The organism is Oceanobacter antarcticus (assembly GCF_044962685.1).
GTDB classification, from domain to species: domain Bacteria; phylum Pseudomonadota; class Gammaproteobacteria; order Pseudomonadales; family Oceanobacteraceae; genus Oceanobacter; species Oceanobacter antarcticus.
This window is the reverse complement of the sequence record NZ_JBBKTX010000015.1, coordinates 57,672-115,342: the sequence shown is the minus strand read 5'-3', so window position 1 is coordinate 115,342 and position 57,671 is coordinate 57,672. Positions and strand designations below refer to the sequence as shown.

Here is a 57,671-nt window from a genome sequence, read left to right as displayed (position 1 = left end):
TTGACGATCATGCCGGATAGGCTGAGGAATCCCAGCAACGCCATAAAGCCAAACTCGGCCCTGAGCAGCAACATACCCGCAGTGACGCCAATAATGGCCAGTGGTACACAGGCCCAGATCACCAGCGCTGCCCGTAATTCGTTAAACAGCAGTATGGTGATGATAAACATGATCAGGTAGCCCATTGGCAGCGAGGCGAATACGTTGGCTTGCGCATCTCGGGACGATTCGTACTCTCCGCCCCATTCCAGTTGATAGCCGGCGGGGAGTGGAATGGCTTCCAGCTGGGGGCGTATCCGCTGGAACAATTCGTCGGCAGTTTGGGCTGAGGCAAAGGATGGGTCGGCCAGAACTTCGATGGTACGTTTGCGGTCGCGACGCATGATCAGCGGATCTTCAAAGGTAATATCAAAGCGGTCGACCACTTGCTGAATCGGGATGTAGCGGTTAAACACCGGACTCCAGATTTGCAAGTCCATCAGGTTGTTGACGTTCAGGCGTTCCTGTTCCGGTGGACGCAAGACCATGGGTTTTAGGTGGGTGCCTTCCCGGTACAGTCCGACCTGTTTGCCGGAGAAACTCAGTTGCAGCAGGTCGTCGAGATCCTGTTTGGAAATACCTGCTCGCCGGGCTGCCTCTTCTTGCAGATGCGGACGAATAACTTTCACTCGTTCGCGCCAGTTGTGACGGATGTTATCGGCTGCCGGGTCGGTGCGCAGGATCTGTTCTGCCTGCTCGGCCAGCATTCGCAGTTCAGTTTGATCCGGGCCGGAAAAACGGGCTTCAATCTTGGCCGGAGTACTGGAACCAATTTGCAGCCGCTGGAATTTGACAAACGCGTTAGGCATATCGGTGGCGGTGTATTGTTGGGCACTGCTGATCAGCGCCGGAATCTGCTCGCGTTGTTCGGTACGGATCAACACCTGGGCAAAAGCGGCATATTGCTTTTCTGGAGCGTACGTCAGCATAAACCGGACTTCTCCTTGGCCAACGGTGGACGAGGTAAATTCCACGCCTTGCTGTTGCTGAAACCATTGCTCCAGTTTGCGGGCCTGCTTCTGAGTTGCAAGGATATCGCTGCCTTCCGGTAACCAGATATCCGCCAGAAAAATGGGGGTATTGGATGGCGGAAAAAACGCTCGCTTGACCTGACCAAAGCCGACAACAGCGACCACCATCAAGGTAACCATCAGTATCATGGATACACCACGATGATGCAGCATGGTCGCCAGAATGGCACGGTAACCGTTATACAGGGCACCTTGATAAGGGGCGGACGAATCCGTCTTGCCGTTTTCAGCCGGGCTGGCGTGACTGAGTTGCTCCCGAAATAACAGATTGCAGAGGAAGGGGGTCAGGGTCAGTGCCGTTACCCAGCTGAGTAACAGCGAAATCATCAGGACATAAAACAGCGAACCGACAAACTCGCCCACCGAATCCGGCGACAGTCCGATAGGTGCGAAAGCGGTGATGGCAATCACGGTAGCCCCCAGTAATGGCCACTGGGTTTGTTTTACAATATCAAAAGCCGCCTGAACCCGGCTCTGACCACGCTGCAAGCCGACCATAATGCCTTCGGTAATAACCAGTGCGTTATCAACCAGCATCCCCAACGCAATAATCAGCGCCCCGAGGGAGATACGATGCAGATTGATACCAAACGTTGCCATGGCAATAAAAGTGCCGAGTATGGTCAGTAGCAGGATGGCACCAATAATCAGTCCTGCCCTGACACCCATAAACAGCAGCAATACGGCAATCACAATGACGACGGCCATGGCGAGGTTGAGAATAAAATTCTGCGATGAAGCATCGACTTCAGCGGGCTGATCGTAAATGGTATGCAACGCCATGCCGAGAGGACGGTTGTTATCCAGTTCTGCCAGTTTGGCCCGGACCTGTGCGCCGACTTCGATGACATTAACACTGTCGGTAAAGGCGATACCCAAGCGTAGCGAGGGTATCGCCTGATAGTTCTCCAGGTGGGTCGGATTTTCGGTAACCCCGGTCGTAATACGGGCAATGTCTTGCAGATAAATCAGTTTGTCGGAGCCCGGTGTGCTGATCAGCAGGTCGCCCAGCTCCTGAACGCTCTGGAATTCACCAGTCGGATGGATACGAATATATTCATTGCCAACCCGGATGTGTCCGGCGTTGCTGACACTGTTCTGGGTTTGTAATAACTGGTACAGACGCGACAGCGGAATACCCAGGTTGGTCATTTGTTCGTGGGAAATATCAATAAAGACCTGTTGTTGTTGATCTCCGGCAATCTCGATATTGGCAACACCTTCCAGGGTCATCAGTTCGCGTTTGAGGTACTCGGCATAGTCGAACAATCCGCTGTAATCAAAACCGTCGCCAGTTAACGCCAGCAGTACACCAAAGACGTCACCAAAGTTATCCAGCACGATGGGAGTGGCAGAACCTGGTGGTAATGAGCTGGTCTTGTCGTGGATCTTGCGCCGCAGTTCGTCCCATATTTGCGGCAGAGTGTCGCCCTGATATTCGGATTTAACTTGAATGTGTATCTGTGACAATCCGGCTTTGGAGATGGAGTCCAGGTGTTTGATGTAGGGCAAGGACTGGATGGTGTCTTCAAGCCTGGCAGTGACTTCTTCCTCTACCTGCAAGGGGCTGGCACCTGGGTAGTAGGTGTAGACCATGGCTTCCTTGATGGTGAACTTCGGATCTTCAAGGCGGCCAAGCCCGAGGTAGCTGATGATGCCACCTGCCAACAGAATCAGTACCAGCATCCAGCTGGTGGTACTGTGCTGGATGAAATAAGTGGCAGCATTAAGTTGGTTGACGGTGTTGGGTTGCGACATGTCAGAGACCTTGTTCCTGAATCCATGGGCGGATTACCATGCCTTCGCGGGCCTGGTGCACTCCCGCTGCCAAAATCCGGTCACCGGGGTTGAGACCAGCCACAATTTCAAGGCCTTCCTGGGTCAGTCGGCCGGTTTCAACCGCCTGGGCAACCAGTGCATTCTGTTCGTTTAGCCGCCATACCATGCCTTGCTTGCTGCCTGTCGCCTGCTTTGCCTGCTGAAATATGGCCTGGGCGGGCACCAGCACATTGCTGTCGTTGACGGCCAGTATCTGGTTCAGGTCGGCGTAGACACTGGCAGACATACCAGGGAGTGGATTGAAATCGGCGGGTTGGGGCAAGGTGACCAGTAACCGATAGCTGCCAGTCGCCGGATCGGCTTGGGTATTATGCTCCTTGTAGGTCGCCTTGAAGCGTTGGCCGGGCAGGGCATCAAATGCCACATCTGGATGGTAGCTGCTGCCGGATTGGCTGAGCTGAATCATCAGCTGTTCCGGCACCTGGATACTGACAACCAGCTGGCCGCGAGCCTGCAATTTCAGTAAAGGCGTGCCTGCTGCCATGGACTGATGGTTGTCAACATAGACTTCGGCGATCACTCCGGCAAACGGTGCTTTCAGTGTGGTGTAGCCAACATTGCTGCGGGCTGCCCCAAGAGCCGCTTTACTGATATCCAGCTCAGCTTTGGACTGATCGTATTGGGCTTTGGATACCTGACGCTGCTGGAACAGGTTTTCGATACGTTCAAACTGCGAATTAGCCAGGTTGAAGCGGGCCTGACGTTCGTCCAGTTGCAACTGGTAATCGGCAGGGTCAAGCCGTGCCAGCACGTCTCCTGCCTTGATCCGTTTGCCTGCCTGGGCGGGCAGTTCCAGTAACTCTCCAGGAACCCGGAAGGCCAGAGAGACTTCTTCTGAGGCCTCAACCTGGCCGGGAAAACGGCGTAGCAGGGCGTCTTTACTACTGACGACCTGATAAATTTCACCGGGGCGGGTGACTGTTGCAGTCTTTTCACTGCTGCTGTTGCCGTCAGAGCAGGCTGCCAGCAGTCCGAACAGCGGAATGCACAGTAACACCCTGTTGAGTCGGTTGGATCCTGATGAAGCGAGTGCAATACAGGCTGAAATCGTCATGAAACACCTCCCAATTAAAACAGAAACAATCCGCCGTTCATCCGATAAACATTCAGGCCGACCACTCCGACCTTAAGATGGATATTATTTAACATTTTGTAAACTATACAGGGGCTTTACACAAGACTGAAGCTTGCAAGGTCAGGGTCTGTCGCTGCTATCCATTAACAAGCAAAGATTGCAGATAACCGGGCAAGACATCCCCTGCTTTGCCATACAGATGCTCGGCAAAATTATCCTTGATACAGCTGGGCTCCAGGTTGATTTCGATGGTATGAGCTCCGGCATTGGCAGCCACTTCGACAAAACCGGCCGCCGGGTAGACATGGCCGGAAGTACCGATACTGATAAACAGGTCGCATTGCTCCAGGGCGTGAAAGATATCATCCATAAACAGTGGCATCTCACCAAACCAGACGATGTGTGGACGCAGGTTGGGAGCATTGCAGCATGCGCAGCAGGTCGTCGCGGTGATGTCGGTATCCATGTCGTACAGCTGCTCGGTGCGGGTGCAGCGTACGCGTTTCAGTTCACCATGCATATGCAACAGGTGTTGGCTGCCAGCCCGTTCGTGGAGGTCATCAACGTTTTGGGTCACCAGTAAAAAGTCGCCGGTATAGCGCTGTTCAAACTCGGCCAGTGCGATATGGGCAAGGTTTGGTTGTACTTCGTTCAGTTGCGCCCGGCGGGCGTTGTAGAAGCGCTGTACCAGTTCGGCGTCACGTTCGAAGGCTTCGGGGGTGGCGACATCCTCCAGGCGGTGGTTTTCCCACAGGCCGTCATTATCGCGAAAGGTACGGACACCAGATTCGGCAGAAATGCCGGCTCCGGTCAGTACCACGATACGTTGTGGTGGCCGGTTGACAAACCGGCGATCAGTTGAGTTGGCTGTCATCAAAGTGGTCTCTGAAAAAGTCGCGAATGTCGGCGCGCTTGGTCATGGCGTCGTCAAATCCTAACTGAATCAGCCGTCGGCAGTAACCCTCGGAAAACAGTAAATAACTGAGAATACCTGAGCCGTTACCGCGATTGTTGCCGCGGCTGTTGAGCACCATTCTGAGTGCCTTGGGCATCTCGTGGGCGTGTTCTCCTGCCAGTGTGTCGAGCGAGACACTGGGGCTGATATCGAGCAGCTGTACCGGCCGTAGTTCCATGTCGTAATGCTGTCGTACGGATTTAGGTATGTGTTGCAAGGTCTGGTTAATACGCAACAGACGTTCGATATCGGTTTCCATGCTGTCGAGAAAGGCAGCGTTGAGCATATGGCCCATCATTTTGGCCGGTGCGGGGTAGATGTCGTCCGGTATGTCCGGCTTGTTACGGTGGGCAATGGCGCTGACGCCGATCACCATGATTTTCTCTGCCCCCATGTGTAACGCCGGGCTAATAGGGGCCAGCTGTCGTACGGCGCCATCGGCATAATACTGGTCGCCGAGAAACACGGCGGGAAAGATCATGGGAATGGCTGATGATGCCAGCAGGTGGTCACAGCTCAGGCGGGTACGTACTCCGACACGACGTTGGCGTTGCCAGTCCTGAATATCCGGGTGTCCTGCAAAAAAGCTGGTGGACTCACCACTATCGATGCCCGAGCAGTTGACGGCGACGGCGTAGAGGTAGTTGTCATCGATGGCCTTCTGGATGCTGGTGAAGTTGACGACTTCGTTGAGCAGCTCCCGTAACGGTTCATTGTCGAGCAGCGAAACCGGATCATTTTTGTAGCCCCGGCCAATAATCAGGCTGCGACTCATACGGGCAAGGGAGTGGGATATCCCCCAAAAATCGGTGCGGTAAATCTGGTCGCAAGTGAAATGACGCCAGATGCGTTCCAGGTGACGAATACCACGGCGATAATCTTCGGCGTAACTGGCCAGTGCAATACCGTTGATTGCGCCTGCGGATGTACCGGAAATAATATCAAACGGGTTGTAGTGACCTCGGGGCAAAATTTCGTGTACTGCCTTGAGTACGCCCACCTGATACGCTGCCCGAGCACCGCCGCCGGACAATATCAGACCAGTCCTCTGTACCTTCATGCCGTTCCCCTGTGCAGGCGTAAACCATTTTCTTTAACCCTGACATGTGCGGATGACAGGGGTGCGATGGTTGCTGTGTTTCTTTTTACTCCCTTACATGCGTAAGAGGCTGACCCGCATGCGTACCGGTAAAGCCAGAGTATAGTGCATAATGTTCTGGCAAATTTGAGGAGAGCCTTATGTTTACTGGAATTGTTCAAACCCGGCTGGCCGTTGCCCAGGTCGATAAACAGCAGGATTTTGCCACGTTTACGCTGCTGTTTCCGGAAGCGTTACGACAGGGCCTGCAAACTGGTGCATCGGTTGCGTTAAACGGTACTTGTCTGACGGTACGGGCACTGGATGGTGCCGCTGTCAGTTTTGATGCGATTGGCCAGACATTGGCCGTTACCAATCTTGGCAGTGTGACCGCCGGAGATGAGGTGAATATTGAGCGTGCCGCCCGTATCGGTGATGAAATCGGTGGCCACTTGTTGTCTGGCCATGTCATGGCCCAGGTACGTATTCTGGAACGGCGGGAATCGGCCAATAATCTGGTGCTCTGGTTTGAGCGTCCGGCGGCATTGTTACCTTACTTGCTGGATAAGGGCTATGTCGCGCTGAATGGCTGTAGCCTGACCATTGCGGAAGTGGCAGGCGACCGATTTTCGGTGCATCTGATACCAGAGACCCGAGAGGTCACCACCTTTGGCTCGGCCGCTGTGGGGGATGCCATTAATCTGGAAGTGGATCCGCAAACCCAAGCAGTGGTGGATACCGTGACCCGGATGCTGGCGGATCCAGCGGTATTGAGCCAGCTTACAGGGACTGCAGGTAAGTCATAATGTCGGCTGACTCGAACATCCATTCTTCCTTGCCCTGTTCACTGGTGATGAGCAGGCAGGGAACCGTGGTGCGGCCGGTGGCTTGCTGTTGTTGCTTCCGGTAGGCCGGATTTTTCTGCACATTGCGTTTCTCAACATCCACATTCAAACCCGGCAGGGTGCGCAGCACCATCTGGCAAAACGGGCAGCTATCGTAGTAGTAAAGCGCGTATGTCATAACATTCCTCTGGTCTGTTCAAGGCAAATGCCGGTAGGCATTTGCGTTATTCTCTAACAGTGTATTACCCATGGATTATATTGAACACGTTATTCTGCTGGTACTGGCGGTGGTCGCCAACTGGTTTTCGGCGCTTGCGGGTGGTGGGGCAGGCTTGATTCAACTCCCCATGCTGATCTTTCTGGGGTTGCCGTTTCCACTGGCACTGGCGACCCACAAGGTAGCGACGGTCGCACTGGGAGTGGGGGCGACAGGTCGGCACCTGCGGGAAGGGCACCTTCAACTCTGGTTGCTGGCGCTGGTGGTAGTGGCGGGTGTTCCTGGTGTTATCGGCGGTGCGCTGTTGATTCTCGGCATTGCCGATCGTCTGGCAGAAATCGCACTGGCAGTGCTGATGTTATCGTTGTCGGCTTATTCGATGTTCAAACCCCAGCTGGGCATGGCTGCGGAGTTACGTCATCGCGATATCCCCGGTATGGTGCTGGGGGCGTTGGGTTTGCTGCTGATCGGCATCATGAACGGTGCCTTGTCGGCGGGCAGTGGCCTGTTTGTGACCTTGTGGCTGGTGTACTGGTTCGGGCTGGAATACAAACGTGCGGTGGCGCATACGCTGGTGGCGGTTGGTCTCGGCTGGAATGGAGCGGGGGCAATCACCATGGGAACGGTAGCGGAGGTGCAGTGGAGCTGGCTGCCAGCATTGTTGCTGGGTTCGGTTATTGGTGGTTATCTGGGCGCGAATTCGTCGATCAAGGCGGGTAATCGCACCATCAAACGCCTGTACGAAGGGGTCACGCTGGTGGTGGCCGTCAAGTTGCTGCTGGGCGACTGGCTCTGATACCTGCCGGTAACACGCTCCGGTTGGCTTCTGGGTGGAGAGTGTTACGGACAAGTCAGACTATCGCTGGTGATTATTCAACCACCACTGCCGTGCCGCTGGCAGAAACCATCAGCATGCCGTTGGTTTTACCCATGACTTCATAGTCGATATCAACGCCAACCACCGCGTTGGCTCCCAGCCCGGCAGCGCGTTGTTGCAGTTCTTGCAAGGCAATATCGCGGGCTTTTTGCAGCTCTTTTTCATAGGTAGCGGAGCGGCCACCGACAATGTCGCGAATACCGGCAAACAGATCCTTGAAGATGTTTGCGCCGAGTACGGTTTCTCCGGCCACGATGCCGCGATAGGAGGTAATGGTTTTGCCTTCGATATTCGGGGTGGTGGTGATGTACATAATTCAATTCCTGTAGGGCATAGCTATAGGGGACATCTATTCAAAAGGCTTGTTGATCACTCATAAATACTGCGCCGCTATGACCACATCTACCACCTTTACCACATCAGATCGTCAGGAATCTGGTAGGCGGCGTATGGATCATCTTCGTCCATTTCTTCGCCAGCGGATTCTGCAATCAGAATGTAGTGATCGGCTGCCCGTTGGCGGATTTTTTCGGCCACCGGTAATGGCACCACCTTGTAGGTAGGGCCCTGGCGGGTTTGCTCGAACAGGATAATCGCCAGCTGGCCACGGCTGAGTCGATCCCAGACTGCCTGATTGACGTACATCTGCTTGACCTTTTTGTCGTGCAGGAAGTTGTATTTGATATCGCCATCGCACTCAACGGTATTCGTCTGGATCAACTGGCGAATCTGGGCCGAGATGGCTTTTTGTTGGGCTTCGGCTTCTTTCTGGCGGTTCAGTTCGCGATCCCGTTCTGCCTTGGCCTTGCGTGATGCTTCGGCGCTGGCCTGGGTGTCTTCCGGTGCATCTTCGCTACCGGTACGCTTCAGATGCGCGGATTTTTTCAGTTCCTTGGCATTTTTTTTGGCTTTTTTCTGGTTAACCAGACCCATTTCCAGCATTTGTTCTTGCAGTGACTTGGCCATGGAGATTCCCTGTTAGTGCTGCCACACACCGGCAGGCATCAGCCCGGCCAGTTGCGTGATGGTATTGTCGCGTTCGGTGGTGCTGTTGGCTACCACCGTGACGTGTCCGAGTTTACGGGCCGGTCGGGCTTCTTTGCCGTAGGAGTGGACAAAGACATTCGTGAGACCTGTGGCGGCTAGCGTGGGTGCTTCGTCGCTGATCACGTTGAGCATGGCAACGGCGGGGTAACGGGAGTGAGTACTTCCCAGCGGTTTACCAGCGACAGCCAGCATATGGTTGCGGAACTGGCTGGTTGCGGCACCTTCAATCGACCAGTGCCCGGAGTTGTGAACTCGGGGAGCGACTTCGTTGGCAACCAGTCCGGTATCGGTGTCAAACAGTTCCAGTGTGAGGGTGCCGACGTAATCAAGGCTGTCTGCCAGCTGACGAATATACTGTTGGGCCTGCTCTGTTTTGGCGTCACTGACGTCGGCAGCCGGGTAGAGTGAATAGCGCAAAATACCGTCGTGGTGAACGTTTTCGGTCATTGGCCAGATCACCAGGTTGCCGTCCCGGTCTCGACTGGCGATGACGGACGTTTCCCGTGTAAAAGGCACAAAGGCTTCGGCGATCAGCTCGCGATTGCCAATGCTTGCCCAGGCCGGTTCCGCGTCTGCGGCGCTGCGGAGCACATACTGGCCTTTGCCGTCGTAACCTTCGGTGGTGGTTTTTAATACGATGGGCAAGCCGAGTGTGACTATGGCGGCTTTCAGGTCATCGAGAGAGTTGACCGCTGCGAATTCCGCCGTGGTTATGCCAGCCGCACGCAGGGCGTTTTTTTCCAGCAAACGATTCTGAAAGGTTTTGAGTGCATCCAGGCCGGGGAACAGCTTGTCGGCACAGCTTTCGAGCTGGCTGACGATGGCGGCCGGAATATTCTCGGTCTCGTATGAGATTAAATCGACCGATGCAATAAATGTCTGCAGTGTTGCGTCGGAGTGGGCGCGCAAGTCGTAGAGACTGACCTTAATGTCGCTCAGGTCGGAGATGCTGGCGGCCAGCATCTGGCCCAGCTGGCCGTTGCCCAGAATGCCGATGTTCATAAATTTGCTACCTTGGTCTGGCGAATATCGCGTGCTTTCAAACAATAAAAGCGGCCATCAAGTGGCCGCTTTCACGGGATTTATAAACCGAATAATCGGAGAGTTTACCTGCTCGCTCAGAACACGTCTCGCGGGTCTGGCTCGGAGAGGATGGTTTCTGTCTGTTGGGCGCGGAACGCATCCACACGTTTGAGCAGCTCGTGATCACTGGTGGCGAGAATCTGGGCAGCCAGCAAGCCGGCATTTTTGGCTCCGGCATCGCCAATCGCCAGGGTGCCCACGGCAATACCACCGGGCATCTGCACAATGGACAGCAATGAATCGAGGCCATTGAGGGCGCGGGATTTGACCGGCACGCCAAGTACTGGCAAAGACGTCTGCGACGCTGCCATACCCGGCAGGTGAGCAGCACCGCCAGCACCGGCAATCAGTACCTTGAGGCCCCGTGCCTGGGCGGTTTTGGCGTAATCAAACAGCAAATCCGGCGTACGGTGTGCAGACACCACTTTGACTTCATAGGCAACGCCCAGAGAATCAAGCATCTCGGCGGCGTGTTGCATGGTGGGCCAATCACTCTTGGATCCCATGATGATGCCAACCTGTACTGTCATTGGGTAAACCCTCTTGCTTTCTTACCGTGTGGAGCCGCTGCGAGTGCGCGTTGGTTCCGGTTAACGCCTGCCAGACTGGATAGAAGCCATGCCTGTATAACCTGTAAAATGTATAAAACAGTTGCTCAGGCTGGGTCAGCGTTGACTCGGGATCCCGGCGTGGATGCACAAGGGCAAACACATCAGGTGGTACCGACAACGGCGTCTGGCATGGCCGATGTTCAGGAAAGCGGCGGATTGTAGCACATGGTGGATTTGTGAACAGTCGGGTGAAAAACTAACAAACAGCAGGGTCTTATAGTGGAATGCTATTATACGGATCGAAAAAACTGCCGCTCTCTGCCATCGTGAATGCTTGGGTTGCAGCGGTTGCGCCGGTATTATCGTCCGCTCTGCTTATTTAGATGGATATGCTTACGCCATGTTGACGTTATTATCGCCGGCCAAGACGCTCGACTACGAAACCCCTGCGACCACTCGGCGTACCAGCCAAGCGGGCTTTCTGGACGAGTCGGCCGAGCTGATTGATGTGTTGCGAATGTACTCTGCGGAAGAAATCAGTGGTCTTATGGGGCTGAGTAGCAAGCTGGCGGAATTAAACGTGGAACGTTATTCCAGCTGGTCTCTGCCTCTGTCGGAAGCCAATGCCAAACAGGCATTTTTAGCCTTCAAGGGCGACGTCTACACTGGGCTGGCAGCTGAAACCTTGTCGCAGGATGACCTCGACTTTGCCCAGCAGCATATCCGTATGTTGAGTGGCTTGTACGGTATGCTCAAACCACTGGATCTGATGGCTCCTTATCGGTTGGAAATGGGCACCAGGCTAAAGAATAGCCGGGGCAAGGATCTGTACGAATTCTGGGGTGGACGTATCACCGATGCCCTCAACGGTGAGCTAGCCGAGCACCGCAGTCAGGTGGTGGTGAATCTGGCGTCGAACGAATATTTCAAATCGGTACAAAGCAAAAAACTGAATGCGGAACTGATCACACCGGTCTTTAAAGACGAAAAGAACGGCCAGTTCAAAATTATCAGTTTTTATGCCAAAAAAGCCCGAGGATTGATGACTCGTTATCTGATCAATCATCGTATCGACCATGCCGCAGAACTAAAGGCATTTGATATGGCCGGATACCGTTACAGCCCGCAAGACTCCCAGGGCAATACCTGGGTTTTTAATCGTCGCGAAGCCGACCTGCCGGAGAAGTAAGATGTTTGGAATGACAAGAATAATGTGTGTTGCGGCGTTGGTCGCAGGCTTGAGTGGCTGTGTGCTGTCGCCTCAGGTGATTGAACTGAACGACCGCAGTGACGTTGGCAGTGGCCAGCTCAGTGCCGACCGTAATGCTCTGGTGCGGGTGCTGGACGACCGGGGTGTTGATGATGACCTGATTGGCTATCGGGGTGGTCGTTTACCAGAAAATTCGCCGCTGATGGCGGATATCGCACTGTATGAAACACTGACCAAACGTTTGAAAACCACGTTGGCAGAGCTGGGGTTTGGTGGCAGCAGTACGTTGGATCCACTGAAATTCCAGCTTGATATCAATACGTTCAAGTATGAGTGTAACGAAGGCGTGATCGTCTCGAAATGTTCATTTGATCTGAAACTGAGTGTTACCGTCATTAATGGCCCACGTCAGTTCAGCAAACCTTACCAACTTAACGAGAGCCGTTCTGTGGTGGCTGCGCCAGTCGCCAGTTATAACCAGGAGTGGGTGAACGAAGCCCTCGACAAGGTATGGGGACATATCTTCTCGGATAAGGAGTTGCTGGCAGCGTTGGGTGTTACCCGGTAATTCGGTAGCGGCTGCCATGATACCCGTGCCGGTCAGCTATCAGGTCGATGTAGCCTGGCTGGCATCTGGAAATGACAGTGTATTTATTCTCTGACGGGATTGGCTGGTTGAATATTACCAGCGCATGATCCGGTATCCGTGTCAGTGTCTGCGGTTTTCGCTCTTATCTTGTCTTTTCATTCTCCGCCCACCTGGCTTTATTTTTCCCTTCTTATGCCATTGTCACCATCCAGGCATCCAGGCATCCAGGCCGCTGAACGGCAATCGTGTCCGTGATTGGCTGCAGAAAAGTCAAGAAGTCTCTTTTTATGACAAATTGATTACATAAATATTTCATATTTATGTCTTTTGGATGACAATGCCGCCCCTGAGAAATCGACCACCAATCTGAAGAATGGCCGATCTTGTGATTAATGACGTGCTTGGGTGTGTTACTGGTCAAGGTTACTTGCGTTTGTCATTCGCTGTCAGGGTATAGACCCGTCAGGCAAGGCTGGTTCTGTAGCACGACTGAGTGTCCTGAAGATACTGGTCTGGTTTCTCTTGATAACTAAATCCGTTACGGCCCCTCGAGTAAATCTGGAACCTCCCTTCTATGAAATTCCTTTTCCAAGCAACGACTGTATCAGCCTGTTGCTTTTTTATGTCTCAAAATGTCTATGCTGTTGATGTGTCTGAAAGCAGCCTCGAAGTGTATGGCAAGTTTCACCTGGCGTTGAGCTATATGGACTCCGGTGTTGACGCAAGTGAGGTCGACAATGGCAGTGGCCTGTCAGATGGCGATGTCAGTTTGTCTTCCAACTCGTCGCGTATTGGTTTCAAGGGAGAAATACCGACAGGAGTTGATGACTTGGTGGCCTTTTATCAACTGGAACAAACAATCAATCTGGATGGCCATGATGGTGATACCTTCGCCACGCGTAACTCGTATCTGGGACTGAGAGGGTTGGAAAAAGGCGTTACCCACTGGGAAGTGAAGGCGGGTTACCACGATACCCTGGCGAAGTCTGTGGGGGGATTGGCGATGCTGGGTGATACCGTAGCCGATCGTCGCGCCATCATGGGTGCTGGTGCTACGTCTGGCAATAAAGCGGACAAGCGCGTCGCGAATATGCTGCTGGGTACCTACTATGTCGAGAGTGGTCGCAGCAAGGTCGCGTTGTCGGCGCAGTATTCGGCAGAGGCCACTGACAGTAAAGGCACGGTTGATAATAACGATGCCGGATTTGCTGCCATGGGCGTGACCTGGAAGCAGGGCGGTCTGGTGGCAGCGCTGGCGCATGATTACTGGAAAAATGGTGCTAGCGCCAATATGCATCTCACCCGTGCGGCGACCCAATACAAGCAGGGGGACTGGACCGGGGTCGTGCTGGCTGAAAACTTGCGTAAATCTGGCGATCTGGATCGTAAGGCCTGGGGAGCTCAGCTGGCATTAAAAGACGGCTCGTTCAAATGGATTGGCAGTGTATTTGTAGCAGAGAGCTACAAGGGCAGCAACGATACCGATGCCGTTATGACGTCTTTGGGAGTTGAGCGCTCGATGTCCAAAGTACTGACAACCTATGCCGTTTATACCCGTACGGCGAACGATGCCAATGCCCGTTATCAGGGCGTTGACGGTGGTGTGAATGATGAGTTGAAAACGACGGCGGGCAACGACCCTCAGGCTGTCTCTGCCGGTATTGTGCTGAAGTTCTGATTGGTTTCCGGGGCAGAAACATCGCGTTTCTGTCCTTTTTGGCTGCTGGTTTGCTCCTGGGCTATTTATCCCAGCAAGCGTCTTTTCCCAAGCTTTTTCTCACCTTTTTCCATCGTTGTTTTCGGTATTTTTCAGCGTCGTTGTCGTTGTTACGACATTTTTTGTTACCTTGTTATTGCGGCGATGGTTTGGCCTGTTTGGCCCGATAGTGCCGTGTCATGTTTGTTGTAAAGGCTACAAAATGTTTGTGTCAACGTGGGAGTAGTAACAGGCAGCTCTTGAATTTTGGTTGGTCATGTTTTTATTTTTTAATTATAAGTATTTGATTTTTATTGATATTTTTTTTTCCGTGCAGCGTTTGATGACGAGGTGAGAGCTGGTTCGATATTTGCGATGGGTAATAGTCATTAACTAAATCGAATAGGAAGTAAACAAATGTCTGTTGCTGTGGTTAAAGCCTTCGCGGAAAAAGCACGTCAGGATGCAGAGCTGGCTGCGCAGTTGAAAGCGTGCCTGAAGATGAAAGAGCTGTTTGCATTGGCTCGGGATAACGGTTTCGAGTTGGTGGAAGATTCCTTGTACCCACCCAATGAACCACAGTTTACCGAAGATCAGCTGTCGGAACGGCTGGTTAAGGCACTGCTCAGGGTTTAGCAGGCGGAAAAAATCTGTCCGCATGCTGATTTTACTTCGGTGGGTGTTCAGTGTTCAGCAAGATACCAGGACATTTTTGTTTGGTATCTTGCTTCTCCGCTGTCATCCTGTCGCACCTCAGCTATATCAGGCAGCGTTGTCTTCTTGGGTTCCTGCTTTACTGGTGTCGTCTTCACAATAACCTTTGCCAAAAATCAGATTGGTGCGAATGGCGCTGATGTCAGCATTATGACTGAGCAGGTCGAAGTACCAGCTGGAGTCCAGTACGTCACCCACACACAGTACCCCGACAATCTGTTGCTCACGAATAACCAGCTTTTTATAGATCCCGGATTTCAGATCCTGAAGCTGGATAATCTGGTCGTTATCGGACGGTTCAAATTGTCCCATGCTGTGAATATCGACGCCGGACACCTTGAGTTTGGTCAGATGTTCCTGTTCGGCATAGCCTGATAACTGGCTTTTTCCTGATGGGTCATTGATGGACAAAAGGCCCGCAGCCACTACTTTGGCCTGCTCCCAGATCGGGGCAACCAGGCCGTATGTCAATCCTTCAAATTCGCAGCACTCTCCCAGTGAGTAGACATCCTCTGCCGAAGCTTCCATACGTTCGTTAACGCAGATCCCGCGCTGGGTGTCTATACCCGCAGCACTGGCGAGTTCGCGGTTAGGAAGAATGCCGGTGGCAAAGACCACCAGGTCGGTGTTCAGAGTTTTAACGGCTGCTTCTGCTGGTTCGCTGCGCAAGCGGTATTGAACGGCTGTGGCGCTGTTGCCCGTCAGGTCCAATCCTTGTGGTGACACACCGGTGCGGACGTCGATACCGCGTTGTTCCAGCTCGCGTTGCAAAATACCGGAAGCGGTGGCATCCAGCTGACGGTTCATCAAGATCGGGTTGCGGTGCATCAACGTGACATCTACTCCCTGGGCTTTGAGGCCGACAGCCGCTTCAACTCCGAGCAGTCCGGCACCAATCACGGTGGCGTGCTTGAGGGTCGGCAGTGCCGCCAGCATGGCATCGACATCGGACATGGTACGAAACCCCAGTACGTTGTCTGGCAAGGTGCCATTATCGGTACCCGGCATGGCAGGGATGGCGGAGCGGGAGCCAGTGGCGATCAACAAAGCGTGGTAGCTGAACGGCTCGTTATTGCCTGCTACGACGATTTTTTGTCGGGTATCAATGCGAGCCACCGGGGTATTCAGGTGCACTGTAATGCGGCGCTGTTGATACCAGTCGGCATCGTGTGGGGTAATCGCATCCAGTGTGGTTTCGTCGGCCAATAGTGGTGACAGCATAATGCGGTTGTAATGGGAAAGATGCTCGTCACTCAGTACATGAATGGCATCGAATGGATGGTCTTTACCCAGTTCTTCCAGTACCCGGTTGGAGGCCATACCGTTACCAATGACGACTAGACTGTTGCTGTTCATATCATTTTTTCGCATAAAAAAAAGGCGCTCACCAGTCAACCTGGGAGCGCCTTTGCTATCGGGAATGTGTGTGTCGATGGAGTACTTGGTGGCCGTGATCCACTTTGATCAGCCAGGCGTTACCTGCGGCGTCGACGTAGTAATCATAAAGCAGGTTTCATGCCATGCGTCTGTAATGACGGAATGACGGATCCATCAGCCTATGGATGTCTGATTTGTACCGCCAGACAGCGGAAAACAGGCGTTTGCTTCTGGGTTGTAACCCTGTTTCTTTTTGCACACTATTGGAACTGTTGGTTTATTTTTGCCTAAATTTGGTGCGATATGGGCTGATGATTTCACGGTTTCGGGGGCGGTTTACGCCATTTTGTCACCAGTAAACGAGACGCAAGTGCCGCCAAATTGATGAGGCAATGCCCATTTATTGGGCCTTTTGTTGATTCTTGCACCGAAATCGAACCTAATTGTTTTTACCAGCTTTAATAATTGGCACTATTTCTGCTTTAAGTTCGTCATTCTTCAGGTTAGCAGTGTTGCAGCCTGACACTCACGCAACGGCGCATTCAAAAAATTTGGTCAGAGAATTCATCGACAGCTTGGCGTATTGATCGCCAGATGTGTCGTTGCCGTTGCTGCAGTATTGGTACATTTGGTACCTGTCCTTTCGCATATTTTGCGCCGCAGCCCCTCTGCTTGTATCCATGTCTTTTTGAATTCGTTGTATACCCCTGGTTATTCTGGTTAAACCCGGATGGGGGAACGTGAGCGACTGTATTTACTATGAATCAGAGAGCATGTTATGAGCGCTGAACGTTTTAATCTGGTGTCGTTTACCGGCAAGATGAAAGTCCTCCATCTCAGCTGGATGGCATTTTTCATCACTTTTCTGGTGTGGTTTAACCATGCCCCCATGTTGCAGGCTATGGCGGCCAGCCTGGGTTTGCAGCCATCTGAAATCAAGACGTTATTGATTCTTAACGTGGCACTGACCATTCCGGCACGGGTTATTATCGGTATGCTGACCGATCGTTTTGGTCCTCGTATTGTATATTCGGCCTTGCTCGCGGTCTGTTCGATTCCCTGCTTTATGTTCGCCATGGCGGATGATTTTGCCCAGGCGGCCATTGCCCGTTTTTTGATGGGCTTTATCGGTGCCGGTTTTGTGATTGGTATTCGTATCGTCAGTGAGTGGTTCCCGGCTAATGAACTGGGCACGGCAGAAGGTATTTATGGGGGTTGGGGTAATTTTGGTTCCGCCGCCGCCGCTTTTTGTTTACCGGTGATTGCCTTGTGGTTTGGTGGTGACGATGGCTGGCGCTATGCGATTGGCCTGACTGGCTTGATAAGCTTGCTGTTCAGTTTTGTTTATTACCAAAATGTTACGGATACCCCTAAAGGCTCTACCTATTTTAAGCCCAAGCATCTGGGAGCAATGGAAGTCACCAGCAAGGGCGATTTCTTTTTGTTGCTGATTATGAAAATTCCAATGTATGCCGCGATGGCTTTACTGGCCTGGAAACTGTCGCCAGCCGGTGTGAGCATGCTGTCAGAAACCACGGTGCTGTTGTGCTATGTCGGCCTGGTTCTACTGTATATCTATGAGGTATCACACGTCTGGAAAGTGAACAAAACCGTGTTTACTGAAGAAGTGCCTGAACTGCACCGCTACGAGTTCAAGCAGGTGGCAGTACTTAACATTCTTTACTTCGCGACCTTTGGTTCCGAACTGGCTGTCGTGTCCATGTTGCCTTTGTTCTTTGCTGAAACCTTTGATCTGTCTCCTGTGGTGGCGGGTATGGTGGCGTCTGCCTATGCCTTTATGAACCTGATGTCGCGCCCTGGTGGCGGCTGGTTGTCAGACAAGTTCGGACGCAAGCCAACACTGCTGATTCTGACTGCTGGTCTGGCGGTGGGTTATCTGGTGATGGGTATGGTGGATAGCGAGTGGCCAGTATGGCTGGCAGTGGTGGCTGCGATGGTGTGCTCTTTCTTTGTGCAGTCGGGTGAAGGGGCGGTATTTGCCGTGGTGCCACTGATCAAACGCCGTTTGACCGGTCAGATTGCCGGTATGACCGGTGCGTATGGCAACGTCGGTGCAGTTACCTATCTGACGGTATTGTCTCTGGTTGAATACTCGACTTTCTTCTTGGTTATCGCAGGTACCGCAGTGATTGGTTTTATCGCACTGTTAGCGATGAAAGAACCCAAAGGCCATATGACAGAGGTGAACGAAGATGGCACGGTTGAAATGATCAGTGTGAATTGATTCTGGCATTCGATTTTGGGGGCTTGTTATTCTGTCGTCTTCAACTCCCCTTCTGATGACGGAAGCAGTTAGCCCCCTTTTTTATTATCCTGAAAGCACCCGGTTTACCGGGTGCTTTTTTATTGGTTTTCCAATGTATTTAGCAGATGAGAGGTGGTAGATGCCGACAAGTACACCGGCGACAACGCCATCTGACCGGCTGGATTTGCGTATTGGTGGTTGTTCCGACAAGGGCGTCAAACCGCAGAATCAGGATGCCTTTGCTGCCTGGCAGGCAGATTTGCCGGTCACCCGTTACAAGGGCGTGGGTATTTGCCTGGCCGATGGGGTTAGCAGCAGTGACAATGCCCAGCAGGCCAGTGTGACCAGTGTGACGCATTTTTTGCAGGACTATTACAGCACCCCGGAAAGTTGGGATGTCAAAAGTGCAGTCAGCAAGGTGATGTCATCGTTAAATGCCTGGCTGTTCCATCATGGCCAGCAAGCATCGGCACGCCATAACGGCTTGGTGACTACCTTCAGCGGGGTGATCGTCAAGTCATCAACGGCACATGTTTTTCATGTCGGTGACAGTCGTTTGTACCATTACTCTGATGGTTTCCTGGAGCAGGTTACTCGGGATCATGTGCAGCAAGGAGGACGCTATTTGTCCCGAGCGCTGGGTATGGATAGTCACCTCGAAGTGGACTATTTGCAGCGAGAACTGAAGGCGGGTGATGTGTTGTTGCTCACCTCGGATGGTGTCCATGGGCATTTGCCAACCGAAGCATTACGTGACTGGATTGCCGCTTTGCCACCAGAGGCCAGTCAATATCAACTGGAGCAAGCGTGTCAGCGGCTGATACAACAAGCGCTGGCGAACAAGAGCGAAGATAACCTTACCTGTGTTGTGGTGCAGATTGTCAGTCTGCCGCCAAAAGAACTGGGCGAGTTGACCCGAGAAGTCGGTTCCCGTGTTATTCCTCCCGTATTGGAACCCGGTCAGAAACTGGATCGTTACGATGTACTGAAGGTATTACACGCCAACAGCCGCAGTCACGTTTACCAGGTTCGGGATCGTTTTACGGCAAATTTGTTTGTACTCAAGGCTCCATCGATCAACTTCGAAGATGATGACCAGTATCTGGAATCCTTTGCCCGTGAACAATGGGTTGGCTGTCGTCTCGATCATCCCAATCTGATGAAAATGCTGCCGCAGCAAGAGAATAGCCGGTTTGTTTACCTGGTATCGGAATGGCTCGAGGGCGTCGACTTGCGGCAATGGAGTTACGATCACCCGGCGATGGATCTGGCCACGGCAAGAAACATGATCAAACCCGTGATTGCCGGTTTAAGGGCGTTGCAACGGCGGGGCATGGTGCATCGGGATATCAAGCCGGAAAATATTCTGGTGCAGCCGGATGAGCAGATCAAAATCATCGATTATGGCGCAGTTGCGGTAAAAGGTCTGACGGAGCTGAACTCTGGTGTGATTGATCAACGACCGGAAGGGGATATTCAATACATGGCCCCGGAATACTGGCTTGATGGCCTGGCGACAACGGCCAGTGATCAGTATTCATTGGCGGTAACCTTGTATCAGATGCTGTCTGGCGAGTTGCCTTATAACATCCCGTTACTGCATCGACGTGGCGCCAAATCGGCGACCGACTGGCATTATTCTTCCTTGCGAGAGCATCGTCCGGATTTACCGCTATGGCTTGATCTGGCTTTGAAAAAAGCCTGTCATCCGGTGGCCAGCCAACGTTATGGCAGCTTTTCAGAATTTGAAGCCGATTTATACAAACCGAATGAGCAGTTGTTGCGGGGTCATGAACGCAAACCGCTTATAGAAAGGGCGCCAACATCCTTCTGGCAGGTCAGTACCGGTGTGCTGATGCTATTGCTGTTATTGCAGTGGTGGTGGTTTCGATCGGGGAGCCTGTAACGCTGGAATGGGGTTACCCCACAAATATTGTGGGGTAACCCAGCCACTCGATAAATCGAGCGACTGTTTTACTCCGCTATGCTGTTCCGGGCTGCACCTTGTTATTTTTATTGATGTGCAGCCAAGAATTGGTGCAGGTTATGAGCTGTGATCAGAACTTGGTTTCGGCCCAGATCCACAGTTTGTCAGTATCTGCACCGGTGTCGCCTTTGCTATACATCGCAGATTTGATGCCGACGCTGGTGGTTTTGCCCACTTTTTTGGCAACCAGCAGGTCGAGTTCAGAACCCAAATCGGCGCCGCCGTCATCGGCACCAAACTCATGGTACATACCCAGCAATTTGTAGCCCTTGAACATACCAACGGCTTTCAGATAGGTATCGGTCAGACCAGAGGCAGGCGTTGACAAGAACTTGTCGGCCCAGCCGTTAAAGGCGTGCTTGGTCGCCAGAGAGGTTTGGAAACCGTAGGCACCATCGTCGCTGCCGAGTATTTCATGACCCACAAAGACTTTGGCAGCCGAGATTGCGGTACCCAGTTCCAGTGCCATGTAGGTGGCATCGTTATTGTCTGTAGACTGGGATGCGTAGGTAGCAGAGTAGATGAGGCTGCTGGCCTTGCCGTTGATACTGGCACCGATGGTGTCGTCTTTGGCATCGGTATCATCGTTCTTGAGGAAGTAACCGAAACCGGTCAGTTTCACCGCGTCGGATACTTTGTAAGAGACGTTCAGCAGGTGGTCAGTAACGTCCACTTCCTGAAACAGGATACCGTTGACTTGATCAAGGTAAGCGTAGGTCAGGGATAAATCGCCGGTTTTGTAATCCAGTTTGACGGCATCGTAGGTTTGTTCATTCTGGCGCCAGCCAACGTTACCCACAAAACGAGCGTTATCCAGAATGATACGCTGACGACCAACAACGGCCGCGAAGTCGTCCTTGGCGTAGCTGATCTGGGCACGGTTGATTTCGTTACCGGTTGGATCGGCTACCGGATCAAATCCTGGAGTCAGCGCGGCGTATTCATCCTGAAAGGCATGCACCATTTCATTTTCAATCAACACCTTGAAGCCGTTGTAAACACCGCTTTCATAACCAAGGCGTGAGCGCAGGGTGATGGCTTCGGCTGCTTTGGTACCGCCGTCGGTATCATTGGTTTCATAACGCAGACGGAAATCCGCCAGCATTTTGCCATCTTCAAGGGCTTCGGCAACGGATGCCTGGGCTATGCCGGTTTGAGTGGCAGCCAGAGTAATAGCAACGGCGAGTAAAGACTTATGGTACATGGAACGTTCTCCTTCATAGACGTCCGGAGGCTTTTTGCAGACCAGCCGATCCCTGTCCGGTGTTGGTGAACACCAGAAAGGAGGCGGAGGTTGCGCCCCTTGTTTGTGATATTAAATAGGGTGTTACGCTACTTTTTCGTTAGCGTCGGGTTTGCTCTTCTTTGCCGGGCTGATGTCTTCAACCTTCTTTTGTTTTTCGTACAGGAATTGCAGCACCTGATGTCGCAGGTGGTTATAACGGGGGTCATCGGCCAGCTCCAGACGGTTACGTGGCCGTTCCAGATCGATTTCCAGAATTTCGCCAATGGTCGCCGATGGGCCATTGGTCATCATCACGATCCGGTCCGACAGTAAAACGGCTTCGTCGACGTCGTGGGTGATCATGATGATGGTGTTATTCAGTTCCTTCTGAATGTCCATCAGGGAATCCTGCAGGTGGGCACGGGTCAGGGCGTCCAGCGCCCCGAACGGCTCGTCCATCAGCAAAATGTCGGGTTCCATCGCCAGCGCACGGGCAATACCGACCCGCTGCTTCATACCACCAGAAATTTCGTCCGGGCGTTTGTGCATGGCGTGGGTCATGTGCACCAGTTCAAGGTTGTGTTCAATCCAGGCACGCATTTCTGCTTTGGATTTTTTCCCCTTGAAGACGGTTTTGACGGCCAGCTCAACGTTTTGATAAGCAGTCAGCCACGGCAACAGAGAGTGGTTCTGGAACACAACAGCACGTTCAGGGCCTGGTTCGTTGACTTCACGGCCGTGCAGCATCACGCCGCCTTCAGTGGCTTGCAGCAAGCCCGCAACGATATTCAGTACGGTGGATTTGCCGCAGCCCGAGTGACCAATCAGGGAGATGTATTCACCCCGTTTGATTTTCAGATCCACGTCGATCAGGGCGCGGAATGAGCCTTTTGCGGTTGGAAATTCGATGCCAACGCGGCTGATGTCAAGGATAGCGCTCATAATAAATTCTCCGGTGTCGATTGACGTGACTTAGCGTACGTTGGCGGATTTGTCCCAGGACACTGCTTTTTGCAGGCTGAGCATGAGGCGGTCGAGGGCAAAACCAATCAGACCAATGGTGATAACAGCAACCATAATACGGCCGAGGGAGTCGGATGATCCGTTCTGGAACTCATCCCAGACGAACTTGCCGAGACCCGGGTTCTGGGCCAGCATTTCAGCTGCGATCAATACCATCCAGGCAATCCCCAGTGACAGGCGCAAGCCGGTGAACATCATCGGAATGGCCGATGGCAGTACAATCTTGGTGACATGGGTAATAAAGTTCAGACGCAGTACCTGGCTGACGTTTTGCAAATCCGGTGAGATAGAGGCAACACCGACGGAGGTATTCAGCAGGGTAGGCCACAGGGAACACAACATCACCGTGATCATGGAGTTGATAAACGACTTGGGTACGGTCGGATCATCAGAGACATACACAGCGCTGACAACCATGGTCACCAGTGGCAACCAGGCCAACGGCGATACCGGTTTGAATATCTGGATGATCGGGTTGAACGCGGCATTCAGTGTTGAGCTAAGACCGGTCAGAATGCCCAGTGGAATGGCGATAATCGATGCCAGAATAAAACCGGTCATGACGGTGATCAGGCTGGTTAGAATCTGATCGAAATAGGTGGCTTTACCTGTGTAATCACGAATTTTGGGTACGTAATCCGGGTCGTCCGCCATACGGGCTGCATTGCGTTCATCTTGGCGCTCATAAAAGGCCTCGGCTTTTTCGCGCTCTGCAAAATGTTCCGTGATCAGGCCTTTGCTTTGTTCGTAAACATCGGCCGGGCCAGGGAAATTACCCAGCGAGGTTTCGATATTGCTGGCCGCTCCGTGCCAGATCATCAAAAATACCAGGATACCTGCCAGCGGTACGCCAATGGCTTTGGCTATGATCTGGACATTCTGGCTTATGTTGTCGCCCTGTATGATTTTCACGATGGGCTCAAGCCACGGCAGGTTCGACAGTGCAATATTCATTTTTTATATCTCCGGGGTAGCGGGGTAGTTGCTGACTTTCGGGGAAACTTCCCCGCTATGTGTCGTGTGCCTGCCATCACTTGTGGCGTTGGCAGGCACACTGATCAGACCTATCTATGGATAGTTAGATAGTGTCGTCACCTTTCAGACCAATCTTGAATTTCTTCAAGTAGGCATTAGGTTCTTTGCCATCGTAGGTAATACCATCGATGAACTGGGTTTGTGGTGCCTTGAAGCCGTCTTCCTTGCCGAAGTCAGGGAAGTCAGCCGCTTTCAGTTTGCCTTCCTTGATCAGCTCTTTGGCAGCTGTGGCATAGATGTCAGGACGGTAGACTTTTTTGGCCACGTCCATATACCAGCTGTCTGGCTTCTCGTCGGCAATCTGACCCCAACGACGCATTTGGGTCAGGTACCAGATAGCATCGGAGTAGTACGGGTAGGTGGCGTTGTAACGGAAGAACACGTTGAAATCAGGCACGTCACGCTTGTCGCCTTTCTCGTATTCAAAGGTACCCGTCATGGAATTGGCGATAACGTCGTAATCGGCGCCGACATAGTCAGATTTGGAGAGAATTTTTACAGCTTCAGGACGGTTGGCGTTGTTATCTGCATCCAGCCAGGCTGCTGCACGGATCAGTGCCTTGACCACGGCTTTATGGGTAATCGGGTATTTTTCAGCCCATTGCTGGCTTACACCAAAGACTTTTTCAGGGTTGTTTTTCCAGATTTCGTAGTCGGTAATAACCGGTACACCGATACCTTTAAATACGGCTTGCTGGTTCCAGGGTTCGCCAACGCAGTAACCATAGATGGTGCCAGCTTCCATGGTGGATGGCATTTGTGGTGGCGGGGTGACAGAGAGCAGCGCATCGGCGTTGATTTTGCCGGAGGTATCGCCTTTGGCTGGTGCATAGTAGCCAGGGTGAATGCCGCCAGCCGCCAGCCAGTAACGCAGCTCATAGTTGTGTGTGGATACCGGGAATACCATACCCATGTTGAACGGCTTGCCTTCCGCCTTGTATTTATCAACGACCGGCTTCAGTGCATCTGCCTTGATCGGGTGAACTGGCTTACCATCGGCACCCATGGGCACGTAAGGCTTCATTTGCTTCCAGATGTCGTTGGAAACGGTAATGGCATTACCATTCAAATCCATGCTGAAAGCGGTGATGATGTCGGCCTTGGTACCAAAACCAATGGTGGCGCCGAGAGGCTGGCCTGCCAACATGTGTGCCCCGTCGAGCTGCCCATCAATCACGCGATCCAACAGTACTTTCCAGTTTGCTTGCGCTTCCAGAGTGACGTACAGACCTTCGTCTTCGAAGTAGCCTTTTTCATACGCAATGGCCAGGGGAGCCATATCCGTCAGCTTGATAAAGCCAAACTTGAGTTCTTCTTTTTCAGGGTACTCTTTCGCCAGCGCTGCAGGTGCACTAATTGTTACCAGACCAGTTGCCAGAATGGCGACGCTGGTCAGTAATTTCCGGCGCAGTTGGTTAATTCCTTGCATCATGCTTCCTCTCTCTGGAGCGGGTTTTTAAACAAAAAAAAGGCGCGACAACGATTAACGTTGTAGCGCCTTTGCTTGAATTCTGTGTTTTTAAATGAAGCCCGCCGTTGGGCTTATGTATGGACTGTTATTCAAACGCTGTGCCAAAAGTGTTTAATAAACCAGAAAAATGAACGAAACGGGCCAGAAAGCCCGAATGACGGGCATTGGGGTGGTTTAAAATCGATATCTTTTCCCTGGGTCGTGAGCGGCATGACGTCGTGACTGCACAATATGACAGCACAAATCTGGAACCCACCCCGGTTTGGGGCGTTTATTGACCGATGGCTACAGGGTCTGTTGTGGCTTTACGGAGGGGTGAGAGTGAGTGGATTACGAGGTGTCAGGGAAGCAAGGGTACTGATGGGATGTTACTGATGGGATGTTACTGATGGGGTGTCATACGGCCCAGGCAGCACCCGCATGCCAAACCAGTGGCATGCGGTTTTGTTTGGTCAATGACGATAGGTAAATGCTGTGGGTGCCATCACAACACCCTCTAGTTGCCATTCCTCGCTGTGGCCCAGCGACAGTTGGGTGCCGTCCGGCAGAGCGGGCAGTTGCAGTGCCTGGTGGTACAGATCGGTGCGGAAGCACTGGTTTACTACTTCTTCGCAGTCCAGCGCCGAGCTGACCCAGCCCCAGCGCTGCATCTGTTTCAGGAACCAGCCGCCATGTTCTTGCCATGGATAGTTGGCGAAAGAACGATGGAATACCAGCATATCCGGTTGTTGCTGTTCGGCTTCACCAGGTCGATAGACAAACTCGCCGACCAGCGCAGGCAGGGCTGCGGCAAGGGGGACATGAATGGTTTCAGCCAGTAATGTGCCTGCGGCGTTGCGATTCTCATCCAGCCAGACCGTCGCCTTGTCCAGTGCACGTACCAGCGCCAGAGTGGTATTGGGATGGGCGTTGGCCCACTCCTGAGTCAAGCCGAGTACCTTGTCTGGGGCACTGCGCCATAAGTCGGGGCCAGTCAGCAGGCATTCACCGACATTTTTCTGAATAGCCACTGAGTTCCAGGGCGCACCGGCACAAAATCCGTCGATGTGGGACAGCGACAGGTGATCTACCATCTGTGACGGTGGTAGAACGACCAGCGTGACGTCCTGATCCGGGTCAACACCTGAGGCTGCCAGCCAGTCACGCAGTAACAGATTATGAATGGAGTAAGGGTAAACGGTGGCAAACACCAGCGGTTGGTCGCCGCAAGAACGCCGTGTCTTGATAACCTGTTTTAATGCCTTGCCAGCAGCGACGGCGTCACCGGCTAGAACATACTCAGGAGAATTGGCGTCCAGTTGTTTACCTAACGATCGTGAGATGGTAAAGGCGTTGCCATTCAGGCCGAAGGCAAAGGGGGTCATCATGGCTTTTTTCAGGCCGCCAAGACCGAGATGGGTTGCCAACAGCATAGGGGCCAGCATCTGGGCACCATCGAGGTGACCGACCAGTACCTTGTCGCGAATATTGGCCCAGGATACTTCCTGTTGCAGCTCGACGTTAAGGCCCTCGGCCTCAAAATAGCCCTGGGTATCGGCAACCAGCAAGGGCAGGCTGTCGCTCAGAGGCATGTAGCCCAGTATCAGGTCGGATTTTTCCAGTTGGGTATCAGTGTCTGTCATAGTCAGGTTAACCGTTTAGCAAGTTCATCACCGAAATGATGTTTTTGGCGACATCGACCATACGTTGGCCACGATCCATAGCCATTTTGCGCATGGCGTGATACGCCTCTTCTTCCGACATGTTCTTTTGCTTCATCAACAAGGATTTGGCTTCGTCCAGCAAGCGTCGGTCAGCCAGCTGGTTTTTGGTTTTTTCCAGTTCACCACGTAATGCCTGAAACTCCCGGAAGCGGGCGACAGCGACATCCATGATCGACTTGACGCGGGCAGGATTGAGTCCGTCGACTACGTAGGCGCTGACACCCGCACGCACCGCTTTTTCAATGGTGGCGGGGTCGTCTTCATCGGAGAACATAATCACCGGTTTGGGGTTATGTTGGTTAAGCACGGTCATGTGCTCCAGCATGTCTCGGTCGGGGCTTTCGATGTCGATAATGATGACGTCTGGCTGGTGTTCCATCACTTTTTTCATCAGGCCTTGAGCACTGGCCAGACAGGCAACGACTTCGCAGCCGGCATCCGACAAGGCCTGCTGCAGGATCGCGGCACGAGGCGCCTGATCGTCGACAACCATGATTCGGGGTGTTGTGTTTTTCCCCGGTCTTTTTTGTGATTCACGGTGGGACATTATGTTGAGCTGTATCTCGGCAAGTTAGGAGTGCGATGGTAGCAGTTTTTGGCAGAATAGCAGCAGCGTATGGGAGCGACTGACCGTTGTCATGGACGCAGCTGCCAATGCCGGATTTATGTCATCTCCTTGCCGGTGCCGGGTTTTAAAACGGGATAGCAGGCAAGCTGGAGCCGGAATAAGGCATGTTTTCCCGCCTCACTGCCATGCTGGCCTCGTGTCGACAGGGTTAATGACGATATTATGGTCAATTTCCGACTATTTAACTGGGTTATTCTTCAGTCCTGGCCCGAATTTTGGGAGAATAGCCGCTCTTTGGCGTCCGCCAGTCCGTGTATACAAGAGCTTGAATTTTATGTCGCAGTCCAACCAGCAGCCGGTCACCACCGAGGTACCGCATCTGTTTTCGCATTTCCCCTATTGGGCCGAATGTTTCGGCACCGCACCGTTTTTACCAACGTCGCGAGAGGAAATGGATCAGCTGGGCTGGGACAGCTGCGACATTATTGTCGTGTGCGGCGATGCTTACGTGGATCATCCCAGCTTCGGTATGGCCGTCATTGGGCGCTTGCTGGAAAGCCAGGGTTTTCGTGTTGGTATGATATGTCAGCCGGACTGGAACAATCCGGACGACTTTACCCGACTGGGCAAGCCGAATTTCTACTTCGGCGTGTCGGCGGGCAATATGGACTCGCTGATCAATCGTTATACCGCCGACCTCAAGGTTCGCTCGGAAGATGCCTATACCCCCGGCGGTGAACCTGGCAAGCGCCCGGATCGGGCGGTGATTGTTTATTCCCAGAAAATACGTGAAGTTTACAAAGACGTCCCGATTGTTATTGGTGGTATCGAAGCCAGTTTACGCCGTATTGCCCAGTATGATTACTGGAGCGATCAGGTGCGGCGCTCGGTACTGATTGACTCCGGCGCTGACATTCTGCTTTACGGCAACGCCGAACGAGCGCTGGTGGAACTGACCCACAAGCTGGCCGAGGGCCGCGACATCAAGGATATTATCGACCTGCGCGGCACCGCGATTCTGCGTGATGCGCCACCGCAAGGCTGGACAGAAATCGACTCTACCCGTATTGACTGGCCGGGGAAGATCGACGTCATTGCCAACCCGTACGAAATGAAAGAAGCCAACAGTGAAAGCTGTGCCTCGGATCAGCAAGCCGCTGAAGCGGGTATTGAGGCCGGTGCGGACGCGGATGTCATGCCGATTAAAATTATACCCATGCCATTGCAGCGCAAGGTCGAACACGACAACAGTCGCACCTATATTCGTTTACCCTCATTCGACAAGGTACGTAACGACAGTGCTCTTTATGCTCATGCCTCACGGGTGTTACATCAGGAATCCAACCCCTACAACGCTCACCCCTTGATGCAAAAGCACGGCAGCCAGGAAGTATGGGTCAATCCGCCCCCAATCCCGCTGGAAACCGATGAAATGGATGCTGTCTTTGCGTTGCCGTATCAGCGTATTCCTCACCCGGCGTATGGTGAAGCGCGTATTCCCGCCTATGATATGATCCGTTTCTCGGTGAACATCATGCGTGGCTGCTTTGGTGGCTGCACTTTCTGCTCTATTACCGAGCACGAAGGCCGCATTATTCAGAGTCGCTCCCAGGAAAGCATCATTCATGAGATTGAGGAAATCCGTGACAAGGTGCCAGGATTTACCGGCACCGTCTCCGATCTCGGTGGCCCAACCGCTAATATGTACATGCTCAAGTGCAAGAGCGAGACGATTCTGAAAAATTGCCGTCGCCTGTCATGCGTGCATCCGGGAATTTGTAAAAACCTCGAAACCAGCCATAAACCGACCACCGAACTGTACCGTGCCGCTCGTGCCTTGCCGGGGATCAAGCGTATTGCCATTGCCTCTGGTCTGCGTTACGACCTCGCTGTGGAAGACCCGGAATACGTCCGCGAACTGGTGACTCATCATGTCGGTGGCCTGTTAAAAATTGCTCCGGAGCACACCGAAAAAAACGTCCTCAATAAAATGATGAAACCGGGGATGGGTACCTACGACAATTTCAAACGTATGTTCGACAAGTTTTCGAAGGAAGCGGGTAAGGAGCAGTACCTGGTGCCGTACTTTATTGCTGCGCATCCGGGTACCGAAAACGAAGATATGATGAATCTGGCCCGCTGGCTCAAGAGCCAGAAAATGCGCGTTGACCAGGTACAGACCTTCTATCCGTCACCGATGTCACTGGCCACTGCCATGTACCATTCTGAGCGCAATCCGTTGCAACGGATGAGTTATAAAACGGCAAAAATGACCATTCCCCGTGATATTGAACAGCGTCGGCTGCAAAAAGCCTTCCTGCGCTACCATGACGAACGTAACTGGCCGATGTTGCGTGAAGAACTCAAGCGTATGGGTCGCCACGACCTGATTGGCAAAGGCCCCAATGCCCTGATCCCGGCGGAAGATGCGCCGGCAGGAGGGCGTCAGCGTCCGGGCTATCAGGCCAAAGGCCGAGGAGTGCAGGGCAAGGTGGCCAAGCAGCAGTCGGTCGCCCAAAAAGCCGAAGCAGCCAGTAAACCGCGTACTCAAGGTAGTGTGCTAAGCAAGGGCACGACAGGCAACAGTGGCGGAAAAAATACCGGCAAGGCGCAATTACCGAAACGCGTTCGAAAATTGAAGTAATCATTTTGCCTCGTTCCCAAACAGAGTATGGGAACGAGGCAAAATGACGTGTGATGGTTGTAACCGACCGACGTAGGGCCCGGCTCCGTCCGTGGCCTAGAGCTACATGCCTGGATCTACAGGCCTGTTTGCAAAACCGCATCAATATCACTGGCGCTGTGGCGTTCTTTCAAATACTCGTGCGGTTCGCCCCAGCTGCGATTGATAATACGGCCGCGTGTAACTGCCGGGCGTTCGTCGATGGCTTTGGCCCAGCGCATAACGTGGGTATAACTTTCTGCCTCAATAAACGCCGCTGCGTCGTACAGCCGTCCCAGTATCAGTGCGCCATACCAGGGCCAGATGGCGATATCCGCAATGCTGTATTCGTCGCCACACATAAAGGCGTGATCTGCCAGGTGTTGATCCAGTACGTCCAGCTGACGTTTGACTTCCATGGTGAAACGGTTGATCGGGTATTCGAATTTTTCAGGTGCGTAAGCATAAAAATGACCGAAGCCACCTCCCAGTATCGGTGCGCTGGCCATTTGCCAGAACAGCCAGTTAAAACACTCGGCTCGACCGGCGGCGTCTGCTGGGATAAAGGCATCAAATTTTTCTGCCAGATACATCAGGATGGAACCAGATTCAAAAACTCGTTGGGGCGGGTTAACGCTGTAATCCATCAGCGCCGGAATCTTCGAATTCGGGTTCACCGTAACAAAACCGGAGCCGAACTGGTCGCCGTCAATAATCTGGATCAACCAGGCATCGTATTCTGCAGCGGTTTTACCCAGCACCAATAATTCCTCCAGCAGAATAGTGACCTTGATGCCGTTGGGAGTGCCCATTGAATAGAGTTGCAACGGGTGTTCACCCAGGGGTAACTCCTTGTCGTGGGTAGCACCGGCAATCGGGCGATTGATACTGGCAAACTTGCCGCCGTTACCCGGTTCCCAGCGCCATACACTGGGGGGCGTATAGGTGTTATTGCTCATAATCGGTCTCCATTGTCAGGGCAGAGGAAAAACGTCAGTGGTGGTGATTGATGTCCATATGCAGTGTACGAAGTTGGCGAGCTTTGATCGTGCTGCTTTCTGGCACGATGAGTTGCAATTGAGTTGATTCATATCCTTGTGGTGGCCTGGTGCCAGCGTAATCTGAATAACAACTGAAAACAGCGACTGGCCAACGAACGATATAAAGGAGGCTGTTATGACTCATAAACACCATGGTTTGTCGATTGGTATCAACCGCGTCAACGAGCGGTTTTTTGTCTCACTCAAGGCACAAGGAACCCTGACCCACCGAGATTATGAAACCATCACACCGATGCTGGATACGGCCCTGGCCGCAGTGAATGATCCCACCATTCGGATCATGATTGACGGTTCTGAATTTGAAGGCTGGGAGCTGCAGGCGGCATGGGATGATCTCAAACTGGGACTGAAACACGGCTCGGAAATTGAACGGATTGCCATCTATGGCAATAGCCAATGGCAGCACTGGGTGGCCAGAATTGCCAGCTGGTTTATCGCCGGAGAAGTACGCTTTTTTGATAACTATATCGATGCACTGGACTGGCTTTGTGATAACAAAGCAGATGCAGCCAATCAATAACCCTTGATAAGGTGGTGTCGCTACTTGATTTGGAGATGGGTTGCAGTGCACAGCCCATCGGTTGTGCGTTTGATCAGTGCTGCAGCACTTGGCTGAGGAACAGCTGCAAACGGTCGGTTTCAGGGCGTTCGAAGAATTCGACTGGTGTGTTTTCCTCAACGATTTCGCCACCGTCCATAAAGATCACCCGATCGGCGACTTTTTTGGCAAAGCCCATTTCGTGGGTGACGCAGATCATGGTCATGCCTTCGTCCGCCAGTTCGACCATCACGTCGAGGACTTCCTTGACCATTTCCGGGTCGAGGGCAGAAGTGGGTTCGTCGAACAGCATGATTTGGGGTGCCATGCAGAGCGAGCGGGCAATCGCAACACGCTGCTGCTGGCCACCCGACAATTGGCCGGGATATTTCAGTGCCTGTTCCGCAATCTTGACCCGTTCCAGATAGTTCATGGCCATGGCTTCAGCCTCTGCCTTGGGCTTTTTTTGCACCCAGATTGGCCCAAGGGTGAGGTTTTCCAGAATGGTCAGATGAGGGAACAGGTTGAAATGCTGGAACACCATGCCGACGTCGCGGCGGATGGCTTCGATATTTTTGATATCGTCAATCATCTCTATGCTGTTGACGATCAGTGAACCGCGCTGAAATTCTTCCAGTCGGTTAATACAGCGAATCATGGTCGATTTACCGGAACCGGATGGGCCACAAACGACGATTCGTTCGCCTTTTTTGACCGTCAGGTTAATGTCTTTGAGGACGTGAAAATCGCCATACCATTTATTCAGATTAGTGATGGTGATGACGTCGTCCGGCGACGGGGCTGGCCGTTGGCTTGTGCCCTGAGAGACGTTGCTGTGGTTGTGGGTACTCATCGCTTGGTTTCCGTAAGTCAGGACTGGTGGTTGGTATCGAGTTTACGTTCGATGCGGGTGGCGACCATCGACATACTGAAACAGCATATCCAGTACACCAGCGCGACAAACAGATAGGCTTCGGTTGAAAAGCCACCCAGCCAGCTGGAATTGGTGAGGGCATTCTGGGCGGTACTGAGGACTTCAAAAATACCGATAATCATCAGGAAGGTGGTGTTTTTGAACAGCATGACCGCAGTAGCCAGAATATTTGGCATGGATATCTTGATCACCTGCGGCAAGATCACCAACAGCGTGGTTTGCCAGTAACTCAGGCCAATGACGGCAGCGGCTTCATATTGCCCAGACGGAATCGCCTGAAAACCGCCCCGATACACTTCTGCCATATACCCCGCCATAAACAGGGTCAGCACGATCCAGACACGCAGCAGCTTGTCGACATTGGTGCCTTCCGGGAAGAACAGTGGCAACATCACCGAGCCCATAAAAAACAGCGCCAGTACCGGAACACCACGGAAAAATTCGATCAAGATCACACAAATACTGCGTGCCATTGGCATCTGCGAGCGGCGTCCGAGTGCCCATAAAAAGCCCAGCGGCATGCCGAGAATAATGCTGGCAGATGCCAGAAACAGGTTTAATGAAAAGCCGCCCCAATAGGCAGTACTGACGTATTCCAGCCCGAGCAGACGACCATCCAGAAGGATAATGGCCATAAACGGGAACGCCAGCAGCAACAGGATATCGACCTTGTTACGCAGCTGGCGTGGCAGCCAATAGGGCGACGATAACACCGCTGCCAGCAGTATCAGACTGAGGTTGACCCGCCACAGGCTGGCATCCGGGTAGCTGCCATATACCAGCGGTTGCAACCAGACCTTGATAAATACCCAGCAAGCGCCATCGCCGGTACAGGCTGCCTGGGTCTGACCACTGAGGTTGGCAGAGATAAACAGCCAGTCGACCAACGGCGGTATGGCCCAGGCCAACAGTGCCAGCAGGGTTATCGAGACCAGCGTATTCAGCGGTGACGAAAACAGATTGGTTTTTAGCCAGGCACGTTTGCCAACGCTATCAATCGGCGCTGGCAGAGCGGGTTTGGGGTGAAAAATGCGGCCATCAGCAGGCGTTGGTATGGCTGCCGTTGGCATTGTGGTACGGGAGGGTTCGACCGGATGGCTCATGGTTATTTCCTCTCTGCCAGGCTGACTTTGTGGTTGAACCAGTTCATCACGAAGGAAATGGTCATGTTGATGATGAAGAACACGGTCAGGGTCATAAAGACAATTTCAATGGCCTGGCCGGTCTGGTTCAGCGTAGTGCCGACAAATACCGTAAACAGGTCGGGATAACCGATGGCGGTCGCCAGAGTCGAGTTTTTCACCAGTGACTGATATTCGCTGTTGAGCATGGGCACAATCACCCGCATGGCTTGCGGTACGACAATCAGCTTCATGATCTGGCTGTCTTTCAGGCCGATGCTGCGGGCGGCTTCGGTCTGGCCGTGGGGAACGGCCTGTATGCCAGCCCGTACGGCTTCGGCAATAAACGCACCGGTATAGATGCTCAGCGCCAGCGCCAGCGCCATCAGTTCCGGGATGATGGTGATGCCGCCACGGAAGTTAAAGCCTTTTAATTCCGGATATTCCAGTGCGAAAGGAATGCCGGTTACCAGAGTCGCCAGCAGTGGTAAACCGATCAGTAACGCCAGTGACAGCCGCACTACGGGCAGTTGCACCCCTTGCAGTTCCTGCTTGCGTTTGGCCCAACGCTGCAGCGCAAAGATGCCAATAATAGCAGCAGCAACAGCGCCGTAAACCAGACCCGAACCGGGTTCACCGATCAGTTTCGGCAGGTAAAGACCACGAATATTAAGGAAAAAGGCTTCTCCCAGACTGAAGCTGTTCCGTGCACTTGGCAGCGCGGCCAACACGGCGAAGTACCAGAAGAAAATTTGTAATAACAGGGGAATATTGCGGAATATTTCGACGTACACCACCGACAGACGCTGTACCAGCCAGTTGTTGGAAAAGTAGGCAACGCCCATGACAAAGCCGATCAGAGTGGACAGTACAATGCCAATCGCACCCACCAATAAGGTATTCAGCAGGCCGACGATAAAAGTATCGAGATAGGTATGGGTGGCGTCGTAGTCCACCAGAGCCATCAGAATATCAAACCCGGCAGTGGTACTGAGGAAGTCGAAGCCGGTCTTGATGCCGCGGGCTTCCATATTAGCCAGGGTATTACTGATAATCAGAAAAACAAGGTAGCCAATCCCGGCTACCAGAAGCAACTGGTAAAACAGGGCGCGGACATGGGGATTGTTATAAAACGCGGGAGCCGAGCCCGCAGGCGGGGTGGGGGGCGTACCGTTGGTCATAGGGCTCTCTCTGTATCCGGTAAAACACATTCACCCGCCATCAGGCGGGTGAATGTCATCAAGGCGATCAACGAATCGGGTTGGAATACATGATGCCGCCTTTATTCCACTGGGCGTTCAGACCCCGGGCGATCTTCAGGGGGGAGCCGGAACCGACATTACGTTCGAAGACCTCACTGTAGTTACCGACCTGAGAAACAATATTGTTGGCCCAGTCGGCGCTGAGGCCGAGTTTGGAGCCTGCGTCACCGTCGCTGCCGAGCAGACGTTTCTGTTCCGGGGTGCCGGACTTGGCGGCAGTGGCTGCGGTGGCGCTGCTGATGCCGAGGTATTCAGCTTCGATGATCGCCGCCAGCGACCATTTGACGATATTAAACCAGGCGTCGTCGCCCTGACGCACCACCGGGCCTAGTGGCTCTTTGGAAATCACTTCTGGTAATACCATCGCGTTTTCCGGCTTTTGCAGACCAATACGCAAGGCATAAAGCTGGGATTGGTCAGACGTCAGGACGTCGCAGCGACCGCTTTCAAAACCGGCACGGGTCTGGTCAGAGGTATCAAAGGTAATGGCGGTGTATTCCATACCGTGGGCGCGGAAATAATCGGCCAGATTCAGCTCTGTTGTTGTCCCTGCCTGGATGCACACGGTAGCGCCGTCGAGGTCGTTAACGCTGCTGACGCCGAGGTTCTTCGACACCATAAAACCCTGGCCATCGTAGTAGTTCACACCCACAAAGTTCAGGCCCAGAGAGGCATCACGAGTCAGGGTCCAGGTGGTATTGCGCGATAGCATATCGACTTCGCCAGATTGCAGAGCGGTAAAACGCTCCTTGGCGGTCAGAGGTTTGTACTGCACCTTGCTGGCATCACCCAATACGGCCGCAGCAACGGCACGACAGACATCAACATCAATACCAGACCAGTTACCTTTTTCATCTTTTTGCGAGAAGCCGGCCAGTCCGGTGCTGACACCACAGGACACCGCGCCACGTTTCTGGACATCCTCCAGCGTGCCTGCCTGCGCGGTTATGGAAAGACCGAGTACGAGGCCTGTTGCCGCCATCGTCACCTGTTTCAACATAGTGTGTGCTCCCTGTTTGAGTCGTCGAGTAATAAAAGAGTGTGCTCGCTCGGCACATTCATTCAATTTGGGTGCCAATGAACTGTCAATGAACAGCCATTGACCCGTGTATGCACTGAAATTGCTCATGGCCACACTCTATCAGCTTCGTGGCAGTGTCGGAAAAATTTCAATCGTCCAGACAGAACAGGATGTCTGGACGAAGGCCGCAAACATGGAAAGTTTTGCATTAATATAGTGCTATTTTGCCGATTAATGCTCTTTTTTTGAGCAAAAGGCAGTTTGCTGTGATGAGCAAGAGATCGTTAGGAGGCCCTTGGGGGCGAATAAAGATTTTGGGTGATGGTTTTGGGCTATGATCTTGCAGCGGCAGGCGGACAATCGCTCGCTGCGACAGGCTGCGAGCCTGGAAAAACGGCTAATCAGCTGATCTTGCCAGTGACCCGTACACGCTTGCCGCCTACTTCAAGCGGGGCTTTTGTCGCTTCGGCGGCGGCTTTGATTTGGCCATCAATAATATTTTTCAGGGCAATCAAAATGCCCATGGCCATAAAGGCACCGGGTGGCAAAATTGCAAAAAGGAAATCGGGATAGTTGCTGAACAGCTCGATTTTCCAGTTGACGGCTGATGGGCCAAACAGCAACTGCATGTTCGAGAAGAGTACTCCCTGGCCCAGTATTTCGCGCATCGCACCAAGGATAATCAGCACGGTGGTGAACCCCAGAGCCATCATAAAACCGTCGACAATGGAGGGGATTACCGGGTTTTTGCAGGCAAAGGCATCGGCCCGTCCGAGAATCGCGCAGTTGGTGACGATTAACGGGATAAAAATACCCAATACCTGATACAACTCGTAAGTGAACGCTTGCATCACCAGTTCAGCCACGGTGGTAAACGAGGCGATAATCATCACAAACGCGGGTAACCGCACGGCGTCCGGGACGTGGTTGCGAATCAGGGATACCGCAAAGTTGGAGCCGACCAGTACCATCATGGTGGCCAGGCCAAGACCGAGAGCATTCACCACTGAACCGGTGACGGCCAGCAGCGGACAGAGGCCGAGCAGCTGAACCAGTGCCGGATTGTTGTTCCACAAGCCATCAAGGGAGATTTCCCGTAGTGATTTGGTTGCCATGTCAGTTGTTCTCCACGCGGCTGGCGGGCGCTGCGAGCGGGTAGCTCAGCAGTTGGGTTTTGTGTTGTTCAAAAAAACGCAGGGCGTGTTTGACCGCCGCAACGACGGCTCGCGGGGTGATCGTCGCTCCGGTGAACTGGTCAAAACTGCCGCCGTCTTTTTTCACGGCCCAGGCGTTTTCACCAGGAGATGCCAGCGACTTGCCGTTGAATTCCATCACCCATCGGGATTTTTTCAGATCGATCTTGTCACCCAGTCCGGGGGTTTCGCGGTGGCTGATGACACGTACTCCGGCGATACTGCCGTCGGCGTGAATCCCCACCAGCAGACCCATTTCCATGGTGTAACCGTCGGGTGCTACCACCGGCAGGATCACCGTATCGACTTGGCCATGGCGGCGCGCCAGATGGATAGTGGCATCGTCGGGGAGCGGCCCCAGTAACTGCTGGTTAAAGCGTTCATCGACGGGAATGACATCGGCTAGCAGGTCGTTGTCGTATTGGTTTGCCGGGACGATTTCGTTCAATGCCCGTGATTGGGCCAAGCGCATGTTATGGGCAATACGATCCGCAGTACCTACTTGCGCGACGGCAATGGCCCCGGCTGTGACAATGGCAAACAGGCCCAGACCGATGGCGTTACGCTGAATGGAAGCAAGTAGTTCCTGCATTATTTAGCCTCCGGCTTTTTGGGGCCTCGGTTGTTGAGGCCGCGATTGGCTTTGGTATGACCATAAGTGCGTGGCTGAGTGTAGGCGTCAATAAAGGGAGCGGCGAAGTTCATCAGTAACACGGCAAAGGCCACCGCATCCGGGTAGGACCCCCAGCTGCGAATAACATAGAGCAAAATACCGATACCGGCGCCATAGATCAGTTTGCCCAGCGGAGTGGTCGCAGCGGATACCGGGTCGGTGGCAATAAAAAAAGCCCCCAGCATGGTCGCGCCACTGAGTAGATGCAGCGATGTCGGGGTGTACATGTCGGCATCCCAGCCCAGGGTCAGCGAGCACAGTGACAGTCCAGCGAGCATCGCGACAGGAATATGCCAGGTGATAATACGTTGCCATATAAGTACCAGCCCTCCGGCCATAAAGGCCAGGTTGACCCATTCCCAGCCACCGTTAAGCCAGCCATTAAACGTTGATTCTGTCAGCACTTCGACGGCGGTTTTGTTGCTGATCAGATGTTTGTAAGCATCCAGAGGCGTGGCCCCGGTGAAAGCGTCGGCACTGCCACCGGCACCGGTAAAAATGATCGACAGGGCATCGCTCAATCCGGCAGTGGAACCCCCCATTTGGCTGGACACTGCCCAGTTAGTGGTCATTTGTACCGGAAAGGAAATTAATACCAGCGCGTACCCAATCATGGCCGGGTTAAACGGGTTATTACCCATTCCACCGTACAGTTGTTTGGCAAATACAATCGCAAAAGCAGTGGCCACCAGCGTGATCCACCAGGGCGCCAGTGGCGGCAAGGCCAGACCGATCAGTACACCGGTCAGCAACGCACTGTTGTCTTTCAGGAAGAACATCACCGGGCGCTGACGAATACTCAGTACCAGGGCTTCGGTCGCCATCGCAACCAGTGCGGCCAGTACCACGTTGATCAGGTTGCCAAATCCGAACAGGCCGGTCATGACGGCCAGCCCCGGTAAGGTGGCCAGGGTGACCGTCAGCATCACCTTGCGGGTGCTGTTGTGACCGTGTGCGTGAGGGGAAGAAAGGGTGATCAACGCCATTACAGGGTTCCGCTTGTGGTGGTTGCCCCGGATAGCTGTTCCAGCTCATCCAGTTGTCGGGTCAGGGCGTCTAATTTGTCGTGTTGTTTGTTGACGCCCAACGTCAGGGCATCAACCGTATCCTGGTCTTGCTCCCTGGCCATCGTCAGTCGTTCCTGAGCCTTGTTGAGGCGGTCTTGTGTCGCCAGTATTTTTTTCCGCAGCGCTTCGATATCGGCCTGTGTATTGTTTACCGATTCTGAGGTTGCCGGTTCTGGTGTTACGGGTTTTGGTTTTAACGGGTTTGCTGCCGCTTGCCAGGCTGCTTTGGCCTCGTCGACCCGCAGCTGTTGTTTGGTGATGCCGGTTTCCAGCGCAGCCACCGTATCCAGTCCCTGGGTCTTGGCTTCTTCCAGACGTTTGAGAGCGGTGTCGAGACGCGCCTGGGCCGTTTCCCATTTGCGTTGCAGTCGTTCCGGGCTGTTGGGGTCACCTTTGTCGGGGCCGGTTACTGTATCGTTTGCAGCACTGGCTGCCGACTGTGCCTTGAGGGCTTTTTTCTCGGTCGCAATGTCTTTGGCCAGGTCTTTCATCCGGGTCTGGGTTTTGACCAGGGCACTTTCCAGGGCGTCGACCTTGGCTTGCTGATCTTCATTACCCGCCGCCAGCGCCTGCTGCGCTGCCGCCAGTTTTTCCTTGGTTTTACTGATCGCGGTTTGGCTAGCGCTCAGCTGTTTTTGCAGTTTTTCCAATGCCGGAGAACCCAGTGCAGCGGTGCTGGCGGTGGGAGCCGGTGTCGCAGTCGTTTGGGCAGCGGCCGATTCAGCGGCGGCTTTTTTATCGGCAGCTGCCTGGGCAGCCGCTTCGGCGCGAGCTTTACGCTTGGCTTCTTTTTCGGCTGCTTCGCGTTCCTGGCGAGCCAGGCGGCGCTCGAAGCGTTCGCGAGCACGTTCGGATTTTTCTTGCGCGGCACGTTCTTCGCGGATCGCACCTTTGGCATGACGATAGTACTGCACCAGCGGAATCTGACTGGGGCAAACGTAGGAACAGGCACCGCATTCAATACAATCGAACAGGTTGTGTTGCTCGGCCTTGTCGAATTCTTCCGCCTTACTGAACCAGTACAGTTGCTGTGGCAGTAATTGCGCCGGGCAAGCAACGGTGCACATGCCGCAACGAATGCAGGCCATGGCGGCTTCGTTGAGTGGCATTTCGCGGCTGCTGGGGGCCAGCAGGCAATTGCTGGTTTTGACAACGGGTAACGAATCATCCGGCAAGGTAAAGCCCATCATTGGGCCACCCATGATGATACGTTCCTGCTGTTGGGCTGTGTAGCCAGACAACGCCAGCAGGTGCGACACCGGAGTACCCAGGGCCACTTCCCAGTTGCCGGGTTCTTTAATGGCGTCACCAGTGACGGTGGTAATACGGCTGATCAGCGGCTCGCCATGATAGATCGCCCGGTAAATCGCGCTGGCGGTGCCGACGTTCTGACAAACGATACCCAGGTTGGCCGGAATACCACCGGCGGGGACTTCCGCGCCGGTCAGAATCTGGATCAGCTGCTTTTCGCCGCCGGACGGGTATTTGGTGGGGATGGCAACGACGTCGATGTGATGTTGCTCGTTAAGCGCTGTGTTGGCGGCATTCAGGGCAGCAATGGCTTCGGGTTTGTTGTCTTCAACGCCGATCAGGCAGCGTCTGGCACCCAGAATATGCAGCAGCACCTGAGCACCACGAATCACTTCGTCTGCGCGCTCGCGCATCAGCATGTCATCGGCGGTGATATAGGGCTCACATTCCGCGCCGTTGAGAATCAGGGTGTTGATCGGGCTGTTGCCGTTGTCATCGTGTTTGACGGCGAGTTTCACCGCAGTCGGAAAACCTGCGCCACCCATACCGGCAATACCGCAGTCGCGAATACGGCTCACCAGTGCGGCGGGATCCAGATCGACCAGATCGGTCAGCCCCAGCTCATCAAACAGACTCTGATGTTCGATCCATTCGTCCTGACCATCGGGCTGAATAACAATACAAGGAGCGGTCAGACCCGAGGCATGGGGAACCTGACGGTCTTCAATGGCAACAAGAGTGCCAGAGGTTGGAGCATGCAACGGTACGCTGACAAAGCCCTGGGCGTTGGCGATTGCTTGGCCTTTGAGCACGCGTTCACCGACAGCAACACAAGGCACTGCAGGTGCACCAATATGCTGGCCTAATGGCAGCGTCAGCAGTGCTGCCATTGGCGCGCTACGAATCGCACGTTGGGTACTTTGCTGCTTGTGTTCAGCCGGATGAATGCCCCCATCAAAGCTGTGCAGCTGAATCATATGGGTCATGCGGCCTGCCCCTTGTCACTGTCGTTACTGAGGGTAGGGGCCAGACCAGGATTGCGATCGGTAATAATCAGCTCGGCAGCGGGTGCTTGCCAGTACCAGGTAGTCGTGGTTGGCGTAACAGGCACCATATCAATGCAGTCGACCGGGCAGGGCTCAACACATAAATCACAGCCGGTACATTCATTGGCCACGACGGTATGCATTTGTTTGGCAGCACCGATAATGGCATCGACCGGGCAGGCCTGAATGCACTTGGTACAGCCAATGCACTCGTCTTCGCGGATAACCGCGACCGTCGGCAGGGTTTTTTCGGCACCGTGTTCGGCATCCAGTGGCTCTGGCTCAACACCGAGTAACTCCGCCAGTGATTGAATCGTGCCTTCGCCGCCGGGTGGGCATTTGTTGATTTTTTCGCCATTGGCGATGGCTTCCGCGTAAGGCTTGCAACCAGGGTAGCTGCACTGGCCGCACTGGGTCTGGGGTAACAGGTCATTAATTTGATCAACGATGGGGTTGCCTTCTACCTTGAAGCGTACGGCAGCAAAGCCGAGCACGGCACCAAAGATCAGGGCCAAAATTGCCAGTACAGCAATCGCGATTACAACAGTACTCATAAATAGCTTCCGTTCGTCCCGGTTAAATACTGACCAGGCCGGTAAAGCCCATAAATGCCAGCGACATCAAGCCCGCAGTGACCATGGCAATGGCAGAGCCCTGGAATGGTTTTGGTACATCGGCGGCAGCAATACGTTCGCGCATGGCGGCAAATAACACCATCACCAACGAGAAGCCAACGGCAGCACCAAAACCATAAAGAATGGATTCCACCAGGCTGTTATCGCGTTTGATGTTCAGTAACGCCACGCCCAATACGGCGCAGTTGGTGGTGATCAGCGGCAGGAATATACCCAAAACCCGATACAGCAGTGGGCTGGTTTTCCGAATAGCCAATTCGGTAAAACCGACAACCACGGCAATCACCATAATGAAACTGATGGTTTTCAGGTACACCAGCTCTAGTGGCACCAACAAGAAGGTGTACACCAGATAGCTGCATAGTGATGCCAGAGTCAGCACAAAGGTGGTGGCAGCCCCCATACCAATGGCGGTTTCCAGCTTGTTGGAAACCCCCATAAAGGGGCACAGGCCGAGAAACTGAACCAGCACAAAGTTGTTCACCAGAATGGTGCTTACCAGAATCAGCAAATACTCGGTCATGCAGTGCTCCGCAAATGCAGCAGTTTTGTTGCTGTGCTGTGGCTGAAAAGTAGCCCGGTTGAAAATCAGGGGGCGCATTATCCCAAACTTCTGTTATTTCCCTCAAGCATGTAAAGGGGAAGTTTTAAGTTGTTTTAGGAATAACCTTAGAGGCCATGATCACTTCCGGGCGTAAGGATGACGTTATAAACCAAACACTTGGTCACTGTTCCTGTGGCGTTGCGTATTGCAGCCATGAGTCAACACTGGGCTAATAACAGTCCGCGTCAGCCTAGCGCAGAGTCAATAATCGTTGGGTGTCGTGGGTCAAGGTGCAGGTCTGTACAGTTATAATGGAATATTCATTTGGGAATCGATGTTATTTGGCGGTGGAATTATCGGCTGAATTGTCCGCAATGGCGAGGAGGTTGTTGAGAGCTCAGTCGCTGATGCCAGTATGTTACTCACCCTGAATTACAATGTGGTATTTAAATTGTCATTAAATAGTCATCAAATTTTAAAGCAATAAGCTGACCAAAGAGTCAGTGTGAGGAGAGAGGCGTTGAGCAAGGGATATTCGATTGAGACACAACAGCAGCTACTGGCATTAGCGCTGAAGTTTGAGATCGTTGCGGGTCATCCGGTGAAATGGCGTAATAATTCATCCGGGGTGGATGCGATGCTGGAGTACGGCTTGTCTTGTGATCACCCGGAGTTACGGGCGCTGGCGCAACAAGTGCTGGTGCTGCTGCCAGCAGAAGATCGTCAGCGACTGGTCGCACTCGGTGTCCGTGCGGCCATCGAAGCGACTTCGACAGCTGCTCAGACTGAGCATGGACAACCCGCTCATGTTCTTATTCGACAACGACGGTACCGGGGAGCAACAGGCACATTAGAAGATGCTACCGACGAAGATGGCTTGGCACAGAAAAGCCAAAGCCGCGGGCGTAACAACCATCATGGTTCAACGACTGGCCAGGCTGATAAGCGTCTGTTGTACCGAGGTAACAAGACCTGAGACTGATTTCTTTGGCGCTTACGCTTAATCCTTTACTGAAAAACTCAATTGGCCTCAAAGACAGCGAATCCGCCGCCATGTACATGGGCGAGCCCATTGAGGGGACACCAGCATACGACCAGATCCTGGGTTGGGTGGCACCGGAGAAATCGTCAGCGCCAATAAACGACTGCTGACCCGCTACCGTATAATCCCCACGACCGCTACTACTACCTGCAACTGGCGGACTGTTCTGCTCAAGTGAATGACTGAGCTGTTTCAGCGCCCCATTGCCCTGATCGACATCAACCAGTTGCCCGACGACCAACTCAAGCAACAACAGTGGATTGGCATCGTTGCCCGCGCCCTCAAACAGATACGGGCTGGCGATAGCAGCCGTATCAGCTCGACCTGTTATACGACAGTGAAGGACTGGGCGATCACAGCGTCCAGTGATTAATTTCATCCGCATTTGCTACACTACGCCATCGGAACCGGCAATATCACCGCCCTGTGTGTCAACCTATGTCTGGAGTTGAACGACCTGAGCTTTCTGGATGAACTGCGTTCAACCTTCTCCGTCTGTGCCTGATTTGTGTGGGTGAGCATCTGTCAGTGCTTTGACCAGATCAATCAGGTCGGGCTGCAGTTGTGCTGGCAAGGTGATTCCAGCACTGGCCTTGTTGCTGCCATACCAGTAGGCGTTGAGTAAGTCCTTTAACTGCATCAGCGCGGCGTTGCTGGTGTCTTTGGGCAGCTGCTGTTGCAATGCCTGACACCATTTTTCCAGATGTTGCCCTGGCTGCCGTGTGACGCCGTTGGCTGCTCCAAGCCATTGCAACTGACGCAGGTAAAAGCCCAGGGCTGTGCCAGTGTCTTGCGGTTGATAACGCTGCAGACGAAAGATTACCCACTTTCCAGCCACCTTACGCCACCATTGGTGCCACCAGTAACGGCGACCCAGATACGCTGCCACAGCAATGATCAATAACAGCAATAACACCGGCCAGAGCCAAAACAGCGCCAGCAGCAGATAGCTGATCGGAATCACCAGTAACAGATACAGGGCATTCCAAAGCGTCGTGAGCAAGCCACCAACGGTGAATGTATTGTCGGCCGACAGGGCTTGCTGACGCTGACTCAGGCTGTCGACATAGTCATTGATCTGGTCGGCGCTGAGGGTGCTGGCTTGGCTGGCGGGCAGTTGGTAGAACGCGGTCGGTTCAAAGGTGACCCAGCGATTATCGATCCAGGCTTCTGCCCAGGCGTGACCATCAATCCCGCGAATTTCAAAATAGCCGGTGAGTGGATTCTGTTGGCTGGCGGAAAACCCGGTCACCAGACGCGCCGGAATTTTTAAGGTGCGCAACAGGATCACCATGGCACTGGCGAAGTATTCGCAATGACCTTCGCGGCTTTTAAACAGAAATGCGGGCAGCGGAGTCACGCCCTGGGAGGTAAGTGCGGAATCGAAGCTATAGCGATATTCGCTGCGTAAATGCTGCTCCAGTGCTTGGGCCTGGTGGTACGGGGTGTGGGCATTGGCGGTGACAGATTGGGCCAGCAGCGGAATACGGTCGTCTAGGTTGTAGGGTAATTGCAGGTCGTGGTCGCGTGGTTTGGGTGTGTAGGAAGCCGGGCGATTATCAACCAACTGCTGCCGTGACAGTACGGTGTACTGGGTATTGGCCTGTAGTGGGGCAGGTAATACCGGTTGACCAAAAGCGTCGGTGGCCATTACCACAGCGGGTAGCCAGAGTGCGACCGGGTCGGCAGCGGCGGGTAACCAGGCCGACATGCCTTGCTTCAGAGTGATTTGTTGCTGGAAATTGCCGCTGTCTATTTGCTCGCCAGCCAGCACAACGTTGCCCCACAGGTCGGTTTCCTGCTTGCGGAAGGCGGTGACCGACGAGGTCCAGCGCAGACCATCAAAGTGGTCGAAGGTACGTACTTTCAGATAGCTGCCGTGGGGAGCTTTCATCAGCGCAATAATCTGATTCAGATCAGCCGTGGTGGTGTTATTGCCATAGGGGCTGTCGTTGAGGTTCATTTCATCGCGGAAGCCGCGATAGTCAAATTGGGCGGCACTCGGATCCAGTCCTTCCCACAGTGGCAGCGGGCTATCGCTGAGGTCGCTGTTCAGCTGATCCTGGTTGAGGTCATTGGCCTGTCCCTTGTTATGCGTCTGGGAGTGTTCATCCTGGCTGGTCAGGTCAACCCGTTTGGCCTGTGCCTGCCAGTCGACGTTGTTGTACAACGTTGCGGCCCTGGAAAGCTGGCTGCCGAGGTTGGCGGCTGGCAAGCGTGGTAAAAACAGATAGATCACCCCGGCACAGATCACCAGCAGTGCCGCCGCCAGGATGGTCGCTGAGGGTTTGAAGCGTTCAGACCGTTTTACCTGACTCTCGGGCGGGTGGGTTGCAGTACTGAAAAGCAGCAGATCTTCGTGAGTTGCGCGCTGTCGGATCAGGCTGATGCGGCTATCGGTTGTCGCCTGCACACACCAGAGCACTGAGAGCGTCATCACCACACAAAAAGCGTAGCCTGCAATGATCAACAGATAACCACCGCTGGTGGATTCTGCCGCGCCAAGCAGTAAAAAGGCAAAGCCATTCACCAGCCCATAAAACAGCAATGAGGGTTTTTCGGTAACCAGATTAATGGCGAGCTGTGCCAGTAACAGCAGCACTAATAGGGCGGGTAGAATACCGACGGTGAATATCAGCCCGGCGAAGACAATCAGGCCGACGATGGCAAGGCTGTCGGAAACGGTTTTGAAGCGTTTTTTATCAGGACTATCGGCCTGGTGGCTCGGAGTGTGATCCGGTTGCCAGCCGAGATATAGCGTCAAGCCGCTGCCGATCAGTGTGAGGAGCGCCAATCCCAGTCCGGGCCAGAATCCAAACAGGGATATTCCTGCACCTGCAACCGCCAGGGCCAGTTGCGCTGAAAACCAGCCGATCAAAGTTCTGACGGAGGCTGACCGCTGGTCGGCAGTGGTGGCAAGGTGGGGTTCAGAATGCGCCATAGCGGAATTGCCTCTCTAGCTTGCTGCTGGCATGCAGGCGCAGCTGATAGTGGTTGGCCGTGGGGTGGCTCCAGCCTTCCTCCCAGGATTGCATTGGATAGATAAAGCTCTGGTCGGCGATCAGAATATCGATATGACAGCCATGAAACTCAGGCAGTTCTGGCAGTTGGCTGAGGTTACGCACGGTGATCAGGGTCGCGCTGTGGGGGTATTTCAACAATGCCTGCTCAACCAGCGTGCCGTAGGGTTTGTCGCCGTCCGCCTGAGTCCAGGCTAATGCCGACAAATAATCGCTGCTGCCACGGTGGTGGCCGCCAATGGCGATGTCCGTCGGATGACTGCCGTGGGCCAGCAAGCGCATGGGTTGCTGCTGGTCTTTTGCCCAGGTCATCAGCGAGGCCGCCAGCGAGACCGCAAATTCAAAGGTGGATAACGGTGGTTCCCCGATGTCGTCATCGAGACAGTTATCCAGCAGCAGTAAAAAGTCGGGTTGTGCCTGGCTGTTGTACTCCCGCACCAGTAACTGCTGGTGGCGGGCAGAGGCGGACCAGTGAATATGCTTGAGCGAATCATACGGATGGTATTCCCGCAAACCGCAGTATTCAGCCTGAGCGTGCGGCTGGCTGGTGCTTTGGTACTCAATCATGGCGGCATCGTCACCAGCACCCGCTGGCAAGGTCTGCACCTGAAAGGTCTGGGGCGCGACGACGATCAGGCGTTCCGGTACGGTCAGCTGCCGGAACAGGCTGACAAAACCGAAAGGCCAGCAACAGCCAACTTCGACGGTTTGCAGCGGAAAGACGCCTCGATAACGACAAAGGCTGCGGGTTCGCAGGCGATCCCCGTTGGCGAGCATGGCAATACGGTGGGTGACCGGTTGATCGGCGTATTCAAGATCTTCTCTCAGTAACATCAGATAGCGGGTTTTGGGCAGCTGGAACTGATATTCGAGTGTGACCTGGTCACCGGCACTGGCATCACCGATTTGTTGCACCGAGACGCGGATATGCCTGAGCGCCAGCCAGGGCATCAGCCAGGACAGCAGTAGCGTTGCCAATACCAGCGCCAGCATGCCGTAGAGCAGTGATAAGCCTCGATTCCAGGCAATCAGCAGACAGGCCAGTGCCAGCAGCCAGAGAAAGCGTTGGGCCGTTATATGCTGTTGCAGCCAGGCCAGTAGTGGTCGTAATAACCGTCCCGACCCGTGGGATAGGGACATGTTAGAGACTCTCGCCAGTCGGGGTGCCACGGGAGGCGGTTTTGGCGTTGTCGTTTTCTTTCACGGGTGTGGTAGCAAAATCCGGTACGGGCAACTGCGCTAGCAGCTCGTCCCAGAATATCTGGCGTTGTTCTGGCTGGTTCATGCGCGGGTCACGGAAAATCAGCCGATGGCTCAGGATCGGATCCACTAACAGCTGTACGGTTTGTGGGGTGACCTGTTTTTTTCCGGTCAGCAACGCCATGGCGCGAGCAGCACGCATCAGTGCCAGAGCACCCCGAGGGCTGGCACCAAGCTGAACCTTGGGATGTTCACGGGTCGCACGTACCAGCTGGTTGATATAACCCAGCAGCGGTTCGCTCAAGGGGATTTTCTCGCAGTGGGCTTGCAGTGCCAGCAGGGATTTTTCGGTCATCACAGCTTCAAGATAGTCTAACGGGTGGCCGGTCAGTTGCCCCTGCAGGATACTGAGCTCTTGCTCCTCGGTTGGGTAGCCCAGCGATATACGCATAAAAAACCGGTCGAGCTGGGCTTCGGGCAGCGGGTAGGTGCCACTGAACTCGACCGGATTTTGGGTCGCGATCACCATAAAAATATCCGGCAGCGAGTGAATCTCACGGTCGAGGCTGACCGTGCCTTCGGCCATCGCTTCCAGCAGCGCCGACTGGGTTCTCGGTGTTGCCCGATTGATTTCATCGGCCAGCAGAAAATTGGTAAAAATTGGCCCCGGTGCCAGCCGGAAGAGCTGCTCTTGCTGATTAAAAATATTCACCCCGGTGATGTCGGACGGCATCAAATCCGGTGTGCATTGTAAACGCCGCATATCCACCTGTACCGATTTGGCCAGTGCCCGCGCCAGTGTGGTTTTGCCCAGACCAGGGACATCTTCAATCAGCAAGTGGCCGCGACACAGCAGGGTGGTAAGGGTAAACAGCAACGACTGGGGCTGACAATGGATAACTTTGGCGAGGTTTTTGTGCAGTTGCTGCAGGGCGACGACGGGGTTACTCACAGGCAAATTCCTTGATAAATGACGTGTTGAATGATGACGTATTGAATGTGGAATGGCTTGATATCACATCTGAAAATGCTGGTGCTCGAAATGAAGGCGTTAAAAATCGACTCAAAATGCTTATTTAGTACTCATAAACTCGGCTTTGGCTTCCTGCGTCGCTCTAACGCCTGCATCCGTAGGCATGCGCCTTTTCGTTGATTGTTACCTTGTCCTTGCAGCGCTCGTTACCTTTTCAGATGCACCCGCTGAATCTATTTTCGGTTGGTTACTGCCTTCCCGCACTGCCTCGGATACTGTTTATACAGCCTGTTGGTACTGAGTGGAGAGCGGGAATACTAATCAAGCAACGTGACAGGCGCAAAGGCAGTAGTGTGAGGCAGCGCAAATAACGGTCAGCAAGATGGCGGTTGATGCCATTGGTGCGATGTTAAGTGTCCGTTAATCACCTGATTGAACCGTGCTGGGGTGATACTTGCCTGTTTCTTATTTGATGGCACACTGTGGCAGGTTTTTTTATAGCGGATGGTTATGGCGATTTATCGGTTGGGGTCGGTTGCCGCGAGCGCGGGCAACATGCTGAATGCTATTGGTTTGTTACGACAGTTGCGACGACTGGCGGTGTTTTCTGGCTTGGCGGTGCTTGGTGGACTGACGGCTTGTTCCGATAGTGCGATCAACAGCCCTCACCCTGCAGGTGAAGATGCCGATGAAACCGTGCTGTATTCAAACTTCTCCGAGCGCCCCAAACACCTCGATCCGGCGCGATCCTACAGTTCGGATGAGGGCCGCTTTATTGACCAGATTTATGATCCGCCACTGCAATACCATTATCTGAAACGCCCGTACGAACTGGAAGCCAACACCCTGACCCAGTTGCCCGATATTGTTTACACCAATACGAATGGCGACGTGGTGACTGAGAACGCCGCCGACCTGGCTTTCAGTACCTATGTGTTTACGCTCAAGCCGGGTATTTATTATCAGCCGCATCCGGCATTTGCCACCAATGCCGCTGGCGATCCGCTGTACCGCTTCGATACGGCAGCAGACAGTGTCGCTTTTCACGGGCTGGAGGATTTTGACCAGACAGCCACTCGCGAGCTGGTGGCCGATGACTACATTTACCAGATCAAACGGCTAGCCGACCCCGCCAACCTGTCGCCGATCCGGGGCTTGCTGGCGGAGTATATAGTCGGCATGGACGCGTTTGCCGGAACCGTGACCGCAGCGCGCAAACAGCTTAAACAAACGGATCCCCGTTTTCAGCAAACCGACTGGCTTGATCTCAGGGAATACCCGCTGCAAGGGGTCGAGCAACAGGGTGATTACCAGTTCAGTGTGCGCCTGAATGGCAAATACCCGCAGTTCAAATATTGGTTGGCGATGCATTTTTTTGCGCCGCTGCCGGCGCTGGTTGATGCGTTTTATCATCAGCCAGGGCTGGCCGATCGTAATATTGTGCTGGACTGGCATCCAGTGGGCACCGGGCCGTTTATGATGACCAAAAACGATCCCAACGAAGCTATTATCCTGCAGCGTAATCCCAATTATCGGGATGATTTCTACCCCTCTGAAGGTGAACCCGGCGATGCCGAAGCGGGCTTGCTGGATGCCGCCGGTGCCCGTTTGCCGCTGATCGACAAGGCTGTTTACCGGCTGGAAAAAGAATCCATTCCACTCTGGACCAAGTTTCTGCAGGGCTATTACGACCGCTCCGGGATTGCCAGCGACAGTTTTGACCAGGCAGTCTCGATTGGATCGACGGGAGTGAACCTGAGTGCCGAGATGCAGGCGATGGGCATCGGTATGGAAATCGAAGTTGTACCGGGCACCTACTATCTGGCGTTTAACATGCTCGATCCAGTGGTGGGTGGCTTGTCGGAGCCGGGGTCAGCAGTACTACCAGACCCGGTGATGCAGGAGCGGGCGCGCAAGCTGCGTCAGGCCATCGCCATTGCCTACAATCAGGAAGAAGCCATTTCGATTTTTGCCAATGGTCGTGGCGAGGTGGCACAAAGCCCGATTCCGCCAGGTATTTTTGGCTACCAGTCGGGGCAGCGAGGGATTAACTCCTATGTCTTTGACTGGGATCCGAACGCACGTTCGACAGGATCAAAAACAGCCGGTGCACCGGTACGCAAATCGCTGGATGAAGCACGCCGGTTATTGGCAGAAGCCGGTTATCCCGATGGTCGTGATGCCGTGACCGGTGAGCCGTTGGTGTTGAATCTGGATACACCCAGCGGCGGCGGTGGTGCCAGTGCCAATCAGATCTGGATGATCAAGCAATTCGGCAAGCTGAATATCCAGCTTAATATTCGTGGCAGCGACTACAACCGTTTCAAGGAAAAAATGCGCTCCGGTAACGCCCAGCTGTTCCAGTGGGGCTGGATGGCGGACTATCCGGATGCCGAGAACTTCATGTTCCTGTTGTATAGCGCCAATGGCCAGGTGGTGACGGGAGGTTCCGGCGTCAACTCCAGTAACTACGCCAACGCCGACTACGATCGGTTGTTCGAACAGATGAAGCTGATGCCGGATTCCCCTCAACGTCTGGCGCTTATTGATCAGATGCTGGCGATTTATCATCACGATGCCCCTTGGGCTTCGGCCTGGCATCCGCATTCCTACGTGTTAAACAATCCTTGGGTAAAAAACACCAAGGCACACGGTATCAGTAAGGCAGTACTAAAATATTTCGGCATCGATAACGCCGAACGGCAACAGGCCAGAGCAGAGCGTAACCAGCCGGTGCTGTGGCCACTGATTCTGGTCGCCGTGCTGATGCTGATACTGATGGTTCCCGGTTATCGCGCTTATCAGCGGCGGCAACATGCCCGCGTGATCACCCGTCAACACCCGGACACTGGAGGGCAATACTGATGCTGGCCTATATTATCCGTCGTCTGCTGTATGCCCTGCCGATTCTGGTCGGGGTGAACCTGCTGACGTTCGCGCTGTTTTTTGTGGTCAACTCGCCGGATCAGATGGCACTGGTGCAGTTGGGTGACAAACACATTGACCCGCAAGCGATTGAACAGTGGAAAGAGCAGCGCGGTTACAACAAACCCCTGTTTCTTAACGACGGTGACAACAGTCAGGGGCTGCTGACCGATACTATCTTCTTCGACAAATCGGTTCGGCTGTTTGCGCTGGACTTTGGCAAATCTGACGAAGGGCGCTCCATTGGCGACGATATCCAGCAGCGCATGTGGCCGAGTCTGGCCGTCGCGTTGCCGACGTTTGTGATTGGGCTGGCGGTGAATATTGCCTTCGCGCTGTTTGTGGTGATGTTTCGTGCCAGTGTGTTTGATACCGCAGCGATGGTGGCGTGTGTGGTGTTGATGTCGATATCGGGTGTGTTTTACGTCTTTGCTGGTCAGTACTTCTTTGCCAAGGAATGGAATCTGGTGCCGATCTCCGGTTACCTGACCGGCATCGACGCCGCCCGGTTTCTGATCTTGCCGGTGATTATCGGCGTGATCGGCGGCATCGGCGGTGGTACACGCTTGTATCGCACGCTGTTTCTGGAAGAAGCCAACAAGGATTATGTCCGTACCGCCCGCGCCAAGGGTGTACCGGAGCTGACGGTATTGTTTCGCCATATTTTGCCCAATGGCCTGATTCCGATTCTGACCAGCGTGGTGGTGGTGATTCCATCGCTGTTTATGGGCAGTTTGCTGACCGAATCCTTTTTTGGCATTCCCGGTTTGGGCAGCTACACCCTGGATGCGATTCAGGCTCAGGACTTTGCCATTGTGCGCAGCATGGTTTTTCTCGGCTCTGTGCTGTACATCATCGGTCTGATTCTGACCGATATCTCCTATACCCTGGTTGATCCGCGTGTGAGGTTGTCTTGATGCTGGCTGTTCAACCGGTTGTCTTACTGAGTGATTTGCTGATTTTTGCCCTGGTAGCGGCGCTGGCGCTGTTTTTTGTACAGTTGGCGCGTGATCCTCTGGCGCGGGGACGCTGGCGTTCGGTGTTTGAATCCCGCCTTGGTTCCAGTGCGTTTATGGTGATCCTGTTTTATGTGTTGCTGGCATTGCTGGATTCACTGCACTACCGCGAGCCGTTGCCCGCTGTGGCTGAGACTCAGGTTGCTGACGCGTTGGCTCAGACCGACGAGACTGACAAGCAGCCGACCATTGAGGATAAAGTTCATTACAGTCAGCAAGTGAATAGCGTACTGGATGCGGTGCTGGCCGGGTTACATGCCCAGGACGAAAAAACCTATTCTGAACCCTTCTCGATTTACTCCTTCGCCCGTGAAAACCAGACCTCCGATGACGGCAAGGTGGTGCGAGAATTTCCCCGTCTGATCCATGCTGGCCGTCATTTGCAGCAGGGGGAAAGCGTGGCAGTGGATGTGCTGCAACGGTCGTTCAAGGCAGTACTGATAGGGCTGGCGATGATGGCAGCGCTGGTGATTCTGCATCTGCAATGGCGGTTTCGCAGTCGTTCTCGCAATCGTGCCCAAAGCGGTGGTGACATTGGCTCGGTGCTGCCATGGACGACTATTTATATCACGCTGGGGGTGTTGGTGGTTGGCTCCAGCTGGGTACTGGAGTTGGGTCAGTACTACCATATTCTGGGCACCAACAAGGTTGGGCAGGATGTACTCTATCTGGCGCTGAAGGCGACCCGTACCGGTGTATTGATTGGCACTCTGGCGACCCTGTTAACCCTGCCGTTGGCGATTGTGCTGGGTATTTCTGCCGGTTACTTCCGAGGTTGGGTGGATGATCTGGTGCAATATGTGTACACCACGCTCAGTTCGATTCCGGGTATTTTGCTGATTGCGGCGTCGGTATTGCTGATTGATGTGTATATCGAAACCCATCAGCAACAATTCCAGCTCACCAGCGAACGAGCGGATTTTAAATTCCTGGCGCTGTGCTTTATTCTCGGCATGACCAGCTGGACCGGTTTATGCCGGTTGCTTCGTGCTGAAACCCTGAAGGTCAGCCAACTGGATTATGTCCAGGCGGCGCGGGCATTCGGAGTACGTCATGGACGCATTATCGGACGCCATATCCTGCCTAACGTCACCCATATTATTCTGATAGCACTGGTGCTGGATTTCAGTGGTTTTGTACTGGCGGAAGCGGTGCTGTCTTATATCGGCGTCGGGGTTGATCCCTCGATGGCCAGTTGGGGCAATATGATCAACGAAGCGCGGGCGGAATTGTCCCGTGAACCCGTGGTGTGGTGGTCGGTGGCCGCAGCGTTTGTGCTGATGTTTATCCTGGTGCTTGCTGCCAACCTGTTCGCCGACAAGGTTCGTGATGCGTTTGACCCCAGGTCGGCAGGGTAATCTGAATATGTCTTTGTTAAGTGTACGTGATCTGAGAATCGAACTACCCGCCATACCTAACGCCCAGCAGCCGCAACGGCGACAAGCGCGGCCGTTGGTGAAAGGCATTTCATTCACCATTGCTGCGGGTGAAATCATGGCATTGGTAGGTGAGAGTGGTTCAGGAAAATCGCTGACCGCCCTGGCTATCTTGCGGTTGCTGCCCGATGCCCTGGCGATTACCGCCGGAACGATTGAACTGGACGGCGACGCACTGTTTGAACGTACCGAACGGCAAATGAACAAGGTGCGCGGTTATCGCGCCGCGATGATTTTTCAGGAGCCGCAAAGTGCCCTTAATCCGGTACAAACCTTGTTGCAGCAGGTGGGCGAAGTGCTGACGCTGCATAAGGGTCTGACCGGCGCGGCGCTAAAAACAGCGGTTATTGGACTGCTGGATGAAGTCGGTATCCCTGATCCGCAACAGCGACTGAGCTGGTATCCGCATCAATTGTCGGGTGGCCAGAAACAACGGGTCATGATTGCCATGGCGTTGGCCTGTGAACCGGATCTGCTGGTGGCTGACGAACCAACTACAGCGTTGGATGTCACCATTCAAAAGCAGATTCTGGAACTGCTGAACCAGATCCGCACCGCGCGTGGATTGGGGATTTTACTGATCACCCATGATATGGGCGTGGTCTCGGAAATGGCCGACCGGGTGGCAGTGATGCGCCACGGTGAAATTCTTGAATACCGCCCCTGCGATGAGTTTTTCCAGGCACCCCAACATGAATACAGTCGCCAGTTAATTCACTCACTGCCCAAGCGTACGTTTCGTGATGCGGTTGCCAGCCAACAGGCGCTCCTCACCGTCGAGGGGCTGAAGGTCTGGTTTCCGCAACGTAAAGGTGTATTGCAACGGGTGGTCGGTTATACCAGAGCCGTGGATGGCGTATCGTTCGCGATCGGTAAAGGTGAAACCCTGGCGCTGGTAGGAGAGTCCGGTTCCGGCAAATCGACAGTGGGCCGTGCGGTACTGTCACTGGAACCTCTGACTGCCGGTATCGTCACTTTCGATGGCCAGCGTATTGATCAACTGGATCAGGCCGCGTTTCGACCCTATCGCAAGCGTATCCAGGTGATTTTTCAGGATCCGTTTTCCTCCATGAACCCGAGGATGACCATTCGTGAAATCCTCTCTGAAGGCATGATTAGCCTGGGGTTGCTGGATAATCCCGAACAACGGGAAACCAAGTTGCAGACGTTGTTACTGCGCGTTGGAATGGAAGTGGCTCATCTCGATCGTTATCCGCATGAATTTTCCGGTGGCCAGCGCCAGCGTATTGCCATTGCACGGGCGATTGCGGTAGAACCTGAGCTGATTATCTGTGACGAACCCACCAGTGCACTGGACGTCAGCATTCGTGGCCAGGTACTTGAACTGTTGCAAGAGCTGCAACAGGAGATGGGCCTGAGCTACCTGTTTATCACCCATGACCTGTCGATTATTCCCCATCTGGCACACCGGGTGGCGGTGATGAACCAAGGCGTACTGGTAGAACAGGGCGATTGCGCCAGCGTGATGAACCAGCCACAAGATGCGTATACCCGTGCGCTGCTGGATGCTGCGCCGGTGATTCGGTGACAGCCTATTTATTTTTTGCGGTGCAAACCGTCTGACCGATTCAGGAGTTTGTTGTGTCTCAACTGCCCCAAGCCCAAATTGAACAAACCCAAGTAGAACAAGCTCTGGCGAGCTATATCGACCCTTATCTGGAAATGGATCTGGTGTCTGCCGGTGCCTTGCAAGCCGTCACGATTGATGGCGGCAAGATTAGCGTAACACTGGAGCTGGATTACCCGTCGGAGTTTCTCAACGGCGGCGTGGCGCAATTGTTAACCACCGCACTGGAAAATATCGCTGGCTGTGATGAAGCCAACGTAACCCTTGGCTGGCATGTGGATGCCCACAAGAGCCACGACGGCGGAGAATCACTGGCAGCGGTAAAAAACATCGTCGCGATATCGTCCGGTAAAGGTGGCGTGGGCAAATCCACCACCGCCGTGAACCTGGCCGTAGCACTGGCCAAAGACGGTGCCAACGTTGGTTTGCTGGATGCCGATATTTATGGCCCCAGCCAGGGCATCATGCTCGGCGTGGCCGCTGGCACACGACCAGAAACCATTGATAACAAATGGTTTGTACCGGTTGAAGCCCATGGCATCAAAACCATGTCGATGGCTTATCTGGTAACAGAACAAACCCCGATGGTCTGGCGCGGCCCCATGGTGGCAGGCGCGCTGACCCAGATTCTGACCCAGACCCAATGGGGCGAACTGGATTACCTGCTGATCGACATGCCGCCGGGCACGGGCGACATTCAGCTGACCCTGAGCCAGAAATACCCGGTGTCGGGATCCGTGATCGTGACCACACCACAAGACGTTGCCTTGGCCGATGCCAAAAAAGGCGTCGAAATGTTCCGTAAAGTCGGTATTCCGGTGCTGGGCATGATCGAAAATATGAGCATGCACATCTGCTCCAACTGTGGCCATGCCGAACCTATTTTTGGCGCACACGGCGCTGACCGGCTGGCCGAAACCTACCACACCAAAGTGCTTGGCTCACTGCCACTGGCGACCTACATTCGTGAACAGTCCGATGCCGGAGTGCCGGTTGTGGCTGCTGATGACAGCTCCGAAGTCGCCATGATGTACCGCCATGCCGCCCGCCGACTGGCCGTAGCGTTGGCTCGTGGAGGTGAAGCCGCCGAGACCATGCCGGAGATAGAAGTCTCCGACGACTGATAGGAATGAACAAGTGGCGCTTGGATGCCCTGCGGAAAACAAGCTCAGAACACAGCCCGCATGAGCCACTTGTCCTGTTTTATTTATTGGGCCGCAATGTGTATAAAATGGCTTGTTTCTACACAAAGGTGCAATATGAGAACCAATATAGTAATCGACGACAAATTGATGGCTGATGCCCTTAGTATCACCGGCTTCCAAACCAAGAAAGAGGCTGTAGAAGAGGGGCTTAAGGCGTTGATCAGATTAAAAAAACAAGCGGACATCCGCAAGCTGAGAGGCAGCCTTGAGTGGTCTGGTGATATCGATGAAATGAGAACGGGTAAGTGATACTGGTTGATACCAGCGTTTGGATAGATTTTTTTAATGGGAAAAGTAACCGCGAAGTTGAGATTCTTGACGGAGTTCTAGGCTACCAGGGAGTTGCTATTGGTGACCTGATAATGGTTGAACTTTTGCAGGGATTTCGTTCCGACAAGGATTACAATACGGCGAAAAAATATCTTTTAAATCTTGATTTATACAACATGCTGACTCCTGATCTGGCTCTTTTGGCTGCGGAGAATTACCGTAAGCTTTGGAGAAAAGGCGTTACGGTTAGAAAAACCGCCGATGTAATTATCGCTACTTTTTGTATTGAGAACCAAATCCCGTTGCTCTATGTGGATAAGGATTTTATACCTTTTACTCAACACCTAAAACTCCGTTCCGTCTGTTAGGGGGCGTTCTCAATTGGTCAATCGGATCTGCTGAGAGCCCCCTGGTTGAACTCAGGACTTTGAAACTCACCGGGAACTACCAGAAAATCATCATTCGGCCCCAAAACCTCCTACCAGAT

General features: G+C 53.6%; 49 protein-coding genes (1 of these 49 only partly in view). 19 read left to right on the top strand and 30 right to left on the bottom strand.

The features are described 5' to 3' along the window. The 4 genes from WG929_RS13180 to WG929_RS13165 all read right to left on the bottom strand — a co-directional run. A protein-coding gene (locus WG929_RS13180; RefSeq protein ID WP_416206399.1) for an efflux RND transporter permease subunit crosses the window boundary here: on the bottom strand, nucleotides 1-2,828 show its 5' portion. Its footprint begins 274 nt before the window's first position; the window shows 2,828 of its 3,102 coding nt (coding positions 1-2,828); it begins with the start codon at nucleotides 2,826-2,828; its stop codon lies off the left edge, out of view. A 1-nt stretch (nucleotide 2,829) separates the two neighbouring features. Further along, the gene (locus WG929_RS13175) at nucleotides 2,830-3,963 is read right to left on the bottom strand and encodes an efflux RND transporter periplasmic adaptor subunit (RefSeq protein WP_416206398.1); all 1,134 of its coding nucleotides are present in this window, start codon (nucleotides 3,961-3,963) and stop codon (nucleotides 2,830-2,832) included. Between the two features lie 157 nt (nucleotides 3,964-4,120). Then, nucleotides 4,121-4,858, bottom strand: a complete 738-nt coding sequence (gene cobB, locus WG929_RS13170; RefSeq protein ID WP_416206397.1) for a Sir2 family NAD+-dependent deacetylase — start codon at nucleotides 4,856-4,858, stop codon at nucleotides 4,121-4,123. Then, on the bottom strand, nucleotides 4,839-5,999 hold the full coding sequence (locus WG929_RS13165) for a patatin-like phospholipase family protein (protein ID WP_369854873.1): 1,161 nt from the start codon (nucleotides 5,997-5,999) through the stop codon (nucleotides 4,839-4,841). The genes cobB and WG929_RS13165 overlap by 20 nt, the downstream gene beginning before the upstream one ends. 179 nt (nucleotides 6,000-6,178) lie before the next feature. On the opposite strand from WG929_RS13165, the gene WG929_RS13160 reads away from it, so the two are divergent. Further along, the gene (locus WG929_RS13160; RefSeq protein WP_416206396.1) at nucleotides 6,179-6,823 is read left to right on the top strand and encodes a riboflavin synthase subunit alpha; all 645 of its coding nucleotides are present in this window, start codon (nucleotides 6,179-6,181) and stop codon (nucleotides 6,821-6,823) included. Here the strand turns inward: WG929_RS13160 and WG929_RS13155 are convergent. Then, nucleotides 6,798-7,040 carry a glutaredoxin family protein gene (locus WG929_RS13155; protein WP_416206395.1) on the bottom strand — a complete coding sequence of 81 codons (243 nt, stop codon included), beginning with the start codon at nucleotides 7,038-7,040 and terminating at the stop codon, nucleotides 6,798-6,800. The genes WG929_RS13160 and WG929_RS13155 overlap by 26 nt on opposite strands. A gap of 70 nt (nucleotides 7,041-7,110) precedes the next feature. Here WG929_RS13155 and WG929_RS13150 point away from each other — a divergent pair, with 70 nt between their 5' ends. Beyond that, nucleotides 7,111-7,875, top strand: coding sequence for a sulfite exporter TauE/SafE family protein (locus WG929_RS13150; RefSeq protein WP_416206394.1), 765 nt, complete (start codon nucleotides 7,111-7,113; stop codon nucleotides 7,873-7,875). Nucleotides 7,876-7,948: 73 nt separating this feature from the next. Here the strand turns inward: WG929_RS13150 and WG929_RS13145 are convergent, their stop codons facing one another. The 4 genes from WG929_RS13145 to purE all read right to left on the bottom strand — a co-directional run bounded on the left by WG929_RS13145 (nucleotide 7,949) and on the right by purE (nucleotide 10,616). Continuing rightward, a complete protein-coding gene (locus WG929_RS13145; RefSeq protein ID WP_416206393.1) occupies nucleotides 7,949-8,269 on the bottom strand; it encodes a heavy metal-binding domain-containing protein in 321 nt (106 codons plus the stop codon). A gap of 98 nt (nucleotides 8,270-8,367) precedes the next feature. Next, nucleotides 8,368-8,922 (bottom strand): DUF2058 domain-containing protein, encoded by a 555-nt coding sequence (locus tag WG929_RS13140; RefSeq protein WP_416206392.1) that lies wholly within the window; start codon nucleotides 8,920-8,922, stop codon nucleotides 8,368-8,370. 12 nt (nucleotides 8,923-8,934) lie between these two features. Beyond that, on the bottom strand, nucleotides 8,935-10,005 hold the full coding sequence (locus WG929_RS13135) for a 5-(carboxyamino)imidazole ribonucleotide synthase (protein WP_416206391.1): 1,071 nt from the start codon (nucleotides 10,003-10,005) through the stop codon (nucleotides 8,935-8,937). 116 nt (nucleotides 10,006-10,121) lie between these two features. Continuing rightward, nucleotides 10,122-10,616, bottom strand: coding sequence for a 5-(carboxyamino)imidazole ribonucleotide mutase (purE, locus tag WG929_RS13130; RefSeq protein WP_416206390.1), 495 nt, complete (start codon nucleotides 10,614-10,616; stop codon nucleotides 10,122-10,124). A gap of 421 nt (nucleotides 10,617-11,037) precedes the next feature. On the opposite strand from purE, the gene yaaA reads away from it, so the two are divergent. From yaaA to WG929_RS13110, 4 genes are all read left to right on the top strand, one after another. Next, on the top strand, nucleotides 11,038-11,826 hold the full coding sequence (gene yaaA, locus WG929_RS13125) for a peroxide stress protein YaaA (protein WP_369854865.1): 789 nt from the start codon (nucleotides 11,038-11,040) through the stop codon (nucleotides 11,824-11,826). Between the two features lie 10 nt (nucleotides 11,827-11,836). Continuing rightward, nucleotides 11,837-12,415, top strand: coding sequence for a YajG family lipoprotein (locus WG929_RS13120; protein ID WP_416206389.1), 579 nt, complete (start codon nucleotides 11,837-11,839; stop codon nucleotides 12,413-12,415). A gap of 643 nt (nucleotides 12,416-13,058) precedes the next feature. Then, complete coding sequence (locus WG929_RS13115; RefSeq protein WP_416206388.1) at nucleotides 13,059-14,114, top strand: porin; 1,056 nt, start codon at nucleotides 13,059-13,061, stop codon at nucleotides 14,112-14,114. Nucleotides 14,115-14,549: 435 nt separating this feature from the next. Then, on the top strand, nucleotides 14,550-14,768 hold the full coding sequence (locus tag WG929_RS13110) for a Nif11-like leader peptide family natural product precursor (RefSeq protein WP_369854862.1): 219 nt from the start codon (nucleotides 14,550-14,552) through the stop codon (nucleotides 14,766-14,768). A 126-nt stretch (nucleotides 14,769-14,894) separates the two neighbouring features. Here the strand turns inward: WG929_RS13110 and WG929_RS13105 are convergent, their stop codons facing one another. Beyond that, complete coding sequence (locus tag WG929_RS13105; RefSeq protein WP_416206387.1) at nucleotides 14,895-16,202, bottom strand: NAD(P)/FAD-dependent oxidoreductase; 1,308 nt, start codon at nucleotides 16,200-16,202, stop codon at nucleotides 14,895-14,897. A gap of 799 nt (nucleotides 16,203-17,001) precedes the next feature. Between WG929_RS13105 and WG929_RS13100 the strand changes: the two genes are divergently transcribed. Then, nucleotides 17,002-18,468 (top strand): NarK family nitrate/nitrite MFS transporter, encoded by a 1,467-nt coding sequence (locus tag WG929_RS13100; protein ID WP_416206386.1) that lies wholly within the window; start codon nucleotides 17,002-17,004, stop codon nucleotides 18,466-18,468. A 160-nt stretch (nucleotides 18,469-18,628) separates the two neighbouring features. Further along, the gene (locus WG929_RS13095) at nucleotides 18,629-20,395 is read left to right on the top strand and encodes a bifunctional protein-serine/threonine kinase/phosphatase (RefSeq protein ID WP_416206385.1); all 1,767 of its coding nucleotides are present in this window, start codon (nucleotides 18,629-18,631) and stop codon (nucleotides 20,393-20,395) included. A 151-nt stretch (nucleotides 20,396-20,546) separates the two neighbouring features. Here WG929_RS13095 and WG929_RS13090 read toward each other — a convergent pair whose 3' ends face one another. The 6 genes from WG929_RS13090 to WG929_RS13065 all read right to left on the bottom strand — a co-directional run bounded on the left by WG929_RS13090 (nucleotide 20,547) and on the right by WG929_RS13065 (nucleotide 27,426). Further along, nucleotides 20,547-21,680, bottom strand: a complete 1,134-nt coding sequence (locus WG929_RS13090) for a hypothetical protein (RefSeq protein ID WP_416206384.1) — start codon at nucleotides 21,678-21,680, stop codon at nucleotides 20,547-20,549. Nucleotides 21,681-21,803: 123 nt separating this feature from the next. After that, nucleotides 21,804-22,643, bottom strand: a complete 840-nt coding sequence (locus WG929_RS13085; protein ID WP_416206383.1) for an ABC transporter ATP-binding protein — start codon at nucleotides 22,641-22,643, stop codon at nucleotides 21,804-21,806. A gap of 30 nt (nucleotides 22,644-22,673) precedes the next feature. Beyond that, the gene (locus WG929_RS13080; protein ID WP_416206382.1) at nucleotides 22,674-23,678 is read right to left on the bottom strand and encodes an ABC transporter permease; all 1,005 of its coding nucleotides are present in this window, start codon (nucleotides 23,676-23,678) and stop codon (nucleotides 22,674-22,676) included. Nucleotides 23,679-23,802: 124 nt separating this feature from the next. Next, on the bottom strand, nucleotides 23,803-25,188 hold the full coding sequence (locus tag WG929_RS13075) for a CmpA/NrtA family ABC transporter substrate-binding protein (protein ID WP_416206413.1): 1,386 nt from the start codon (nucleotides 25,186-25,188) through the stop codon (nucleotides 23,803-23,805). Nucleotides 25,189-25,682: 494 nt separating this feature from the next. Beyond that, nucleotides 25,683-26,852 carry a CmpA/NrtA family ABC transporter substrate-binding protein gene (locus tag WG929_RS13070; protein ID WP_416206381.1) on the bottom strand — a complete coding sequence of 390 codons (1,170 nt, stop codon included), beginning with the start codon at nucleotides 26,850-26,852 and terminating at the stop codon, nucleotides 25,683-25,685. A gap of 7 nt (nucleotides 26,853-26,859) precedes the next feature. Beyond that, a complete protein-coding gene (locus WG929_RS13065) occupies nucleotides 26,860-27,426 on the bottom strand; it encodes an ANTAR domain-containing response regulator (RefSeq protein WP_369854854.1) in 567 nt (188 codons plus the stop codon). A 409-nt stretch (nucleotides 27,427-27,835) separates the two neighbouring features. Between WG929_RS13065 and WG929_RS13060 the strand changes: the two genes are divergently transcribed. Beyond that, nucleotides 27,836-30,145 (top strand): YgiQ family radical SAM protein, encoded by a 2,310-nt coding sequence (locus WG929_RS13060; protein WP_416206380.1) that lies wholly within the window; start codon nucleotides 27,836-27,838, stop codon nucleotides 30,143-30,145. Between the two features lie 116 nt (nucleotides 30,146-30,261). Here WG929_RS13060 and yghU read toward each other — a convergent pair whose 3' ends face one another. After that, nucleotides 30,262-31,122: a glutathione-dependent disulfide-bond oxidoreductase gene (gene yghU, locus WG929_RS13055; RefSeq protein WP_416206379.1), complete on the bottom strand. Its 861-nt coding sequence runs from the start codon at nucleotides 31,120-31,122 to the stop codon at nucleotides 30,262-30,264. 217 nt (nucleotides 31,123-31,339) lie between these two features. On the opposite strand from yghU, the gene WG929_RS13050 reads away from it, so the two are divergent. Then, nucleotides 31,340-31,744, top strand: coding sequence for a SpoIIAA family protein (locus tag WG929_RS13050; protein WP_416206378.1), 405 nt, complete (start codon nucleotides 31,340-31,342; stop codon nucleotides 31,742-31,744). Between the two features lie 73 nt (nucleotides 31,745-31,817). Here the strand turns inward: WG929_RS13050 and WG929_RS13045 are convergent, their stop codons facing one another. The 10 genes from WG929_RS13045 to rsxA all read right to left on the bottom strand — a co-directional run bounded on the left by WG929_RS13045 (nucleotide 31,818) and on the right by rsxA (nucleotide 42,488). Next, nucleotides 31,818-32,615, bottom strand: a complete 798-nt coding sequence (locus tag WG929_RS13045) for an amino acid ABC transporter ATP-binding protein (RefSeq protein ID WP_416206377.1) — start codon at nucleotides 32,613-32,615, stop codon at nucleotides 31,818-31,820. A gap of 17 nt (nucleotides 32,616-32,632) precedes the next feature. Beyond that, nucleotides 32,633-33,799 carry an amino acid ABC transporter permease gene (locus WG929_RS13040; RefSeq protein ID WP_416206376.1) on the bottom strand — a complete coding sequence of 389 codons (1,167 nt, stop codon included), beginning with the start codon at nucleotides 33,797-33,799 and terminating at the stop codon, nucleotides 32,633-32,635. A 2-nt stretch (nucleotides 33,800-33,801) separates the two neighbouring features. Beyond that, nucleotides 33,802-34,998 carry an amino acid ABC transporter permease gene (locus WG929_RS13035; RefSeq protein ID WP_416206375.1) on the bottom strand — a complete coding sequence of 399 codons (1,197 nt, stop codon included), beginning with the start codon at nucleotides 34,996-34,998 and terminating at the stop codon, nucleotides 33,802-33,804. Between the two features lie 67 nt (nucleotides 34,999-35,065). After that, a complete protein-coding gene (locus WG929_RS13030) occupies nucleotides 35,066-36,079 on the bottom strand; it encodes an amino acid ABC transporter substrate-binding protein (protein ID WP_416206374.1) in 1,014 nt (337 codons plus the stop codon). 422 nt (nucleotides 36,080-36,501) lie between these two features. Continuing rightward, the gene (locus tag WG929_RS13025; protein ID WP_416206373.1) at nucleotides 36,502-37,215 is read right to left on the bottom strand and encodes an electron transport complex subunit E; all 714 of its coding nucleotides are present in this window, start codon (nucleotides 37,213-37,215) and stop codon (nucleotides 36,502-36,504) included. A 1-nt stretch (nucleotide 37,216) separates the two neighbouring features. Beyond that, complete coding sequence (gene rsxG, locus WG929_RS13020) at nucleotides 37,217-37,885, bottom strand: electron transport complex subunit RsxG (protein ID WP_416206372.1); 669 nt, start codon at nucleotides 37,883-37,885, stop codon at nucleotides 37,217-37,219. After that, nucleotides 37,885-38,952, bottom strand: a complete 1,068-nt coding sequence (gene rsxD, locus WG929_RS13015; protein WP_416206371.1) for an electron transport complex subunit RsxD — start codon at nucleotides 38,950-38,952, stop codon at nucleotides 37,885-37,887. Before rsxD ends, rsxG begins: the two co-directional genes overlap by 1 nt. After that, complete coding sequence (gene rsxC / locus WG929_RS13010; RefSeq protein ID WP_416206370.1) at nucleotides 38,952-41,270, bottom strand: electron transport complex subunit RsxC; 2,319 nt, start codon at nucleotides 41,268-41,270, stop codon at nucleotides 38,952-38,954. The genes rsxD and rsxC overlap by 1 nt, the downstream gene beginning before the upstream one ends. Then, on the bottom strand, nucleotides 41,267-41,884 hold the full coding sequence (gene rsxB, locus WG929_RS13005; protein WP_416206369.1) for an electron transport complex subunit RsxB: 618 nt from the start codon (nucleotides 41,882-41,884) through the stop codon (nucleotides 41,267-41,269). The genes rsxC and rsxB overlap by 4 nt, the downstream gene beginning before the upstream one ends. A gap of 22 nt (nucleotides 41,885-41,906) precedes the next feature. Continuing rightward, nucleotides 41,907-42,488: an electron transport complex subunit RsxA gene (gene rsxA, locus WG929_RS13000; protein ID WP_416206368.1), complete on the bottom strand. Its 582-nt coding sequence runs from the start codon at nucleotides 42,486-42,488 to the stop codon at nucleotides 41,907-41,909. A 541-nt stretch (nucleotides 42,489-43,029) separates the two neighbouring features. Between rsxA and WG929_RS12995 the strand changes: the two genes are divergently transcribed. Both WG929_RS12995 and WG929_RS12990 read left to right on the top strand, forming a co-directional pair. Beyond that, complete coding sequence (locus WG929_RS12995; RefSeq protein WP_416206367.1) at nucleotides 43,030-43,485, top strand: hypothetical protein; 456 nt, start codon at nucleotides 43,030-43,032, stop codon at nucleotides 43,483-43,485. A gap of 244 nt (nucleotides 43,486-43,729) precedes the next feature. Then, nucleotides 43,730-43,924: an Rpn family recombination-promoting nuclease/putative transposase gene (locus WG929_RS12990; protein ID WP_416206366.1), complete on the top strand. Its 195-nt coding sequence runs from the start codon at nucleotides 43,730-43,732 to the stop codon at nucleotides 43,922-43,924. A 108-nt stretch (nucleotides 43,925-44,032) separates the two neighbouring features. Here the strand turns inward: WG929_RS12990 and WG929_RS12985 are convergent, their stop codons facing one another. From WG929_RS12985 to WG929_RS12975, 3 genes are read right to left on the bottom strand one after another with little or no spacing between them, the layout of a single operon-like run. After that, nucleotides 44,033-46,492 (bottom strand): transglutaminase TgpA family protein, encoded by a 2,460-nt coding sequence (locus tag WG929_RS12985; protein WP_416206365.1) that lies wholly within the window; start codon nucleotides 46,490-46,492, stop codon nucleotides 44,033-44,035. Next, a complete protein-coding gene (locus WG929_RS12980; RefSeq protein WP_416206364.1) occupies nucleotides 46,479-47,711 on the bottom strand; it encodes a DUF58 domain-containing protein in 1,233 nt (410 codons plus the stop codon). Before WG929_RS12980 ends, WG929_RS12985 begins: the two co-directional genes overlap by 14 nt. Nucleotide 47,712: 1 nt before the next feature. Further along, on the bottom strand, nucleotides 47,713-48,723 hold the full coding sequence (locus WG929_RS12975) for an AAA family ATPase (RefSeq protein WP_416206363.1): 1,011 nt from the start codon (nucleotides 48,721-48,723) through the stop codon (nucleotides 47,713-47,715). Between the two features lie 531 nt (nucleotides 48,724-49,254). On the opposite strand from WG929_RS12975, the gene WG929_RS12970 reads away from it, so the two are divergent. The 7 genes from WG929_RS12970 to vapC all read left to right on the top strand — a co-directional run bounded on the left by WG929_RS12970 (nucleotide 49,255) and on the right by vapC (nucleotide 57,552). Beyond that, entirely contained in the window at nucleotides 49,255-51,609 is a 2,355-nt protein-coding gene (locus WG929_RS12970; RefSeq protein ID WP_416206362.1) for an ABC transporter substrate-binding protein, read from the top strand. Continuing rightward, nucleotides 51,609-52,586, top strand: coding sequence for an ABC transporter permease (locus WG929_RS12965; RefSeq protein WP_369854836.1), 978 nt, complete (start codon nucleotides 51,609-51,611; stop codon nucleotides 52,584-52,586). The genes WG929_RS12970 and WG929_RS12965 overlap by 1 nt, the downstream gene beginning before the upstream one ends. Continuing rightward, nucleotides 52,586-54,043, top strand: a complete 1,458-nt coding sequence (locus WG929_RS12960) for an ABC transporter permease (protein WP_416206361.1) — start codon at nucleotides 52,586-52,588, stop codon at nucleotides 54,041-54,043. The genes WG929_RS12965 and WG929_RS12960 overlap by 1 nt, the downstream gene beginning before the upstream one ends. A gap of 7 nt (nucleotides 54,044-54,050) precedes the next feature. Continuing rightward, nucleotides 54,051-55,670, top strand: a complete 1,620-nt coding sequence (locus WG929_RS12955; protein ID WP_416206360.1) for an ABC transporter ATP-binding protein — start codon at nucleotides 54,051-54,053, stop codon at nucleotides 55,668-55,670. 53 nt (nucleotides 55,671-55,723) lie between these two features. After that, nucleotides 55,724-56,833, top strand: coding sequence for an iron-sulfur cluster carrier protein ApbC (gene apbC / locus WG929_RS12950; protein WP_416206359.1), 1,110 nt, complete (start codon nucleotides 55,724-55,726; stop codon nucleotides 56,831-56,833). Nucleotides 56,834-56,929: 96 nt separating this feature from the next. Continuing rightward, a complete protein-coding gene (locus WG929_RS12945) occupies nucleotides 56,930-57,163 on the top strand; it encodes a type II toxin-antitoxin system VapB family antitoxin (RefSeq protein WP_416206412.1) in 234 nt (77 codons plus the stop codon). Further along, nucleotides 57,160-57,552 carry a type II toxin-antitoxin system VapC family toxin gene (gene vapC / locus WG929_RS12940; RefSeq protein ID WP_369854831.1) on the top strand — a complete coding sequence of 131 codons (393 nt, stop codon included), beginning with the start codon at nucleotides 57,160-57,162 and terminating at the stop codon, nucleotides 57,550-57,552. Before WG929_RS12945 ends, vapC begins: the two co-directional genes overlap by 4 nt. Nucleotides 57,553-57,671: the final 119 nt, after the last annotated feature.

Excerpts from the sequence above, each read along its gene's own strand:
- WG929_RS12945 (WP_416206412.1), top strand. The coding sequence starts at position 56,930 with ATGTGTATAAAATGGCTTGTTTCTACACAAAGGTGCAATATGAGAACC.
- cobB (WP_416206397.1), bottom strand. The coding sequence starts at position 4,858 with ATGACAGCCAACTCAACTGATCGCCGGTTTGTCAACCGGCCACCACAA.
- WG929_RS12990 (WP_416206366.1), top strand. The coding sequence starts at position 43,730 with ATGACTGAGCTGTTTCAGCGCCCCATTGCCCTGATCGACATCAACCAG.
- WG929_RS13165 (WP_369854873.1), bottom strand. The coding sequence starts at position 5,999 with ATGAAGGTACAGAGGACTGGTCTGATATTGTCCGGCGGCGGTGCTCGG.
- WG929_RS12985 (WP_416206365.1), bottom strand. The coding sequence starts at position 46,492 with ATGGCGCATTCTGAACCCCACCTTGCCACCACTGCCGACCAGCGGTCA.
- WG929_RS13140 (WP_416206392.1), bottom strand. The coding sequence starts at position 8,922 with ATGGCCAAGTCACTGCAAGAACAAATGCTGGAAATGGGTCTGGTTAAC.
- WG929_RS13085 (WP_416206383.1), bottom strand. The coding sequence starts at position 22,643 with ATGAGCGCTATCCTTGACATCAGCCGCGTTGGCATCGAATTTCCAACC.
- WG929_RS13105 (WP_416206387.1), bottom strand. The coding sequence starts at position 16,202 with ATGAACAGCAACAGTCTAGTCGTCATTGGTAACGGTATGGCCTCCAAC.
- WG929_RS13095 (WP_416206385.1), top strand. The coding sequence starts at position 18,629 with ATGCCGACAAGTACACCGGCGACAACGCCATCTGACCGGCTGGATTTG.
- WG929_RS13050 (WP_416206378.1), top strand. The coding sequence starts at position 31,340 with ATGACTCATAAACACCATGGTTTGTCGATTGGTATCAACCGCGTCAAC.
- WG929_RS13145 (WP_416206393.1), bottom strand. The coding sequence starts at position 8,269 with ATGTACATCACCACCACCCCGAATATCGAAGGCAAAACCATTACCTCC.
- WG929_RS13075 (WP_416206413.1), bottom strand. The coding sequence starts at position 25,188 with ATGCAAGGAATTAACCAACTGCGCCGGAAATTACTGACCAGCGTCGCC.
- rsxB (WP_416206369.1), bottom strand. The coding sequence starts at position 41,884 with ATGAGTACTGTTGTAATCGCGATTGCTGTACTGGCAATTTTGGCCCTG.
- purE (WP_416206390.1), bottom strand. The coding sequence starts at position 10,616 with ATGACAGTACAGGTTGGCATCATCATGGGATCCAAGAGTGATTGGCCC.
- rsxG (WP_416206372.1), bottom strand. The coding sequence starts at position 37,885 with ATGCAGGAACTACTTGCTTCCATTCAGCGTAACGCCATCGGTCTGGGC.
- WG929_RS13035 (WP_416206375.1), bottom strand. The coding sequence starts at position 34,998 with ATGACCAACGGTACGCCCCCCACCCCGCCTGCGGGCTCGGCTCCCGCG.
- WG929_RS12955 (WP_416206360.1), top strand. The coding sequence starts at position 54,051 with ATGTCTTTGTTAAGTGTACGTGATCTGAGAATCGAACTACCCGCCATA.
- rsxD (WP_416206371.1), bottom strand. The coding sequence starts at position 38,952 with ATGGCGTTGATCACCCTTTCTTCCCCTCACGCACACGGTCACAACAGC.
- rsxC (WP_416206370.1), bottom strand. The coding sequence starts at position 41,270 with ATGACCCATATGATTCAGCTGCACAGCTTTGATGGGGGCATTCATCCG.
- WG929_RS13135 (WP_416206391.1), bottom strand. The coding sequence starts at position 10,005 with ATGAACATCGGCATTCTGGGCAACGGCCAGCTGGGCCAGATGCTGGCC.
- WG929_RS13070 (WP_416206381.1), bottom strand. The coding sequence starts at position 26,852 with ATGACAGACACTGATACCCAACTGGAAAAATCCGACCTGATACTGGGC.
- WG929_RS13175 (WP_416206398.1), bottom strand. The coding sequence starts at position 3,963 with ATGACGATTTCAGCCTGTATTGCACTCGCTTCATCAGGATCCAACCGA.
- WG929_RS13090 (WP_416206384.1), bottom strand. The coding sequence starts at position 21,680 with ATGTACCATAAGTCTTTACTCGCCGTTGCTATTACTCTGGCTGCCACT.
- WG929_RS12980 (WP_416206364.1), bottom strand. The coding sequence starts at position 47,711 with ATGTCCCTATCCCACGGGTCGGGACGGTTATTACGACCACTACTGGCC.
- rsxA (WP_416206368.1), bottom strand. The coding sequence starts at position 42,488 with ATGACCGAGTATTTGCTGATTCTGGTAAGCACCATTCTGGTGAACAAC.
- WG929_RS13100 (WP_416206386.1), top strand. The coding sequence starts at position 17,002 with ATGAGCGCTGAACGTTTTAATCTGGTGTCGTTTACCGGCAAGATGAAA.
- WG929_RS13120 (WP_416206389.1), top strand. The coding sequence starts at position 11,837 with ATGACAAGAATAATGTGTGTTGCGGCGTTGGTCGCAGGCTTGAGTGGC.
- WG929_RS13045 (WP_416206377.1), bottom strand. The coding sequence starts at position 32,615 with ATGAGTACCCACAACCACAGCAACGTCTCTCAGGGCACAAGCCAACGG.
- WG929_RS13160 (WP_416206396.1), top strand. The coding sequence starts at position 6,179 with ATGTTTACTGGAATTGTTCAAACCCGGCTGGCCGTTGCCCAGGTCGAT.
- WG929_RS13060 (WP_416206380.1), top strand. The coding sequence starts at position 27,836 with ATGTCGCAGTCCAACCAGCAGCCGGTCACCACCGAGGTACCGCATCTG.
- WG929_RS13155 (WP_416206395.1), bottom strand. The coding sequence starts at position 7,040 with ATGACATACGCGCTTTACTACTACGATAGCTGCCCGTTTTGCCAGATG.
- WG929_RS13115 (WP_416206388.1), top strand. The coding sequence starts at position 13,059 with ATGTCTCAAAATGTCTATGCTGTTGATGTGTCTGAAAGCAGCCTCGAA.
- WG929_RS13150 (WP_416206394.1), top strand. The coding sequence starts at position 7,111 with ATGGATTATATTGAACACGTTATTCTGCTGGTACTGGCGGTGGTCGCC.
- WG929_RS12960 (WP_416206361.1), top strand. The coding sequence starts at position 52,586 with ATGCTGGCTGTTCAACCGGTTGTCTTACTGAGTGATTTGCTGATTTTT.
- WG929_RS13030 (WP_416206374.1), bottom strand. The coding sequence starts at position 36,079 with ATGTTGAAACAGGTGACGATGGCGGCAACAGGCCTCGTACTCGGTCTT.
- yaaA (WP_369854865.1), top strand. The coding sequence starts at position 11,038 with ATGTTGACGTTATTATCGCCGGCCAAGACGCTCGACTACGAAACCCCT.
- WG929_RS13080 (WP_416206382.1), bottom strand. The coding sequence starts at position 23,678 with ATGAATATTGCACTGTCGAACCTGCCGTGGCTTGAGCCCATCGTGAAA.
- WG929_RS13025 (WP_416206373.1), bottom strand. The coding sequence starts at position 37,215 with ATGGCAACCAAATCACTACGGGAAATCTCCCTTGATGGCTTGTGGAAC.
- WG929_RS13065 (WP_369854854.1), bottom strand. The coding sequence starts at position 27,426 with ATGGTTGTCGACGATCAGGCGCCTCGTGCCGCGATCCTGCAGCAGGCC.
- WG929_RS12965 (WP_369854836.1), top strand. The coding sequence starts at position 51,609 with ATGCTGGCCTATATTATCCGTCGTCTGCTGTATGCCCTGCCGATTCTG.
- WG929_RS13110 (WP_369854862.1), top strand. The coding sequence starts at position 14,550 with ATGTCTGTTGCTGTGGTTAAAGCCTTCGCGGAAAAAGCACGTCAGGAT.
- WG929_RS12970 (WP_416206362.1), top strand. The coding sequence starts at position 49,255 with ATGGCGATTTATCGGTTGGGGTCGGTTGCCGCGAGCGCGGGCAACATG.
- WG929_RS13040 (WP_416206376.1), bottom strand. The coding sequence starts at position 33,799 with ATGAGCCATCCGGTCGAACCCTCCCGTACCACAATGCCAACGGCAGCC.
- yghU (WP_416206379.1), bottom strand. The coding sequence starts at position 31,122 with ATGAGCAATAACACCTATACGCCCCCCAGTGTATGGCGCTGGGAACCG.